A 42228-nucleotide genomic window follows, 5' to 3' on the forward strand; every position below is an offset into this window, starting at 1 on the left:
CGCCCCGGCGTGGTTCACCGTCACAGGTCACCGGCGCGGCGGTTCCAGGCCCAGCACACGGTCCTTCAGGGCCGGGAACTGCTCGCGGGTCGTCGCGACCTTCGCCGGGTCGAACTCCACCGTGAGGACCTCCTCGCCGGAGCCGGCCTCGGCCAGCACCTCGCCCCACGGATCGACCACGATCGAGTGACCGGCCTGCGGAACTCCGGCGTGCGTCCCGGCCGTTCCACACGCGAGGACGAACGCCTGGTTCTCCACCGCCCGCGCCTGAGCCAGCAGCGTCCAGTGGGACCGGCGGCGCTCCGGCCAGCCCGCCGGGACGACGAGGGTCTCGGCACCGGCGGCGACGAGACCGCGGAAGAGTTCGGGGAAACGGAGGTCGTAACAGGTCGCCACGCCGAGGGTCGTCCCCGGCAGGCGTACGGTCACCAGCTCCCGCCCCGCCCCCATCAGCACGGCCTCGCCCTTGTCGAAGCCGAAGCGGTGGATCTTGCGGTAGGCGGCGGCCAGCTCACCGGAGGGGGAGAAGACGAGAGAGGTGTTGTAGAGGGCGCCCTCGCCCGCGGAGCCGTCCTCGGACGGCGCGCGCTCGGGGACCGACCCGGCGTGCAGCCACACGCCCGCGTCGCTCGCCGCCTTGGCCATCGTCTCGAAGGTCGGCCCCTGAAGCGGCTCGGCCTCGGCGGCGAAGGCCTCGTAGGCGAACGCGCCGGTGGTCCACAGCTCCGGCAGCACGACGAGATCGGCGCCCGCCTGGTCCCGGACGAGCCCGGCCGCGCGGCTGCGGCGCGATTCGACCGATTCGTCCTCGTCCACGGCGATCTGGATCAAAGAGGCGCGCACACTACCACCGTCCTGGCATTCGAGCCGTCAACATGGCCTTCCCCACAGGCTGCCACCCGGGCCCTACGATCGTCACACGAAAGCACTGCCAGGGTGCCGCGGGGCAGCGTAACTTAACGTCTCAAGACGCCCGCCGACTGCAGCCACCGCCACCTCCCACTGGCACCGCCGCCACAACCTGCCCGTGTACCGACCGCCGAGGGGTCCCGTTCCGTGAGTCTGCATCCCACCCTCCAGCCCTACGCCGACGCCTGGACTCACTCCATCGAGGCGATATCCGAGCTGGTCCAGCCGCTTGCGGAGGCGGAGTGGAACCGCCGGACACCGTGCCCGGGCTGGTCGGTGCGCGACGTGGTCTCCCACGTCATCGGCCTGGACTGCGAGATGCTCGGCGACCCGCGCCCCATCCACACGCTCCCGCGCGACCTCTTCCACGTCACCAACGACCACCAGCGGTACATGGAGATGCAGGTCGACGTCCGCCGCCACCACACGGCGCCCGAGATGACGTCCGAGCTGGAGTACACGATCATCCGCCGCAACCGCCAGCTGCGGAACGAGTCCCGCGACCCCGGCACCAAGGTGCGCGGCCCGCTCGGCGTCGAACTGACGCTGGAGGAGTCCATGCGCCGGCACGCCTTCGACGTGTGGGCGCACGAACAGGACCTGCGCACCGCCCTCGGCCGCCCGGGCAACCTCGACTCGCCCGGCGCCCACGTCGCCCGCGACGTGCTGCTCGCCGAACTCCCGCGCATCGTCGCCGAAGAGGCGAGCGCGCCCCGCAGCTCGGCCGTCGTCGTCGACGTGCACGGCCCGGTCGAGTTCCTGCGCACGGTCCGCGTCGACATCCAGGGCCGCGGCACCCTCGAAACGGCCCCCGCCCTCGGCCCGGCCGTCACCCTCACCCTCGACTGGGAGACCTACGTCCGTCTGGCCTGCGGCCGGGTGACGCCCGAGGCGGTCACCGACCGTGTGAAGACGGAGGGCGACCAGGACCTGGCGTCGGCGATCCTGAGAAACTTCACGGTCACCAAGTAGACGCGGGCAGCCCCCGGCGAGGCCGGCGTCGGGCCGGGGTGCCTACACCGGAACGTGCACCGTCTCCACCCGGCTCGCCACCAGCCGCTCCCGCTCCCTGCGCGCCGCCCGCTTCCGCAACCGCAGGATCTGCGTCACGCCGAGCGCCTGGAGCACGAAGACGGAGGAGAAGGCGACGGTGTAGTCGTCCCCGGTGGCGTCCAGCAGCAGCCCGACCGCGAACAGGGTGGTCATCGACGCGACGAAGCCACCCATGTTCGTGATCCCGGACGCCGTCCCCTGCCGCTCCGGCGGATTCGCCGGCCGCGCGAAGTCGAAGCCGATCATCGACGCCGGGCCGCAGGCGCCCAGCACCGCGCACAGCACGACCAGCAGCCACATCGGCGCCCGCCCGGCGGGGTGGGCGAGCGTCGCGGCCCACAGGGCGGCCGTCGTCCCCACCGTGCCCAGGGCCAGCGGCAGCCGCGCCCCGTGGTGCCGGGCGACGATCTGGCCGTAGACCAGGCCGATGGCCATGTTGGAGAGCACGACCAGGGTGAGCAGTTCCCCGGCGGCGGCCCGGGACAGCCCCTGCGCCTGAACCAGGAACGGCATCCCCCACAGCAGCAGGAAGACCATCGCCGGGAACTGCGTGGTGAAGTGCACCCACAGCCCCAGCCGGGTCCCCGGCTCCCGCCAGCACGCGGCGATCTGCCGCCGCACGTACGCGGCGCCCTGGTGCGGGACCGGCTCCGGTTCGTGGCCCTCGGGATGGTCCTTGAGGAAGAGCAGCAGCAGGACCAGCACCACCACGCCCGCCAGCGAGCTGCCCGCGAACGCCTGCGTCCAGCCGATCCCGTGCAGCAGCCGGGCCAGGACGAGCGTGGAGACCAGGTTGCCCGCCATGCCCACGAGCCCGGCGAGCTGCGCGACCAGGGGCCCGCGCCGCGCCGGGAACCAGCGGGTGCCCAGCCGCAGCACGCTGATGAACGTCATCGCGTCGCCGCAGCCGAGCAGCGCCCGCGAGGCCAGCGCCATGCCGTACGAGGGGGAGAGCGCGAAGCCGAGCTGCCCCACCGTGAACAGCACCACGCCGATGGTCAGCACCCGCTTGGTGCCGAGCCGGTCGACCAGCAGGCCGACGGGTATCTGCATGCCCGCGTAGACCAGCAGCTGGAGGATGGAGAAGGTGGACAGCGCCGAGGCGTTGACGTGGAACCGGTCGGCGGCGTCGAGGCCGGCCACCCCCAGCGACGTACGGAAGATGACGGCGACGAAGTAGACGGCGACGCCGATGCCCCAGACGGCGATCGCGCGCCGGCCGCCCGGAGGATCGCCGGGCAGGCTCCGGGCGATCGCGCGCCGGCCGCCCGGAGGATCGCCGGGCAGGCTCCCCGAGCCGCTCATCGGACCTCCCCCCGGGCCAGGTTCGAGAACCAGCCGACGTGCCGGTGGACGATGCCCACCGCCCGCTCGGCGTCCCCCGAGCGCAGGGCGTCGAGGATCTCGGCGTGCTCGGCGAGGGTCTTGGCGATCCGGTCGGGGTGGGAGTGCATCACGGCGACGCCCATGCGCAGCTGCCGGTCGCGGAGCTGGTCGTAGAGGCGGGAGAGGATCTCGTTGCCGCCGCTGCGGACGATCTCGGCGTGAAAGCAGCGGTCGGTGACGGCGGCCCCGGCCAGGTCGCCCGCGGCGGCCTGCTGCCGCTGCCGGGCGAGCAGTTCCTCCAGCCGTTCGATGAGCCCCGGCGGTGCCGGTACGGCCTTTCTGGCGGCGTGCTCCTCGACCAGCAGCCGGGTCTCCACCACGTCGGCGATCTCCTGGGCGGAGACCGGCAGCACCAGGGCGCCCTTCTTCGGGTAGAGCCGGATCAGGCCTTCGACCTCCAGCCGCAGCAGCGCCTCGCGCACCGGTGTGCGCGAGACGCCCACGGCCTCGGCCAGCTCGCCCTCGGTGAGCAGCGTCCCGCCCTCGTAGCGGCGCTCCAGCACACCCTGCTTGACATGGGTGTAGACGCGGTCGGCGGCGGGCGGTTGCTTCACGGCCATGGTCATGCGGACAGGATAGATACAACAGGTACACAAGCGGAGCGCGGTCCAGCATGCGGACGCACCCCTCGCCGACGCCGACGCAGGCACCGGCACAACCATCGACCCACTTCGTGAGTCCCACAGGTGCGCCCCCATACGCCCGCATGACCACGACCTGAACTCGGGCGCACAGCAGGGGCCTTCACGACAATCGGGGTATCACACGTGAACCATGTCATTCCGGGCGTCCGGCTGCGCCGAGCCACCGCCGTCGCCATGACCACCGGCGCGGTGCTCGCCACCGGAGTCCTCACCGCGGTGCCCGCACAGGCCGCGCCCACGGCACCCGCGGCACCCAAGCCGCCGGCGATCGCCGCAAAGGGCGGCTACACGATGAACGGCGCGAACGGCAGGACGCTCTACGGCAAGGCCGCCGACACCCGCCGCTCCACCGGCTCCACCACCAAGATCATGACCGCGCTGGTGGTGCTCCGGCAGCCGAAGCTCGACCTGAACAGCAAGGTCACGATCCAGAAGGCCTACAGCGACTACATCGTCGACAACAACTGGGCCTCGAACGCCAAGCTGATCGTCGGCGACAAGGTCACCGTCCGCCAGCTGCTCTACGGCCTGATGCTGCCCTCCGGCTGCGACGCGGCCTACGCGCTCGCCGACAAGTTCGGCACCGGCAAGACCCGGGCGGCCCGGGTGAAGTCGTTCATCGGCACGATGAACTCCACCGCGCGCACCCTGGGGTTGAAGAACACCCACTTCGACTCGTTCGACGGCATCGGCAAGGGCGCCAACTACTCCACCCCGCGCGACCTGACGAAACTGGCCGGCACCGCGCTGAAGAACTCCACGTTCCGCACGGTCGTGCAGACGAAGAAGTACACGGCGAAGACGGTCACCAAGTCCGGCGGCACGCGCACGATGGCGCCGTGGGTCAACACCAACCCGCTGCTCGGCAGCTACAGCGGCACCATCGGCGTCAAGACCGGCTCCGGCCCCGAGGCCAAGTACTGCCTGGTCTTCGCCGCGACCCGGAACGGCAGGACGGTGATCGGCACGGTCCTCGCCTCGACGTCGTCCGGCCAGCGCGCCACGGACGCGAAGAAGATGCTGGACCACGCCTTCAAGACCCTCGGCTGAGCGTCCCGGATCCCGCTCTCGGTGCCCGGAGCGGGAACGGGACGGAGCCGCGGCTCCCTTGCGGGAGGCGCGGCTCCGTTCTGCCGGGTGTGCGTCCGCTACGCCCAGGTGATCAGCCGCTTGGGCTGCTCCAGGATCGCCGCCACGTCGGCCAGCACCTTCGAGCCCAGCTCCCCGTCCACCAGGCGGTGGTCGAAGCTCAGGGCCAGGGTGGTCACCTGACGCGGCTTCACCTTGCCCTTGTGAACCCACGGCTGGGGCTTGATCGCGCCGACCGCGAGGATCGCGGACTCGCCGGGGTTGAGGATCGGCGTGCCCGTGTCCACGCCGAAGACGCCGACGTTGGTGATGGTCACCGTGCCGCCCTGCATCGCCGCCGGGGAGGTCTTGCCCTCCCGGGCCGTGGACACCAGTTCGCCCAGGGACTCGGCCAGTTGCGGCAGGGTCTTGGCGTGGGCGTCCTTGATGTTCGGGACGATGAGACCGCGCGGGGTCGCCGCCGCGATGCCCAGGTTGACGTAGTGCTTGACCACGATCTCCTGGGCCGCCTCGTCCCAGGAGGCGTTGATGTCGGGATTGCGCCTGATCGCCACCAGCAGCGCCTTGGCGATCAGCAGGAGGGGGTTCACCCGCAGGCCGGCGAACTCCTTGTCCTGCTTCAGCTCCTCGACCAGCTTCAGCGTGCGGGTCACGTCGACCGTCACGAACTCCGTGACGTGCGGCGCCGTGAACGCGGAGCCGACCATCGCCGCCGCCGTCGCCTTGCGGACGCCCTTGACCGGGACACGGGTCTCTCGCGCCGCGTCGTACGTCACCGGCGCGGCCGAGGGCGCGGCGGCGGGCTGCGGGGCCGCCTCCGGCTGCGGGGCCCGGGGCGCCTGCGGGGCCTGCTGCGGCTCGGCCGCCGCGTGCACGTCCTCGCGGGTGATGATGCCGCCCGGGCCGGTCGGGGTGACCGTCGCCAGGTCGACGCCCAGGTCCTTGGCGAGCTTGCGGACCGGGGGCTTGGCCAGCGGACGCCCGCCCTCGGCCGCGGGGACCGAGACGGCCGGAGCCACAGGGGCGGCCGGAGCCTCGGGGGCGGTGGGGGCCGCAGGGGCGGTCTGGGCCGCCGGTGCCGGACCGTGGCCGTTCAGCTCGGTCTGGAGCGCGGCCGACGCCTCCTTGGCCGGGATCTCCGGGCCCTTGCGGGGGCGGCGGCGGGTCGAGGAGGTGGCGACTCCGTAGCCGACCAGGACCGGCTGGCGGCCCTCCGGCTTGGGCTCCTCCTCCGCGGACCCCGCGGTCTGCGGCGCCGCCGGCTCGTCCGCCACCGGCTCCTGCGCCGGGGCCCCGGCACCGCCCGCGACGTCCACGGCGATGATCGCCGTGCCCACGTCCACGGTGGTGCCCTCGGGGAAGTGCAGCGCGCGGACCACCCCGTCGTACGGGATGGGCAGCTCGACGGCCGCCTTCGCGGTCTCGACCTCGCACACCACCTGGCCGTCGGTGACCGTGTCGCCCGGCTGGACGTACCACTTGAGGATCTCGGCCTCGGTGAGTCCCTCGCCCACGTCGGGCATCTTGAACTCGCGCACGGACCCTTCAGTCATCGTCGTCACGACCCTCTCCTCAGTACGCCAGCGAGCGGTCGACGGCATCGAGCACCCGGTCCAGGTCGGGCAGGTACTCCTCCTCCAGGCGGGCCGGCGGGTACGGCGCGTGGTAGCCGCCGACCCGGAGCACCGGGGCCTCCAGGTGGTAGAAGCTGCGCTCCGTGATGCGCGCGGCGATCTCGGCACCGGAGCCGAAGAAGACCGGCGCCTCGTGGACCACGACCAGCCGGCGGGTCTTCTCCACGGAGGCCTGGATCGCGTCGAAGTCGATCGGCGAGACCGAGCGGAGGTCCAGCACCTCCAGGGAGCGGCCCTCCTCGGCGGCGGCGGTGGCCACCTCCTGGCAGAGCTTCACCATCGGGCCGTAGGCGGCCAGGGTCAGGTCGGTGCCCTCACGGACCACGCGCGCGGTGTGCAGCGGGTCCGGGATCGCCTCGGTGTTGACCTCGCCCTTGTCCCAATAGCGGCGCTTGGGCTCGAAGAAGATCACCGGGTCGTCGCTCTGGATGGCCTGCTGCATCATCCAGTACGCGTCGGAGGCGTTGGAGGGGCTGACCACCTTCAGGCCCGCCACGTGCGCGAACAGCGCCTCGGGGGACTCCGAGTGGTGTTCCACGGCACCGATGCCGCCGCCGTAGGGGATGCGGACGACGACCGGCAGCTTGACCTTGCCCAGCGAGCGGGCGTGCATCTTCGCGAGCTGCGTGACGATCTGGTCGTACGCCGGGAAGACGAAGCCGTCGAACTGGATCTCCACCACCGGGCGGTAGCCCCGCAGGGCCAGGCCGATCGCCGTGCCGACGATGCCGGACTCGGCGAGCGGGGTGTCGATGACGCGGCTCTCGCCGAAGTCCTTCTGCAAGCCGTCCGTCACCCGGAAGACACCGCCGAGCTTGCCGACGTCCTCGCCCATGACGAGGACCTTCGGGTCGGCCTCCAGGGCGTGGCGCAGCGACTCGTTGACCGCCTTGGCCAGGGCCATCTTCTCCACGGCCATGATCAGACCCCCTTCGCGTCCGTGAAGGACGCCTGGTAGGCGGCGAACTGCGCCCGCTCCTCGTCGACGAGCGCGTGCCCGTCCGCGTACACGTTCTCGAAGATGGCGAACCGGTCCGGGTCGGGCATGGCACGGACCGCTTCGCGCACTCGCTTGCCCAACGCCTCGCTCTCGGCCTCGAGTTCCCCGAAGAATCCCTCGTCCGCGTGGTTTGCGGCCTCCAGGTGGCGGCGAAGGCGCAGCAGCGGGTCCTTGGCCTCCCAGGCGGCGCGCTCGTCGTCGTGGCGGTAGCGGGTCGGGTCGTCCGAGGTGGTGTGGGCGCCCATGCGGTAGGTCCACGCCTCGATCAGCGCCGGGCCCTCGCCGCGCCGCGCCCGCTCCAGGGCCCAGCGGGTGACCGCGAGGGACGCGATCACGTCGTTGCCGTCCACGCGGACGCCCGGGAAGCCGAAGCCCTGGGCGCGCTGGTAGAGCGGCACGCGGGTCTGCTTCTCGTTGGACTCCGAGATGGCCCACTGGTTGTTCTGGCAGAAGAACACCACGGGGGCGTTGTAGACGGCCGCGAAGTTGAACGCCTCGCTGACGTCGCCCTGGCTGGAGGCGCCGTCGCCGAAGTAGGCGATCACGGCGGAGTCCGCGCCGTCCTTGGCGACGCCCATGGCGTAGCCGGTGGCGTGCAGGGCCTGCGAGCCGATGACGATCGTGTACAGGTGGAAGTTGTTGCCGTTCGGGTCCCAGCCGCCGTTGTTCACACCGCGGAACATGCCGAGCAGATTGGCCGGGTTCACCCCGCGGCACCAGGCGACGCCGTGCTCGCGGTAGGTCGGGAAGACGTAGTCGTCCTCGCGGGTGGCGCGTCCGGAGCCGATCTGGGCGGCCTCCTGGCCGAGCAGGGAGGCCCACAGGCCCAGCTCCCCCTGGCGCTGAAGCGAGGTGGCCTCGGCGTCGAACCGCCGGGTGAGCACCATGTCGCGGTACAGGCCGCGCAGCTCGTCAGGGGTGATGTCGGCGACGTACGGGTCGTACTCGGCGTTCTTGACGCGCTTGCCCTCGGGCGTCAGCAGCTGTACGAGCTGCGGCTCCGCGCTCCCGGTGCCCTTGGCGGTGCGGGCGGTGCCGCGGCCGGTGGTGCGCTTGGTACCGGTGCCCTTGGTACCGGTGGTGCCGGTGCGCTTGGTGGTGCCTTTGGTGCCTTCGGTGCTGGTGGTGCTCTTGGTGCCGGTGGTGCCGGCCTTGCCTCCGGCGCTGCGTCGCGGCTGGCGCGCGGCAGTGCTCTCCACGGTCACGTGTGCTCCTCCGTCGGTCCGGCTCCCCGGGTTCGCCGGGTGCCAGTGCGGCTCACCTGTTTTCCTGCCGGACACACGGGGTGGGTGCGGCTCGGTCGGGAACAGGCGTGACAGGTGCCCCGGCGAGCGCCCTGCACGAAGCACGTTACCCAGTGCCGCACATTTCTGTGAAACCCTTCCTGACCTGCGTTTTTGCTTGGATTTCCAAGTAAATCGGCGAAGTCGGGAACAGCTACTGGTCACAGCCTTGCAGGGGGCCGGAACAACGGCACGTTATCCCGGCCACCCCGGGCACGGGAAGAGTTCGTGTGTGAGACTGACCCCGTGCATCAAAATGGGCCAATCCGGGTATTTCTCCTCGATGACCACGAGGTCGTGCGCCGCGGTGTCCACGATCTCCTCGCCGGCGAGGCCGACATGCAGGTCGTCGGCGAGGCCGGCACGGCGGCCGACGCGCTGGCCCGCGTCCCGGCCACCCGTCCGGACGTGGCCGTGCTGGACGTCCGGCTCCCCGACGGCAGCGGTGTCGAGGTCTGCCGCGACATCCGCTCCCGGGACGAGACCGTCCGCTGCCTGATGCTCACGTCCTTCGCGGACGACGAGGCCCTCTTCGACGCGATCATGGCGGGCGCCGCCGGGTACGTCCTCAAGGACATCCGGGGCGGCGAGCTGCTGACGGCCGTCCGGGACGTCGCCGCGGGCAGGTCCCTGCTCGACCCGGTCGCCACCGCGCGCGTGCTGGAGCGGCTGCGCGACGGCGGCGGCACCCGCACCGACGAGCGGCTGGCCCGCCTCACCGAGCAGGAGCGCCGCATCCTGGACCTGATCGGCGAGGGCCTGACCAACCGGGCGATCGGCGAGCGGCTGCACCTCGCCGAAAAGACGATCAAGAATTACGTTTCCAGCCTGCTGTCCAAACTCGGAATGCAGCGGCGTTCCCAGGCGGCGGCGTACGTGGCCCGGATCCAGGCCGGCAAGGACTGACGGCACAGCCGGTCCCGGACCGGCGGGGCACGTATTCGGGACGGGGTACGTATTCGGGACTTACGTCCCCTCGCGCCGGGGCGGGCGGCCCTGTCCGTGGCGGTCCGGGTCGCGCAGAGTGAGGACATGGCCTCCCGCGCGCCCTCCCGTCCGTCCCCCCGCCGGCCCTCCCAGGACCGGCCCTCCCAGGACCGGCTCGCCGTCGGCCTGCTCGCCCGTACCGCCTACGGACGGGCGGCCACCAGCATGCGCGCGCTGCCCTTCCTCGCCTCCGCCCGGCACATCGTGGCCGACGGCCGGGTACTGCTGCGGATGCCGCGCAGTTGCGGCTACCACCGGGCGTGCATCGGCAGCGTGGTCGCGTACGGCGCGGACAACCTCGGCTCCGCGCGGCCGGGCGAGGGCCTGTGGGCCGTACAGGTGGTGGGCCACTGCGAGGCGTACGAGCCGACGGACGCCGAGATCGAACGGTTCGGCCCGGCACCGGTCCGCGTGGACGGGGTGCCGTTCGAGCCGGTGTACCTGCGGATCGTGCCGGAGTTCGGGACGGTGCATTCGGCGGACGGGGCGCCGGGGGGCCCGTTCCCGGACCTGGCCTGAACGCACGCGTGGAGTCTCCCTGGCACGCGCGCCGAAGCCACCTGAACGCACACGCGCGTGGAGCCCGGTTCGGGGCCGCACGCGCGTTTGGGACCGCGGTGTGCCGTCGCTCAGCCGCCCGTGGTGCCGCCGTCGGCCGTGCCGCCGTCAGCGCCGCCGTCGGCCCCGCCCGGACCGCCGGTGCCACCGCCCGTCGGCTCACCGCCCGTGGGCTCGCCACCACCGGTCGGCTCACCGCCCGTGGGCTCCCCCGACGGCGTCGTGTCACCGCCCGTCGGCTCACCACCGGTCGGCTCACCGCCCGTCGGCTCCCCCGACGGTGTCTGGGACGGCGTGTACGACGGCTCGTACGACGGGGTCCAGTCACCGCCCGTGCCGCCGCCGACCGTGCCCCCGTCGGTGTCCGTGTCCGTCGGCTCGTCCGACGGCTCGTCGCTCGGGGACGGGCTCGAGCGCTCGTCCTCGGTGCTCTGCGACACGCTCGGCGACTTGTCGGTGTCCGTGCCACCGCCGCCGCCCTTGTCGGACCCGTTGAGCGCCAGCGCCACGCCGGCCGCCACGGCGATCACGGCGAGCACGGCCAGGACCCACAGCTTGCCCCGGCCGCTGCCGCGGTTGCCGTGGCCCTCGAAGCCGCCGTCGTCGCCGCCGCCGTACCCGGCGGGCAGGATCGGCTGCGGGATCTGCGCCGTACCGGCGCCGTGGTCGGGGTGGGGCAGCACGGCCGTGCCGGCCATCCCGGCCGCGGGGGTGTGCCGGCCGTCGTGCATGTCGACCGGGCCGGTGTTCCAGGTGCCGGTGTGACCGCCCTGGTCGTACAGCATCTGGAGCCCGTACTGCACCAGCCCGCGCATCTCCTCGGCGGTCTGGAAGCGGTCGTCGGGCTCCTTGGCCAGCGAGCGCATCACCAGGCCGTCCAGCTCCGGCGGCGCGGCGTCGGAGACCTCGGACGGGGGCGTCGGGATGTCCTGCACGTGCTGGTAGACCACCGACAGCGGGGTCTCGCCGGTGAACGGCGGGCGCAGCGCGAGCAGTTCGTAGAGGAGGCAGCCGGTCGCGTACAGGTCGGAGCGGTGGTCGACGGCCTTGCCGAGCGCCTGCTCCGGCGAGAGGTACTGGGGGGTGCCCATGACCATGCCGGTCTGCGTCATCGTCGTCGACGCGCCGTGCAGCGCGCGGGCGATGCCGAAGTCCATCACCTTCACGGCGCCGTTGTTGGTGATGATGACGTTGGCCGGCTTGATGTCGCGGTGCACGATGCCGTGCTGATGCGAGTAGGCCAGCGCCTCCAGGACACCCGAGACGATGATCAGGGCCTGCTCGGGACCGGGCGCCTCGGCGTTCATCAGCAGGTCGCGGATGGTGCGGCCCTCGACCAGCTCCATCACGATGTACGGCACGGACTGACCGCCGACGAAGTCCTCGCCGGAGTCGTACACGGCCACGATGGCATGGTGGTTGAGGCCGGCGACGGACTGCGCCTCGCGCGTGAAGCGGGCCTTGGAGACCGGGTCCTCGGCGAGGTCGGCGCGCAGCAGCTTGACCGCCACCGTGCGGCCGAGCCGCACGTCCTCCGCGGCGAACACCTCGGCCATGCCGCCCCGCCCGAGCCTGCGGGTCAGCCGGTACCGGCCGTCGCCGACCAGCCCGCCGTTGCCCCAGGACTCCGGCGCGTCCGACATACCGCCGCCAGTCGCCTCGGGGTCGGACGGGCCCTGAGCGCGCTGCTGCTGTGCCATCAGTCCTCGCCGTCGTTTCTGCCCGCGGTGCGCGCGGTGTTGTTACGGTCTCCGTCGGCCACGCTACAGCCTCCGCGCAAGCCTTCGGACCGAGATGGGTGCCGGGACCGGCACGAGACGGACCGGCCATGAAACCCCGGTTCGGCCTCCCCGTGCAAATTCTGTGTACCGGCCGTACGCCGCCTGTAACGCTTCCGCGACGCTTCTTTCGCGTACGGTCACGGAACGGGCACCGCGCTTGACGTGTCAGTGCCCTGGGGCAGACTTGGCCGGGAATGGCACGTTCGATCAAGACATTCGATCAGGACGTTCGCTCGGGACATCGGGACAACAGTCAGCGACGGCGTCGGCGCCGGAAGGCCGCGGGGGAGCAGGGATCATGAGCCAGGACGGCGCGCAGGGCCGGTACGCGGGGCGGGCGCTGGCCGGCGGTCGCTATCAACTGCGCGACTTGCTCGGCGAGGGCGGCATGGCCTCGGTGCACCTCGCGTACGACTCGGTGCTCGACCGCCAGGTCGCGATCAAGACGCTGCACACCGAGCTGGGCCGGGAGCAGGCCTTCCGCGAGCGGTTCCGCCGCGAGGCGCAGGCCGTGGCGAAGCTCACGCACACCAACATCGTCTCGGTCTTCGACACCGGCGAGGACGACCTCGACGGGATGACCACTCCGTACATCGTCATGGAGTACATCGAGGGCCGCCCGCTCGGCTCGGTACTCGACGAGGACGTGCGGCAGCAGGGCGCGATGCCCGCCGACAAGGCCCTGAAGATCACCGCGGACGTGCTGGCGGCCCTGGAGATCAGCCACGAGATGGGGCTGGTCCACCGCGACATCAAGCCGGGCAACGTGATGATGACCAAGCGCGGCGTGGTCAAGGTCATGGACTTCGGCATCGCGCGCGCCATGCAGTCGGGCGTCACCTCCATGACGCAGACCGGCATGGTCGTCGGCACCCCGCAGTACCTCTCGCCCGAGCAGGCGCTCGGCCGGGGCGTGGACGCCCGCAGCGACCTGTACTCCGTCGGCATCATGCTCTTCCAGCTGGTGACCGGTCGGCTCCCGTTCGACGCGGACTCGCCGCTGGCCATCGCCTACGCGCACGTCCAGGAGGAGCCGGTGGCTCCCTCCTCCGTCAACCGCTCCCTGCCGCCGGCGGTGGACGCGCTGGTCGCCCGCGCCCTGAAGAAGAACCCGAACGAGCGTTTCCCGAGCGCCGAGGCCATGCGGGACGAGTGCCTGCGGGTGGCGCAGTCCTTCCACGCCGCCCCGCCGAGCATCGTGCCCGGCGCGCACACCCCGAGTGGCGCGGGCGTCGGCTCCGCGGTGTTCCCGCCGGTCGACCAGTCGGGCCAGTCGCCCGCGGGCCAGGTCCAGACGCCGTACCAGCCGACCCCGGCCCCGGCCGCGAACCCGTACGGCACGCCCGCACCGCCGTCCGCGCCCTCCCCGGCGTACGGCTATCCGCAGCAGGGCGGCTACCCGACGCCGGCCACGGCCGGGTACCAGCAGGGGACGGCGACGCCGCCGCCGTACAACATCACGCCGCAGTCCTCCCCGGCGTCGTCGGGGTCCTCGGGCGGCCGCAGGAACAACAAGCCGATCATCGTCGGCTCGGCGCTGGTCGCCGTCCTCGCGGTGGGCGGCCTGATCGCGGCACTGCTGATGAACGGCGACGAGAAGGACCCGCAGGCCGGCGGTGGCGGCAGCAGCCCCAGCGCCTCGGCGGCCAAGAAGCCGGGCTACCGCGGGCCGGACACGTCCAAGACCATCGAGAAGGACGAGTGCACGGAGCCGAAGGAGTCGTACAACGACCCCGAGAAGATCCAGGTTCCGGACTTCACCTTCAAGTACATCGGCTCGGTCAAGGAGTGCTTCCAGGCGGCCGGCTGGCAGATGAAGGTCGTGGACGTCGACGAGAACACCTACGGTGAGGGCTCGGTCCGGGACCAGTTCCCGCCGGCCGGCACGGACGTCGACCCCGACGACATGCCCGAGATCACGCTCAAGGTGTCGACGGGCAATCCCCCGTCCGCCTGACGGGGTTCGACCGCCCGGCAGCGCGGGGGCGCGGGGGTGGTGGCGGTCGCGGTGGCCGTGCGGACGGTCAGGACGGACACGGGAAGACACGGGAAGACACGGGGAAGGGCCCGGCGGCGGTGCTGCCGGGCCCTTCTCGGGTGTCGGTGACTGCGGACGCGTGTGCCGGTGGCTCAGGACGCCGCGGCGCGCCCTCGGTGGCTACAGGTACGGCCCGCCCGAACGGCCGCCGGGGTGGCCCTCCTCGCCCTCGTGGGCGACGCCCGGCGGGAGCGCCCGGCGCATCTGCTCCAGCTGGGCCCGCGCGGCCATCTGCTGGGCGAACAGGGTGGTCTGGATGCCGTGGAACAGGCCCTCCAGCCAGCCCACCAACTGGGCCTGTGCGATCCGCAGTTCGGCGTCGCTCGGGGTCGCCTCGTCGGTGAAGGGCAGGGAGAGCCGCTCCAGCTCCTCGACCAGCTCCGGCGCCAGACCGTCCTCCAGCTCCTTCACCGAGCTGGCGTGGATCTCCTTGAGCCGGGCCCGGCTCGCCTCGTCCAGAGGAGCGGCACGCACCTCCTCCAGGAGCTGCTTGATCATGCTGCCGATCCGCATGACCTTGGCAGGCTGCTCCACCTGCTCCGTCACCGGGATCTCCCGGGACTCCTCGTCTCCGTTGCCGCCCCCGCTCAGCGCCATGCCGTCCTGGCCGACGACCAGGATCTGGGGGTTCTCCGACGACCTGTCGTTCCTCGGCATCTCCATGCGGCCATTCTCGCGCACACCGTCTCGTCACCCGTGTGGTGCCCCCGGAGAGCCGTGATCCACCGCGTACGGCGGCGCCCGGAATGCCGGAACGGACGGGAAGTGTGAGGCTTGTGCCGTCGTTTTCCGTCGATCTTGCGACCGGCGTGACGACCCTGACGACTTGGCGGCTCGCTGACCGGGAGGGGGTCACCGACGTGACTCCATGGCTGCGCGCACTGCGCACGACGGGACTGGTGGGGGTCCTGGGGGTGGGCGCGGTGGTGGCTCCGTACGGGGGTGAGGCGGCGGCGTACGGCGGCACCGCGTCTGCCGTCTCCGCCGTCTACGCCGCGTCCACCGTGTCCGCTGCTTCTGCGGCTCCGCCGGGTTCGGCGACTGTGCCGGGTTCGGCCGCACCGGCGGCCGGGTCCGCACCGGCGGCCGGGTCCGCACCGGCGGCCGGGTCCGCACCGGCGGCCGGGTTCGTGGCGCGGCCCGGGTCGGTGCCGCGGCTCGGGCCGGGGGCGGGCTTCGCGACGCTGCCGCTCGCGGCTCCGTCGGCACCGGCGGTGCGCGGGCTGGTTCCAGAGGCGCCGGGGGCGCGGGGACCGGTTCCGGAGGCGCCGAGGGAGCGCGGACCGGTTCCGGAGGCGAGCAGGTCGGCGCCGGAGAAGGCCACGCGGTCCCCCACCCGGGGTTCCGGCGCGGCGACGGGGAGCGCTTCCCCGCCACCGGTTCGCGGCTCCGCCCCGGCTCAGGACCCGGTCGGCGGCGCCCCGCGCGACCCGGCGTCCACGGCCGCGACGTCGGCCGCCACCGGCGCGTCCGCCACCTCGTCCTCGCGGGCGTCCTCCGCCTCGCCCTCCGGCACGGCGTCCGGCACGCATGCGGCGTCTCCCGAGGCGTCCCGGGCCGGCAACCGGGCGGGCGAGGGGCGGCAGCGGCCCGGACGGCAGGAACCGTACGAGCCGGAGGAGCGGCGGGCGGGCCCGGACGCGGGCCACCGGCACGGGGAGGAGAGGGAGGGCGGCGCGGCCGTCGCCCCCGACACCTCTCACGGGCCCGGCGAGGCGGGACTCGTACCCTCCGCGCCCGCGGCCCGGCCCGATCCGCAGGCCGTCTCCGGTCCCCAGGACGCCACCGAGCCCGTCCTGCGGATCCTGCCCCTGGGCAGCGGACTGGTCCTCATCGGTCTCGGCCTGGCCCTGGCCTTCGTCGGCCTCCGCCTGCGCCGCTCGTGACCCCGCCGCCCGGCGGCCACCGCACGACGAGCCCCTACGGCTCCGGTGGCCCGTCGGCCCCGACGGCTCCGGTGGCGCCATGGCCTAGCCGGCCCCGACGGCCCCGCCGGCCCACGGACCCGCTAGCCCGGACAGCCCCCGGAGCGCCCGGGACCACCGGGCGTCGAGCGTCCAGGGCCCTCGGCCGGCGAGCGACCGCGGCCGTCGTCCCCAGGCGGCCGGACCCTCCGGTCACCGGCTGCCCGGGACGCCTGACCCCCACCTCACCGAGGACCACGTGCCACCGCGCCCCGTGACCACCTTCACCGCGCCCTCTGACCCGGCCTCTCCCGGAACCCCCGGCTACCGCGTCACCAGCAGCACCTTCCCCACGTGGCCGCTCTCCTCGACGACGCGGTGGGCGGCCGGGGCCTCGCTCATCGGCAGCTCGCGGTCGATGACCGGGCGGACATGACCGCCGGCGACCAGCGGCCAGACGTGCTCGCGCACGGCCGCCACGATGGCCGCCTTCTCCTCGACCGGACGCGCCCGCAGCGAGGTCGCGCTGATCGCGGCGCGCTTGCGCAGCAGGGCGCCGATGTTCAGCTCGCCCTTGACGCCGCCCTGCATGCCGATGATCGCCAGCCGGCCGTTCACGGCGAGGGCGCGCACGTTGCGGTCCAGGTACTTGGCGCCCATGTTGTCGAGGATCACGTCGGCGCCCGCGCCGTCCGTGGCCCGCTTGATCTCCTCGACGAAGTCCTGCTCGCGGTAGTTGATCAGGATGTCCGCGCCCAGCTCGGCGCAGCGCTCGAGCTTCTCCTTGGTGCCGGCCGTCACGGCCACCTTGGCGCCGACGGCCTTGGCGAGCTGGATCGCCATGGTGCCGATGCCGCTGGAACCGCCGTGCACCAGCAGGGTCTCGCCCGGACGCAGGTGGGCGACCATGAAGACGTTCGACCACACCGTGCAGACCACCTCGGGCAGCCCCGCCGCCTGCGCCAGGGAGACGCCCTGGGGGACCGGCAGCAGCTGCCCGGCCGGTACGGCCACCTTCTCGGCGTAACCGCCGCCCCCGAGCAGCGCGCACACCTCGTCGTCGACGGCCCAGCCGGACACGCCGGGGCCGAGCGCGGCGACCCGGCCGGAACACTCCAGGCCGGGGTAGGGGGAGGTGCCGGGCGGGGGGTCGTAGAAGCCCTGCCGTTGCAGGATGTCGGCCCGGTTGACGGCGCTGGCAGCCACCTCGACCAGGACCTCGCCCTCGCCGGGCACCGGGTCGGGGACCTCGTCCCAGACCAGCGCCTCGGGGCCTCCGGGTTCGGGAATCGTGATCGCATGCATGAGGGGGACGCTACTCCTGCGGCCCGGGGGCGGGTCGTCCCCCGAGCCCGGGTCTCCGGTCGGAGCCGGGTCGGTCCTTCGTTCGATCCGTGCGGAAAACCGTGTGCGGGAGCGATGAGTTTGCGCGACGGTGAAAGTCTCCCCATGCGTAGCCCGAGCACGCGGAAGGACCACCCGGTATGAGTACGCAGACGTCCGGTCTCGCCATCGAGACCGCGGGCCTGGTGAAGACGTTCGGTGAGACCAGGGCCGTGGACGGCGTGGACCTCAAGGTGCCGGCCGGCACGGTCTACGGCGTCCTGGGCCCCAACGGCGCCGGAAAGACCACCACGGTGAAGATGCTCGCCACCCTTCTCAGACCGGACGGCGGCGAGGCCCACGTCTTCGGTCACGATGTCGTACGCGAGGCCGACGAGGTCCGCAGCCGCGTCAGCCTCACCGGCCAGTACGCGTCCGTGGACGAGGACCTGACCGGCACCGAGAACCTGGTCCTGCTGGGCCGGCTGCTCGGCCACGGGAAGGCCGCGGCGCGCACCCGCGCCGCCCAGCTGCTGGAGGCCTTCGGTCTCGCGGAGGCGGCGGGCAAGCAGATCAAGCACTACTCCGGCGGCATGCGGCGCCGCATCGACATCGCCGCGTCCATCCTCAACACGCCCGACCTGCTCTTCCTCGACGAGCCGACCACCGGCCTGGATCCGCGCAGCCGGAACCAGGTCTGGGACATCGTGCGCGCGGTCGTCGCCCAGGGCACCACCGTGCTGCTGACCACGCAGTATCTGGACGAGGCCGACCAGCTGGCGTCGCGGATCGCGGTCATCGACAAGGGACGGGTGATCGCCGAGGGCACCAAGGGCGAGCTGAAGGCCTCGGTCGGGGCGGGCTCCGTCCATCTGCGGCTGCGCGACGGCGACCAGCGGCCGGATGCCGAACGGGTGCTGCGGGACCTCCTGGTCGCGGAGGTGCAGCTGGAGCCCGACCCGGTGGCGCTCACCGCCCGGCTCAGCGTGGCGTCCAGTGACACGGCCGCCGACCAGGCCGCCCGAGCGCTCACCGAACTCACCCGGGCGGGCATCACCGTCGACAACTTCTCCCTCGGCCAGCCCAGCCTCGACGAGGTGTTCCTGGCGCTGACCGGGCACGACACCGGCCAGGACGGCGGCCGCGACACGAAGGACGAGGTGGCGGCATGAGCACGGCCACGAGCACCGAGAACAAGGAACTCGCACCGGTCAGGACCGAGTCCCTGGCCGCCCTGCTGATCGCCAAGGAGCGGCCCCCGCGGCCCAGCTCCCTGTCGACGTCGCTGACCTTCGGGTGGCGCGCGATGCTGAAGATCAAGCACGTGCCGGAGCAGCTCTTCGACGTCACCGCGTTCCCGATCATGAACCTGCTGATGTTCACGTACCTCTTCGGCGGCGCGCTGGCCGGTTCACCGAGCGATTACATCCAGTTCGTGCTGCCCGGCATCCTGGTGATGTCGGTCGTGATGATCACCATGTACACCGGCATCTCGGTCAACGTCGACATCGAGAAGGGCGTCTTCGACCGCTTCCGCTCGCTGCCCATCTGGCGGCCGTCGGCGATGGTCGGCTATCTGCTCGGCGACGCCCTGCGCTACACGATCGCGTCCGCCGTGATGCTCGTGGTGGGTCTCGTCCTCGGCTACCGGCCGGACGGCGGCGTGGTCGGCGTGCTCGCCGGGATCGCGCTGCTGCTGGTGTTCTCGTTCGCCTTCTCGTGGATCTGGACGATGTTCGGGCTGATGCTGCGCACCGAGAAGTCGGTGATGAGCGTCAGCATGATGGTGATCTTCCCGCTCACCTTCCTGTCCAACGTCTTCGTCGACCCGTCGACCATGCCGGGCTGGCTCCAGGCCTTCGTCAACAACAGCCCGATCACCCACCTCGCCTCCGCCGTGCGCGGGCTGATGGCCGGGGACTGGCCGGCCGGCGAGATCGCCTGGACGCTCGGCTGGGCCGCGCTGCTCCTGGTGGTCTTCGGCCCGGTGACGATGCGCCTGTACAACCGCAAGTAGCAGCCCCGCACACACAGCGAACCCCGGTCGCGCCGCGCACGGCTCGACCGGGGCGCCGGGTGTCTCAGTCGCGTGGCAGCGGCCGGGCATCCGGCGCCACCTGCTGGCGGGGCGTCGCCCGTACGATCGTGATCAGCCGGTCCGTCAGCTCCAGGCCGCCCACGGCGGGATCGTCGTAGCCGAGCACCCGGTGCCCGCGCAGAACGCTCACCACCAGGTCGTCCATCTCCCGGGGGCTCTTGCCCACCTCGGACTTTATGACCGGCCGTTCGACGATGTCGAGCCCGCTGCCCTGCTGGATGAGGTCCTCCATGACCATGCCGGCGGCGGGGCTGAGCACGGACAGCCCGAGCAGGCGTCCGGCGGCGCTGGCGCTGGTGATGACGGCGTCGGCACCGGACTGCTTCAGCAGCGGCGCGTTCTCCTCCTCCCGCACCGCCGCCACGATCTTGGCGCCACGGTTGAGCTGCCGGGCCGTCAGCGTCACCAGCACCGCCGTGTCGTCGCGTTGGGTGGCGATGATGATCTGCCGTGCCTTGTGGACCTCGGCCCGCCTGAGCACATCGCTGCGCGTGGCATCGCCGACGACCCCCGCGAAGCCGTCGGCCGTCGCCGCGTCGATCACCTTGCCGCTGGGGTCGACCACGACGATCTGCTCCTTCCTCAGCCCCGTGGCACAGACGGTCTGCAACGCCGACCGTCCCTTGGTGCCGAAGCCGATGACGACGGTGTGGTCGCGCAACGTGGACCTCCAGCGGTTCAGGCGCCATTCCTCACGGGTGCGCTCGGTGAGGGCTTCCAGCGTGGTACCGACCAGAATGATCAGGAACAGCACGCGCAGCGGCGTGATGACGAAGATGTTGGTCAGCCGGGCCGCGTCGCTCACCGGCGTGATGTCGCCGTACCCGGTGGTCGAGAGCGTGACGGTCGCGTAGTAGAACGCGTCGAGCAGGTCGATGGAGCCGTCGGAGTTGTCGCTGTAGCCGTCGCGGTCGAAGTAGACGATGAACGCGGTCGCCACCAGCACGACGAGGGCCAGGGACAGCCTCTTGCCGACCTGGCGGATCGGGTGCTCCACCATTTTCCTCGGGAGCTTCACCCGATGGGTCACGAGATGCTCGTCGGCCTGACGGGCGATCGCGTCCTGACCCGGAAGTTTCACGTGAAACACACTCCGATTCCGCCGGTGGCCCAGGGAAGGTCGAGCAGTTCGGCCTCCTGGCCCGCCCGAGCCCCACCGGGAGGCACGACGGCCAGGGCATCGGCCGCCGCGATGCCGCGCAGCATGGCCGGACCGTTGTAGTGCAGCGGTTGGGCCCCGTCGCCGCGCAGGGCGACAGGGACGAGCCGGGTGTCGTACGGATGCCCCTGCACCGCGTCCCGCAACGGCAGGGTGTACGGCTCCGGGGCGGGCCGGGCCGCGAGGGTGCGCAGCAGTGGTTCGGCCAGCGTGAGCAGACCCGATACGGCGGCCAGCGGATTGCCGGGCAGACCGACGAGGTGCTGGTTCTCCCCGGTGCGGGCCAGCAGCATGGGGTGCCCGGGCCGCACCTGGACGCCGTCCACGAGGAGTTCGGCGCCGATGCGGCGCAGGGTGGGGTGGACATGGTCGACGGGGCCCGCGGCGGTGCCGCCGGTGGTGACGACGACCTCGGCGTCGGACGCGGTGATCGCCCGGTGCAGCGCGTCGGCCTCGTCGCCGATCCGGTGGACGGCCGTGACCTCGGCGCCCAGCGCCCGCAGCCAGGGCGGCAGCATCGGGCCGAGCGCGTCCCGGATGAGGCCGTCGTGCGGCAGCCCCTCGGTGAGCAGCTCGTCACCGAGGATCAGGACCTCGGCCCGGGGGCGGGGCACGGCGGTGAGCGTGTCGTATCCGGCCGCGGCGGCCAGACCGAGAACCGCCGGCGTCACCTGGGTGCCGACCGGCAGCAACTGGTCACCGCTGCGGCACTCCTGACCGCGCGGGCGGATGTCCTGGCCCGGCACGATCTCCCGGGTGGGGTGCAGCCGGCCCTTGTCGTCGGTGCGGCCGTGCTCGCTGCGCAGGACGGCGGTGGTGTCGGCCGGGACGCGGGCACCGGTCGCGATGCGGACGGCCTCGCCGTCGGTGAGGGGCTCGGACTCGGCGTGCCCGGCCAGGACGCCGTCGCCGCGCACCTCCCAGGCGCCGGGGCCGGCCAGTGCCCAGCCGTCCATCGCCGAGGTGTCGAAGGAGGGCAGGTCGGTGAGGGCGGTGAGGGGTTCGGCCAGGGTGAGGCCCAGGGCGGCGTCGAGGGGGACGGAGACCCGGGGGCGGCCGGTGGCGCGGACCACGGCCCGCGCCGCGCGGGCGGCGGTGTCGCGGGCCTCGGGCCAGGCAGTGGCGCGGTGGCGGTCGTGCCCGGGGCCTTGCGCTCCGGCGGTGGGGCGGTGCTGCGGGTCGGCTCCGGCGGTGGGGCCGGGCTGCGGCTCGTCGCCCCAGGCGCGCCGATCGCCGTGCGCGGCGGGCCGGTGGTACCGGGGGCCGGGGTCGTCCTTCACGAGGGCGAGCGCCTCCTCGACATCGAGGTCGTCGGCGTCCTCGGCGGCCACTCCGGTACGGGTGTCGCGGGGAGTCATCCGGCGTCCGGGCGGGTGTCGGGCGTGGCGTCGGGGGCCACGTCGGGCCGGCCGGGGGCGGGCCGCTCGTCGGGGGTGTTCTCCGCCGCCCAGCGCTGGGCGAGTGCCGCGGCCTTGCGCGTGGCCTCGGCGACGGCCTCGGCCCCGCCGCCCGCACGCGCCGCCGCGTAGCCGACGAGGAAGGTGGTCAGCGGGGCCGCGGGGCGGGCCACGCCGTGGGCGGCGTCACGAGCCAGGTCGAGCAGCAGGCCGGTGTCGACGACGAGATCGATGCCCAGCTCGTCCTTGGCTGCGGTAATCCATTCATCCAACACGTGCCCATGCTCCCTGATGCGTGCCCTTGCGGTGGCGATGTCGTCCCAGGTGTCGCAGTCGAAGGACCCTACGGGATCGGGGAGGCGGGCGAGGGTCAGACCGGTGGTGAGCCGGCGCAGGGGCAAGCCGGCGAGGCCCGCCTGCCCGTCCGGCAGACCGGCCAGCTCACGGCGGAGGGCGGCGGCGCGGTAGGCGGCCACGAGCGGCTGGTCGCGGCCGTCGGCGTCGCTGAGCACGACCCCGTCGGCCTCGCCCGCCGCCAGCGCGGCGAGCAGCCGCCCGACGGTGGCCGCCCCGAGGAACGGCAGGTCGGCGGAGAGGACCACGACCCGCTCCGCGGTGGTGTGCCGCAGTCCCGCGGCCAGCGCGGCGAGCGGCCCGGCGCCGGGCGGGTCCTCGCGGGCCCAGGTCACGGGGCGCGCGGTGGGGCGGGGGGCGGCCACGACGACGGTGGTCGCGGCGCCGGCGCAGGCTTCCAGCACACGGTCGAGCAGGGTGCGCCCGCCCACGCGGACGCCCGGCTTGTCGGCACCGCCCAGACGCCGGGCGGCGCCACCGGCGAGCACGACGGCGTCGTAGGCGGCTGGTGGCGTCCGCGGCCCGGGGTCGGCACCGGGGGCGCCGGGTCGCTCGTAGGCGGTCACACCCCCGAGTATGCGTGCCGGGGAGATCACAGGGAACGCGGGGGGCCGCCCCTGTGGTCACAGGGTGCGCAGCAGCACCGCCGGTTGTTCCACGCAGTCCGCCACGTACCGCAGGAAACCGCCCGCCGTGCCGCCGTCGCACACCCGGTGGTCGAAGGTGAGCGACAGCTGGACGACCTGCCGGACCGCCAGTTCCCCTTCGTGCACCCACGGCTTGGGCACGATGCGGCCGACGCCGAGCATGGCCGCCTCGGGGTGGTTGATGATCGGCGTGGAGCCGTCGACGCCGAACACGCCGTAGTTGTTCAACGTGAACGTGCCGCCGGTGAGTTGGGCAGGGGTCAGGGTGCCGGTCCGGGCGGCCTCGGTCAGCCGGGCGAACTCCGCGGTCAGCGACTCGGCGTCGCGCGTGTGGGCGTCCCGGACGACGGGGACGACGAGCCCCCGGTCCGTCTGGGCGGCGAAGCCGAGGTGGACCGCGTCGAGCCGGACGACCTCCCGCGCCTCCGTGTCGACCGTGGAGTTCAGCTCCGGGTAGCGGGCGAGGGCGGCGGTGCAGATCCGGGCCAGCAGGGCGAGCAGGGAGATCTTCGGTCCGCCGGCCGCGTTCATCGCCGTCCGGGCGCGCATCAGTTCCGTGGCGTCGGCGTCCACCCAGCAGGTGGCGTCCGGTATCTCCCGACGGCTGCGGGAGAGCTTGTCGGCCACGGCGCCCCGGACGCCCTTGAGGGGCGTGCGCGTGACGCCCGCGGCCACGGGGGCGTGCGGACGCGTGGCGGAGGCGGAGCCCGCGGTGGGCGTCGTGGAGGCCCCGGGCGCCGCGGGGACGGGACCGGCCGTCGCACCGGCGGGCTCGGGGGTGTGCGGCACGCGCGTGTGCGGTGCGGTGTGCGGTGTGGGCGGGTGCGGTGCGGTGTGCGGATGCGGCTCGGTCCGCCGGTCCTGGCGTTCCCGTGCGGCGGCGGCCCGCAGCGCGTACTCCACGTCGGCCCGCAGGATCAGTCCGTCCGGGCCCGAGCCGGTCAGTTCGCGCAGGTCCAGGCCGTTCTCCCGGGCCAGCCGCCGGACCAGCGGCGAGATGACCGGAACCGGGCCCTCGGCGCGCTCCGGGGACCGGTCCCGTCCGTTCGTCCGCCCGTCGGTCCGCCGCTCCGGCCCCCCGGAGGCGGCGTGGGCGGCGGGAGCGGCGGGTGTCGGTCGCTCCGGCCGCACCCGGCGCCGGCGGGCGGGCGCCTGCCCGGTGCCGTATCCCACCAGGACGTTGCCGGAGCCCTCGGTGCCGGTGCCGCCCTCCGCGGCGTCGGACCGCCCGGCGCTCTGCGCCGACCCGGCGTCGGCCGCACCGGCACCGGCCGCACCGGCCCGGGAGCCGTCGGCCGCCGCGTCCCGGGTCGGCCGGTCCGGCGCGGTCTCGCCCACCGCGACGGTCAGCAGGGGCGCCCCGACGGGCAGTTCCGTGCCCTCCTCCCCGAAGCGCGCGGTGACCACACCGCCGTAGGGGCAGGGCACCTCGACCATCGCCTTGGCCGTCTCGACCTCGACGACCGGCTGGTCGACCGCGACGACGTCGCCGACCTCGACCAGCCAGCGCACGATCTCCGCCTCGGTGAGCCCCTCACCGAGGTCGGGGAGCTTGAACTCCAGCACCTGTGCCATCAGCTCTCGGCCTCCCATTGCAGACGCGCCACGGCGTCCAGGATGCGGTCCACACCGGGCAGATGGTGGCGCTCCAGCATCGGCGGCGGATACGGCACGTCGAATCCGGCCACCCGCAGCACCGGCGCCTCCAGGTGGTGGAAGCAGCGCTCGGTGACCCGGGCCGCGATCTCCCCGCCCGGGCCCCCGAAGGAGCCCGACTCGTGGACCACGACCGCGCGTCCCGTCCGCCGCACCGAGGCGCAGACCGTCTCGTCGTCGAACGGCACCAGTGAGCGCAGATCGACCACTTCGAGGTCCCATCCCTCGGCCCGGGCCGCCTCGGCCGCCTCCATGCAGACGGGCAGGGACGGCCCGTACGTGATGAGCGTGGCGCTCCGCCCCGGGCGCCGCACCACCGCCCGGCCCATCGGCTCCACGGGCGTCGGCTCCTCGGGGTTCCAGGAGTCCTTCGACCAGTACAGGCGCTTGGGTTCGAGGAAGACGACGGGGTCGTCGGAGGCGATGGCCGCGCGCAGCAGGCCGTAGGCGTCGGCGACGGTGGCGGGCGTGACGACATGGAGCCCCGGAGTCGCCATGTAGTACGCCTCGGACGAGTCGCTGTGGTGCTCGACGCCGCCGATGCCGCCGCCGTAGGGGACGCGGACGGTCAGCGGCAGCGGCATGGCGCCGCGGGTGCGGTTGCGCATCTTGGCGACGTGGCTGACGAGCTGCTCGAACGCCGGATAGGCGAAGGCGTCGAACTGCATCTCCACCACCGGCCGCAGCCCGTACATCGCCATGCCGACGGCCGTGCCGAGGATGCCCGCCTCGGCGAGCGGGGTGTCCGTGCAGCGGTCCTCGCCGAACTCCTTCGCGAGCCCGTCGGTGACCCGGAAGACGCCGCCGAGGGTGCCCACGTCCTCGCCCAGGACGTGGACACTGCTGTCCTCGGCCATGGCGTCGCGCAACGCGCGCGTGAGGGCCTGCGCCATGGTGGCCGGCTTGACGGCGACGGTGGTCATCGGTGCGTCCCCTCCGACTCGGCCTCGGCCTCCAACTCCGCGCGCAGCTGTGCGCGTTGCTCGCGCAGCTGCGGGGTCGGCTCGGCGTACACGTGGGCGAACAGGTCCATCGGGTCGAGTACCGGGTCCTGGTTCATGCGGGCGCGCAGGTCGGCGGCCATGGCCTCGGCGTCCTCGCGGGCGGCGCGCCTGGCGTCCTCGTCGAGCAGACCGCGCTCGGTCAGCTCCCGCTCCAGCAGCTCGATCGGGTCGTGCCCCCGCCAGGTCTCGACTTCGGCCTCGCCCCGGTAGCGGGTGGCGTCGTCGGCGTTGGTGTGCGCGTCGACGCGGTAGGTGATCGCCTCGACCAGGGTGGGACCGCCGCCCTCGCGGGCACGCCGCACGGCGTCGGCGAGGACCTCGTGCACGGCCGCCGCGTCGTTTCCGTCGACCAGGCGGCCGGGCATGCCGTAGCCGACGGCCTTGTGGGCCAGCGACGGGGCGGCGGTCTGCTTGGCGAGCGGGACGGAGATCGCGAAGCCGTTGTTCTGCACCAGGAACACCACCGGGGCCTGCCAGACGGCGGCGAAGTTCAGCGCCTCGTGGAAGTCGCCCTCGCTGGTGCCGCCGTCGCCGACCATGGCCAGGGCCACCACGTCGTCGCCCTTGAGGCGGGCGGCGTGGGCGAGGCCGACGGTGTGCGGCAGCTGGGTGGCGAGCGGCGTGGACAGGGGGGCGACCCGGTGCTCGTAGGGGTCGTAGCCGGTGTGCCAGTCGCCGCGCAGCAGGGTGAGGGCCTGGACGGGGTCGACGCCGCGGGCGACGACGGCGAGCGTGTCGCGGTAGCTCGGGAAGAGCCAGTCACGGTCCTGAAGGACCAGGGCCGCGGCGATCTCGCAGGCCTCCTGGCCGGTGCTGGACGGGTAGACGGCGAGCCGGCCCTGCTTGGTCAGGGCGGTGGCCTGCGCGTTGTACCGACGGCCGGAGACCAGCCGGGCGTACAGGGACCGCAGCAGCTCGGGATCGGCCTCGGCCGCCGCCTCGGTGCCCAGGACGCGGTACGGCTCCGCGTCGGGCAGCAGCGGCGCGGGGTCGGTACGGGGCTGCCAGGCGGGCGGCGGTGTCGGCCGGTACGCGCCCCGCTGCTCCATGACCGTCATGACGGCACCTCCTCGTGGGAGCGGCTTGTCGGCACGCCACAGGTGTGTGACGGGCCTCACCTACCGATTGTTCGGTCGCCGGTGCATTTTGGCTACAGGCGGCCCCAGGCTGTGGACAAACGGTTCTCCACAACCTGAGATGGACGCAGTACGTCCATGGTAGGGAGGCGGGGGGAGATGGCATCTGAACAAATGGCCGAGCGGCAGGAGGATTCCGGGCAGGCCGGTGCCCCCCTGCCGCCGCCCCGCCCCCTGGACGCCATCGATCAGGACATCCTGCGGATGCTCCAGGCGGACGGCCGCGCCTCGATACGCTCGGTGGCCGAACGGGTGCACGTCTCCCGCGCGAACGCCTACGCGCGCATCAACCGCCTCGTCGAGGACGGCGTCATCCGCGGCTTCGGCGCCCGCGTCGACCATGAGCGCGCCGGGCAGGGCACCTCGGCGTACATCACCCTGAAGATCGTCCAGAACTCCTGGCGCACGGTGCGCGAGCGGCTCAAGGAACTGCCCGGCGCCTCGCACATCGCCCTGGTCGGCGGCGACTTCGACGTCCTGCTGCTGGTGCACACCCCCGACAACCGCGCCCTGCGCGAGCTGGTGCTGACCCGCATCCAGGCGATCCCCGAGGTCCTCGGCACCCGCACGCTGCTGGTGTTCGAGGAGGAGGACCTGGAGCCGCGGGACTGAGTCCCGCGCCGCCCCTCACGCGTCCTTGCGGAGCCCCCCGAACACCAACCGCACCACCGCTTCGCCGACTTCGGCGGCGCCCGCGCCCCGGCCGTCCGGCCGGTACCACTCCACGATCGAGTTGATCATCCCGAAGACCAGCCGCGTCGCGAGCCGACCCTCGACGTCGTCGCGCACGTCCCCCTCGGCCGCCGCCGCCCGCAGCAGCTCCGCCACCCGGTGGTCGAACTCGCGCCGCCGCTCCAGCGCCCACCGTTCGGTGTCCGTGTTGCCGCGCACCCTCAGCAACAGCGTCACATAGGGCAGTTCGGCTATGAGGACCTCGACCATGCGCCGCACGACGTGCTCCAGCCGCTCGACGGCACGCCCCACGCGCGCGTGCTCCTCGCCGAGGATCCCGAACAGCTCGTCGAGGGCCCGGCTCACGGCCCTGCGCAGCAGCTCCTCCTTGCCCGTGACGTGGTGGTAGATGGACGACTTGGAGATGCCGGCCGCCTTGGAGAGGTGCTCCATGGAGGTGCCGTCGTAGCCGCGCTCGATGAAGACCTGCACGGCGACGGACAGCAGGGTCTCCGGCGTGTAGGTGTCGCGCTTGGCGGTGGTCATGGGGTGCTGCCCTCCCGCTTGTCGGAGGCGTGCGCGTGCCGGTGCAGCGCCAGGGACGGCGCGTACCGGCCGGTGGGCACGCACGCGTGCAGGTTGCCGAGGAGTGCGCGGGCCCAGTCGGCGCCGAGCCTGCGGCTCCACTCGAGCGGTCCCAGCGGGTAGTTGACACCCAGACGCATCGCCGTGTCGACGTCCTCGGGGCCGGCCACGCCCTGGGCGACCGCCTCGTGCGCCAGGTCGACGATCCGGGCGACCGTGCGGGCGACGATCATGCCGGGGACGTCACCGATGACGCTGACCTTCTTGCCGAGTGCCTGGAACAGGCCGGTGGCCTCGGCGAGTGTCCGCCCGGAGGCGGCCTCGGAGGCGGCGAGGGCGACGCGGGTGGCCCCGCGGTAGTCCAGCGCCAGGTCGAAGTGGACGACGTCGCCCGACTCCACGCAGGTACGGCCGTCCGTGAGGGCCAGCCGTCCGCCGCCGGGCAGGACCAGTCCCGTGCGGTCGGGCCCGGTCCCGGCGGCGCGGTCGGCCCGGTCATGCTCCCGGACCTCGATGCCCGCCTCGCGGATCAGCGCGAGCACCTCGGAGGCCGGGCCGAGGCCACCCTCGGCGACGACGTACGCGGGCGGCTCGGCCGCCTCCGCGGTGTGCGGTCCGGGCCGCTCGGCGCCCTCCCGGTAGTCGTACCAGCCCTGCCCGCTCTTGCGACCGAGCCGCCCGGACTCCACCAGGCGGCGCTGGGCGAGCGAGGGCGTGAAGCGCACGTCCTGGAAGAAGGACCGCCACACGGAGTGCGTGACGGACTCGTTGACGTCCTGCCCGATGAGGTCGGTCAGCTCGAAGGCGCCCATCCTGAAGCCACCCGACTCGCGCAGCACCGCGTCGATGGTGGCCGGGTCGGCGCCGCGGTCCTCGTACACCGCGAGGGCCTCGGCGTAGAACGGCCTGGCGATGCGGTTGACGATGAAGCCGGGGGTGTCGGCGCAGGCCACCGGCGTCTTGCCCCAGGCCCGGGCCGTCTCGTACGCGCGCGTGGCCGCGGCGGGGTCGGTGGCGAACCCGGAGACCACCTCCACCAGCGGCAGCAGCGGGGCGGGGTTGAAGAAGTGCAGTCCGACGAAGCGGCCCGGGGCGCGCAGGGCGCCGCCGATGGCGGTGACGGACAACGAGGAGGTGTTCGTGGCGAGCAGGCAGTCCTCGGCGACGACGTCCTCCAGCTCGCGGAACAGCTCCTGCTTGACCTCCAGCCGCTCCAGGACCGCCTCGACGACCAGCGCGCAGCCGGCGAGGCCGGCGAGCGAGTCGACGGGCTCCAGCCGGGCGCGGGCGGCGTCCCGGTCGGCGGCGGTGAGCCGCTCCTTCTCGACGAGCCGGTCGAGCCGGGCACCGATCGCATCGGCCGCCTGCCGGGCCCGTCCCGGCACGGCGTCACAGAGGCGTACGGGATGGCCCGCGACCAGCGCCACCTGGGCGATGCCCTGGCCCATCGTGCCGGTTCCGACGACGGCCACGGGGCTGCTGAGGTCGAGTGCTGTCATGTGCGCGATCCTCCCGCACGAGGTTTTCCACAGATGCGGCGGACCCCCTTGTACCGACCGATCGTTCGGTTACTCTAACTCTGTCCGGCTGTTCCCGCCCAGGTTTCCGCGAAGTCCTGTCCGCCCAGGTCATGAGCTCGACGTGGAGCTCATGAAGACGAGGAGTTGGTCCCGCATGGCCGCCGAACCCACCGCGCACGCACTGATCGCCAAGCACCGGCCCACCCTCGACCAGGCGCTGGAAGCGATCCGTACGCGCGCGTACTGGTCCCCCCACCCCGAGCACCCCAAGGCCTACGGGGAGAACGGCAGCCTGGACACGGCCGCGGGCAAGGCCGCCTTCGACGCGCTGCTCGGCACCCGCCTCGACCTCGGCCAGCCCGGCACGGACGACTGGGTCGGCGGCGAGACCTCGCCGTACGGCATCGAGCTGGGCGTGACGTACCCGCACGCGGACCTCGACGTGCTGCTCCCGGCCATGCGCTCGGGCATGCGCGCATGGCGGGACGCCGGCGCCGAGCTGCGTGCCGTGGTGTGCCTGGAGATCCTCAAGCGCATCAGCGACCGGACGCACGAGTTCGCCCACGCGGTCATGCACACCTCCGGCCAGGCGTTCATGATGGCGTTCCAGGCGGGCGGCCCGCACGCCCAGGACCGCGGCCTGGAAGCGGTGGCGTACGCGTACGCGGAGCAGTCCCGCACCCCGGACGTCGCGGAGTGGACCAAGCCGCAGGGCAAGCGCGACCCGCTGGCCCTGACCAAGCGGTTCACCCCGGTCCCGCGCGGCATCGGCCTGGTGATCGGCTGCAACACCTTCCCCACGTGGAACGGCTACCCGGGCCTGTTCGCCTCCCTGGCCACCGGCAACGCGGTGCTGGTCAAGCCGCACCCGCGCGCGGTGCTGCCGCTCGCGCTCACCGTGCAGGCGGCCCGCGAGGTGCTCACCGAGGCCGGTTTCGACCCCAACCTGGTGGCCCTGGCCGCCGAGCGGCCCGGCGAGGGCATCGCCAAGTCCCTCGCCACGCGCCCGGAGATCCGGATCATCGACTACACCGGCTCCACGGAGTTCGGCGACTGGCTGGAGGCCAACGCCCGCCAGGCCCAGGTCTACACCGAGAAGGCCGGTGTCAACACGGTCGTCGTGGAGTCCACCGACGACTACCAGGGCATGCTGGCCAACCTGGCGTTCTCCCTGTCGCTGTACAGCGGCCAGATGTGCACCACCCCGCAGAACCTGCTCGTCCCCCGCGACGGCATCCGCACCGACCAGGGCCCCAAGACCTTCGACGAGGTGACCGCCGACCTGGCCAAGGCCGTCGACGGCCTGCTCGGCGACGACGCGCGGGCGAACGCCCTGCTCGGCGCCATCGTCAACCCGGACGTCAAGGCCCGTCTGGACGCCGCCGCCGGTCTCGGCGAGGTCGCCCTCGCCTCCCGCGCGGTGCCGAACCCCGAGTTCCCGGACGCCGTCGTGCGCACCCCGGTGATCGTGAAGCTGGACGGCGCCAAGCCGGAGGACGAGGCCGCCTACATGAGCGAGTGCTTCGGCCCCGTCTCCTTCGCGGTGGCGGTCGACTCGGCCGCCGACGCGATGGAGCTGCTGCGCCGCAGCATCCGGGAGAAGGGCGCGATGACGGTCGGCGCCTACACCACCGACGCCGAGGTCGAGCAGGCGGTGCAGGAGGTCTGTCTGGAGGAGGCCGCCCAGCTGTCCCTCAACCTCACCGGCGGGGTGTACGTCAACCAGACGGCCGCCTTCTCCGACTTCCACGGCTCGGGCGGCAACCCGGCGGCCAACGCGGCCCTCACCGACGGCGCCTTCGTCGCCAACCGCTTCCGCGTGGTCGAGGTGCGCCGGGAGGCGTAGCGCCGGCGGGACGGGCCGGGCGGACCGGGTGGGCCAGGCGGATCAGGCCTCGGGGGGCGCGTACGGTGCGCCCCCGGAGGCGCTCCAGTGGTACAGCGTCATGGCCACGCTGGTCGCCAGGTTGTAGCTGGAGACCTGGGGGCGCATCGGCAGCGCCACCAGATGGTCGGCACGCGCGCGCAGCTCGCGGGAGAGTCCGCTGCGCTCCGAACCGAACGCGAGCAGCGCGTCGTCCGGCAGTTCCAGCCGGCGGATGTCCTCGCCCTCCGGGTCCAGGGCGTACACCGGTCCGTGCGGCAGCTCCGCGACGTCCAGCCGTTCCACGGCGGTGGCGAAGTGCAGCCCGGCCCCGCCGCGCACCACCGTCGGATGCCAGGGGTCGAGGGTGCCGGTGGTGACCACGCCGGTCGCCCCGAAACCTGCGGCCAGGCGGATCACGGCGCCCGCGTTGCCGAGGTTGCGCGGGTTGTCGAGGACCACGACGGGCGCGGTGCGCGGGGCGTGCGCGAGCTGCCGCAGGTTCGCCTCGCGGGAGGGGCGTACGGCCAGGGCCGCCACACCGGTGGGATGCGGACGCGGCACCAGCGAGCCGTACACCGGCTCCGGCACCTCGGCCAGCAGGTCCTCCAGCCTCTCCCGGACGTCCGGCGCCAGTGCGTCGGCGAGGGCGAGCGCGGCACCGCGGTCGGTGGTGACGGCCGCCGGCACCTCGGCGCCGAAGCGCAGCGCGTGCTTGAGGGCGTGGAAGCCGTCGAGCAGCACACAGCCGGCGGCGAGGCGGTGCCAGCCGCTGACGGGATCGGTCATGTCGGGAAGCCTACGTGCCTGCCCTCGGCGTCCTGGCCGGCCTTCACCGCCCGTTGCCCGGGGACGACCGCCCGCTCCCGCCGCCCCGGCAGCCGCCCACGCGCGCGGGTTGCCCAGCCGCCGACCCGCCGCAGGAAGGACGTAGGCAGGAACACGGCGTCGGCCACGATCATCGCCAGCGAGAAGAACGGCAGCCCGAGGACGACCGCGATCGCGGCGTGCTCGATCATCATGACGGCCAGCAGCACGTTCTTGACCCGCCGGTTGAACAGCGTGAACGGGAAGGCGACCTGCACGGCGACCGTGCCGTAGGTGATGATCATCACCATGGTGCCGCTGGCGGCCAGCAGGTCGGCCAGGGCGGGCCAGGGGGAGAAGTAGTCCAGGTGCAGCGGGTAGTAGACCGCGGTGCCGTCCTGCCAGCGCGAGCCCTGGATCTTGTACCAGCCGGCGGTCGCGTAGATCAGGCACGCCTCGGCCATGATCACCAGCAGGGCGCCGTTGTGCACGGTGTTGGCGACCACGTCGAGCAGGATCCGCGGCTCGCGCGTCCGCTCGATGCGCTGGACGGCCCACCACAGGGCCTGCGCGCCCCAGACCACCCACAGCAGCACCGGCACCAGCCAGTCGCCGTCGAACCGGCCCGCGAGCGTCACCGTGAGCAGCACGAAGCCGAGCACGCTCCACAGGACCGGCCCGATCCGGTCCGGCACGCTCTCGCCACGCGCGCGTGCCTCCTCGGCGCGCCGGGCCCGGCGCGCGTCCAGGGACCAGACCCGGGAGCAGCGGGTGAAGACGAGGTAGATGCTCATCAGGTGCAGGACGTTGTCGCCGCCGTCGCCCATGAAGACGCTGCGGTTCTGCAACGAGAGCACGCCGACCATGAAGAGGACCGCCATGGTGCGGGTGCGCCAGCCGAGCAGCAGCAGCCCGCTGCTGACGACGGCCAGGGCGTAGACGGTCTCGAACCAGAAGCGGCCGTCCCACCACATCAGTGCCGTGAAGGCGCCGTTGTCCGCGATCAGCTGCTGGGCGAGGGTCCAGCTCCAGGGGCCGTCCGGGCCGTACAGCTCGTGGCGGTGGGGCAGCTCGCGCAGCAGGAACAGCAGCCAGGTGGCGCTGAAGCCGATGCGGATCACGGCGCTCTGGTAGCGGCCGAGCGGGGCCTCGGTGACGCGGGCGATGCCGCGGGAGACCGACAGGGCGAGGCGGTTCACCGGGCGGCTCCTTCCGCATCGCGGGCCGGGACCGGCCACCAGGGGAGCTCCCGGTACTGCGGGCGGTCCGAGACCTTCTCACGGCTCCAGTCCGGCGGCGGCACGTTCACCGTGCGGGAGCGGAACTGGACGCGTTCGAGGGTTCCGTCCGGCCCGGCCGCCTCGTTGCGCTCCAGGCGCAGCTCGGCTATCCGGCGCAGGTACGTCTCGGACAGCGCGCCGCGCAGCCCGACCGGCCGGTTGTCGGAGTCGTGGGTGGCGACGAAGAAGTCCCAGGCGCGGCGCAGCTCGTTCTGCTGGGTGTGGCTCGGCACCGGGTTGCCGTCGATGGCCCGGCCGTCCTCGGCGGACAGGTCGTACCAGCCGGTGGTGCGTATGCCGCCGTCCGCGGTGCGCACCTCGGCGCGGACCTGGACGGCGGTGTTCTGCTGGAGCGGGTTCGGCGCGAAGAGCTTCCAGTTCTGCTCGAACTCCGGGTAGACCCACCCGTCGACGGTCTCGCCGTGCCGCTTGGTCAGCGTGTTGGCCGGCGCGACGTGCAGGAAGATCATGCCGAGGTGGACGCAGACGGTGACGGCCACGACCGCCAGGGCCAGTGCCGCGCCGACCTGGTAGCGCAGGGAGAGGGCGGCGACGCCGGTGCGGGCCTCGGGTCCCGGGGCGTCGGCCGGGGACGGAGGCGACCCGGCCGGCCGCTCTACGGGCGGCGGAGGACCGCCCAGCCGCTCTCGGGACCCGGCCGGCCGCTCCGGGGGCTCGGCCAACCGCTCCGGGGCCTCAACCGGCCACTCCGGGGCCTCGGCCGGCCGTTCTCGGGACTGACGAGGGCCGACGACCTGTTCCCGGGGCTGCGGAGGGCCGTCCGGCTGCTCCGGCGGCTGCCGGTCGGCCGGCCCCCTGTCGTACGCGTCCATTCCGCCCCGTTCCCCGATTCCGCTCAGTCCGGTCCGTCGTGCCGCCCGCCTGCCGCCGGGCGCCGTCGCGCCCGCCCGGCAGCCCCGCGTTCGAACGCGAACGGTACTCAGGACCGTCCGCGCCCACAGCCCCCGGCGGGCCCCTCGCACCGTGGCCGTCGCCACATCCACCGCGGCTGCCACCGGCAGACGCACTGCGAGCGCCGTCGTCCACAGGCAGCCCCGGCAGGTTATCCACAGCGGTTGACACCTTACGGCGCCCGTCTCACCATGGAATCGCACGAACCGAACGATCGGTCGGGAGCGTGCTCCCAGCAGAGCCCAGGTCGAGGGGGACCTCATGGCGACAGCAGCCGCGGACCACACGGCCCGCACCCAGGCGCCCGGTACGGCGGACACCGCCGGCGCCCGCGTCGGCACCACCGCCGGCACAGCCGACGACACCGCCGCGTACCAGCGCGCCTTCGACGCCGCCGTGGCCGCCGACGACCGCATAGAGCCGCGCGACTGGATGCCCGACGCCTACCGGTCGACACTCGTCCGGCAGATCGCCCAGCACGCGCACTCCGAGATCATCGGCATGCAGCCGGAGGCCAACTGGATCACGCGCGCGCCCTCGCTGCGCCGCAAGGCCATCCTGATGGCCAAGGTCCAGGACGAGGCAGGCCACGGCCTGTATCTGTACAGCGCCGCCGAGACCCTCGGCGTGAGCCGGGACGAGCTGCTCGACAAGCTCCACTCGGGCCGCCAGAAGTACTCCTCGATCTTCAACTACCCCACGCTGACCTGGGCTGACGTCGGCGCGATCGGCTGGCTGGTGGACGGCGCCGCGATCACCAACCAGGTCCCCCTGTGCCGCTGCTCCTACGGTCCGTACGCCCGCGCGATGGTCCGCATCTGCAAGGAGGAGTCCTTCCACCAGCGCCAGGGGTACGAGCTGCTGCTCGCGCTCAGCAAGGGCACGCCCGAGCAGCACGCGATGGCGCAGGACGCGGTGGACCGCTGGTGGTGGCCGTCGCTGATGATGTTCGGCCCGCCCGACGACGCGTCCCAGCACTCGGCGCAGTCGATGGCCTGGAAGATCAAGCGGCACTCGAACGACGAGCTGCGCCAGCGCTTCGTCGACATCTGCGTCCCCCAGGCCGAGTCCCTCGGCCTCACCCTCCCCGACCCGGAGCTGCGCTGGAACGAGGAGCGGGGGCACTACGACTTCGGCCCGATCGACTGGACCGAGTTCTGGGAGGTCCTCAAGGGCAACGGCCCGTGCAACGAGCAGCGGATCACCCAGCGCAGGCGGGCGCACGACGAGGGCGCGTGGGTCCGGGAGGCGGCCGCGGCCTACGCGGCGAAGCAGGCGGACAGGACCGGGCACACCGGTGAGCGCGAGGAGGCGCACGCATGAGCACGACCGACTGGCCGCTGTGGGAGGTCTTCGTCCGCTCCCGGCGCGGCCTCGCCCACACCCACGCCGGCAGCCTGCACGCCCCGGACGCCCAGCTGGCCCTGCGCAACGCCCGGGACCTGTACACCCGCCGCGGCGAGGGCGTCTCCCTCTGGGTGGTCCCGTCGTCCGCGATCACCGCCTCCTCTCCCGACGAGAAGGACCCGTTCTTCGAGCCGGCCGCCGACAAGCCCTACCGGCATCCGACGTTCTACGAGATCCCGGAGGGGGTGCAGCACCTGTGACGACGCCCATGGCCCATGACGCCCTGCCCACCACGGCCGCCCTCGCCCTCGGCGACGACGCCCTGGTGCTCTCCCACCGCCTGGGCGAGTGGGCCGGCCACGCCCCCGTGCTGGAGGAGGAGGTCGCCCTCGCCAACATCGCCCTCGACCTGCTCGGCCAGGCCCGGATCCTGCTGTCCGCGGCCGGCGACGAGGACGCGCTGGCGTTCCTCCGCGAGGAGCGCGCCTTCCGCAACCTCCAGCTGGTGGAACAGCCCAACGGCGACTTCGCCCACACCATCGCCCGCCAGCTGTACTTCTCCGTCTACCAGCACCTGCTCCACGCCGAACTGGCCGCGGGCGGCGGCCCGTTCGCGCCGCTGGCCGCCAAGGCGGTCAAGGAGACCGCCTACCACCGCGACCACGCCGAGCAGTGGACGCTGCGCCTCGGCGACGGCACGGAGGAAAGTCACGAGCGGATGCAGCGCGCCTGCGACGCGCTGTGGCGGTTCACCGGCGAGATGTTCCAGCCGGTGGAGGGGCTCGACGTCGACTGGGCGGCGCTGGAGCCGGCCTGGCTGGAGGCCGTCGGGGACGTGCTGCGCCGGGCCACCCTGACCGTGCCCGAGGGTCCGCGGACGGGAGCCTGGGCGGCCGGCGCCGGACGCCAGGGCCTGCACACGGAGCCGTTCGGCCGGATGCTCGCCGAGATGCAGCATCTGCACCGCAGCCACCCGGGGGCGTCATGGTGACGCTCACCCCGCTGGAGGCGGAGCTGCTCGACATCGCCGGATCGGTGCCCGACCCCGAACTGCCCGTGCTGACCCTGCGCGAGCTGGGCGTCCTGCGGGCGGTGCGCGTCCAGGGCCCGGACGCGGTCGAGGTGGACCTGACCCCGACGTACACCGGGTGCCCCGCGATCGAGGCGATGTCCCTGGACATAGAGCGTGCGCTGCACGAACACGGCGTACGGGACGTCACGGTCCGCACGGTGCTCGCGCCCGCCTGGTCGACCGACGACATCACCGACGAGGGCCGGGAGAAACTCAGGCGGTTCGGCATCGCGCCCCCGCGCGTACGCCGCCGGCAGGAACCGGTCCCCGTGCCCCTGGGCCCGACCCGCACCCTCCCGTCCGCACCGACGCCCTCGGGGGGACCGGCGCACTCGGCGGGGCCGGGGGACGCGTCCGCCCCGGCCACCCCCGTCCACTGCCCGCACTGCGGGTCCGCCGGCACCGAGCTGCTCAGCCGCTTCTCCTCCACCGCCTGCAAGGCCCTGCGCCGCTGCCTGACCTGCCGCGAACCCTTCGACCACTTCAAGGAGTTGTGAATGGCCCGCTTCCACCGGCTCCCCGTGGTCGCGGTCGACCGGCTCACCGACGACTCCGTCGCCCTCACCCTCGGCGTCCCGCCGCGGCTGCGCGAGGAGTTCCGGCACGCCCCCGGCCAGCATCTCGCCCTGCGCCGGACGGCGGACGGCCAGGAGATCCGCCGCACCTACTCGATCTGCTCCCCGGCACCGGACGGCGAGGGCCCGGACCAGCTGCGGGTCGGCGTCCGACTGGTGGAGGGCGGGGCCTTCTCGACGTACGCGCTGAAGGAGATCGACGTCGGGGACGAGCTGGAGGTCATGACCCCGGCCGGCCGTTTCACCCTGGCCCCCGCCCCGGGGCTGTACGCCGCCGTCGTCGGCGGCAGCGGCATCACCCCGGTGCTGTCGATCGTCTCGACGCTGCTCGCCCGGGAGCCGGAGGCCCGGTTCTGTCTGGTGCGCAGCGACCGGACGTCCGCCTCGACGATGTTCCTGGAGGAGGTCGCCGACCTGAAGGACCGGTACCCCGACCGGTTCCAGCTGGTGACGGTGCTCTCCCGGGAGGAGCAGCAGGCGGGGCTGCCGTCCGGTCGCCTCGACGAGGACCGGCTGACCGGGCTGCTGCCGGCGCTGCTGCCGGTGGAGCGGGTGGACGGCTGGTTCCTGTGCGGGCCGTTCGGGCTGGTGCAGGGCGCCGAGCGGGCGCTGCGCGGGCTCGGCGTGCCGCGCGCCCGCATCCACGAGGAGATCTTCCACGTGGACGCCGGTACGGCGCCGGCCGTCCCGTCCGGTGCCCCCGCGCACAGCACCGTCACCGCCCGCCTGGACGGCCGCGGCGGCACCTGGCCCGTCCGGGAGGGCGAGTCGCTCCTGGAGACGGTGCTGCGCAACCGTCCCGACGCGCCCTACGCCTGCAAGGGCGGGGTGTGCGGGACATGCCGGGCGTTCCTGGTCTCGGGCGAGGTGCGGATGGACCGCAACTACGCGCTGGAGACGGAGGAGACGGAGGCCGGCTATGTGCTGGCGTGCCAGTCGCATCCGGTGACGGAGAAGGTGGAGCTGGACTTCGACCGCTGACGCGAGCGTGGCGCACGGTGCCTCGCCGGATCGTGATCCCATGGGGGCCCGAGGTGAGCTTGACGGGGGGCCCGGTGGACTGGCGTGCGGGCAGCATGGTCCCGGCCCGGTGATCGCTTCCGCCAGCCACGATCGAACGCACGATCGCCCCGAGGGGGCCGGGAGGCCCGTCCCGCCCGACGCCGAGTCGCCAGAACCCCAGGGATCGACAGAGCCCTAGAGCACGTGCCCCGGCTCGCCCCGGTCGTTCACGACGGGCCGGCCGGCGGCGGCCCAGACCTGCATGCCGCCGTCGACGTTCACGGCGTCGATGCCCTGCTGCACCAGATACATGGTGACCTGGGCGGAGCGCCCGCCGGACCGGCAGATCACATGCACGCGGCCGTCCTGCGGCGCCGCCTCGGTGAACTCGCCGTACCGGGCGACGAACTCGCTGATGGGGATGTGCACCGCCCCCTCGGCATGGCCCGCCTGCCACTCGTCGTCCTCCCGGACGTCCAGCAGGAAGGCGTCGTCCTTGAGGTCGGCGACCTCGACCGTGGGCACACCAGCTCCGAAACTCATGCCCCCGACGCTACCGGACACCCCGGGCGCCGGCGGTAGGCCATCGCCCGGCCCACGAACCGAATCCTCACTCCGCCGCACCGACACACCAGCGCGCGGACCCACCAACGCAGGGACCGACCAACGCACCGAACCCAGGCCCCGCCCACGGAGCGTGCCCCCACGAAGCGCAAGCAGCCGACGGCAGGCCTCCGCCCACCGCCTCGCCCTCAGCGGCCCTGCTCGCCCCGGCAGCCGTTCACCGGCCCCCGAGCAGCCCCGCCAGCTCCGCCTCCCGCTCGGCGACCTGGGACCGCAGCTGCTCGGCGATCTCGTCCAGCAGCCGGTCGGGGTCGTCCGGGGCCAGCCGGAGCATGCCGCCGATGGCGCTGTCCTCCAGCTCCTTGGCGACCTGGGTGAGCAGTTCCTTGCGCTGCGCCAGCCACTCCAGGCGGGCGTACAGCTCCTCGGCGCGGCTCGGCCCCCGCACGGGCTGCGGACCGGCGGCCCACTCCTCGGCCAGCTCCCGCAGCTCGGTCTCGTCGCCACGGGCGTAGGCGGCGTTGACCCGCGTGACGAACTCCTCACGCCGCTTGCGGTCGCCCTCCTCCTGGGCCAGGTCGGGGTGTGCCTTGCGGACCAGCTCGCGGTAGAGCCGCCGAGCCTCCTCGCTGGGCCGCACGCGCTTCGGCGGCCGTACCGGCTGGTCCGTGAGCATGGCCACGGCCTCGGGGAACAGCCCCTCGCCGTCCATCCAGCCGTGCATCAGCTCCTCGACGCCGGGCAGCGGCACCAGCCGGGCCCGCGCCTCCTCGGCACGGCGCCGGTCCTCGGGGTCGCCGGAGCGAGCCGCCCGGGCCTCCAGGATCTGCGCGTCCAGCTCCTCCAGACGCGCGTAGACGGGGCCGAGCCGCTGGTGGTGCAGCCGGGAGAAGTTCTCGACCTCCACGCGGAACGTCTCCACGGCGATCTCGAACTCGATGAGCGCCTGCTCCGCGGCCCGCACGGCCCGCTCCAGCCGCTCCTCGGGCCGTCCCTCCACCCGAGGCCCGTCACCCTCGGGCATCGGCTCACCCTCGGGCATCGGCTCACTCTCGGGCGTCAGCTCGCCCTCGGGCATCGGCCGCTGCTCACCGCCCTGCTCAGCTTCCGGAGTCGTCACCCGACCAGCGTAGGCCACGCCCCCGGCCCCTCCGCCGCGCCGCTCACACCCCGCACCAAGCCCCGACACCGCGGCCCCGTCACCGCCGTCCCCGGCCCCGTCACCGCCGTCTCACACCCCCGTCTCCGCCGCCACCTTCCCCATCCGCACCGCCGCCACCAGCTCCGCGTGGTCCGCCTCCGTACGGTCGGCGTACGCGACGGCGAACGCGGCGATCGCCTCGTCCAGCTCCTCGTTCTTGCCGCAGTACCCGGCGATCAGCCGCGGGTCGGCACTGTGCGCGTGGGCGCGGGCCAGCAGGGCGCCGGTCATCCGCGCGTAGTCGTCGATCTGGTCGGCGGCCAGCGCGGCCGGATCGACGCTGCCCTTGCGGTTGCGGAACTGCCGCACCTGGAACGGCCGCCCCTCGACCGACGTCCAGCCCAGCAGGATGTCGCTGACGACCTGCATCCGCTTCTGGCCCAGCACCACCCGGCGGCCCTCGTGCGCCACCTCGGGCACCTCGAAGCCGGCCGTCACCAGATGCGGTACCAGGACCGAGGCCCGCGCCTCCTTCACCTGGAGGACCAGCGGCTCGCCCCGGTGGTCGAGGAGCAGCACGACGTACGACCGCGTGCCCACGCTCCCGGTGCCGACGATCCGGAACGCCACGTCCTGGACCGCGTACCGGGCCAGCAACGGCAGCCGGTCCTCGGACAGCGTGGTCAGATACGACTCCAGGGACGCCGCCACCGCCGCCGCCACCTCGTCCGAGGCCCGCCGCAGCACCGGCGGGGCGTCCACGAACCGCCGCCCGCCGTCCTCCGTCGCCTCGGTCGACCTGGCCGCGAACCGCCCGCTGGTGTTGGCCCGCGCCTTCTGGGCGACCCGCTCGAGCGTGCCGAGCAGGTCGTGGGCGTCGGTGTGGGAGACCAGTTCCTCGTCGGCGATGGCGTTCCAGGCGTCCAGCGCCGGCAGCCTGGCCAGCAGCCGCATGGTGCGCCGGTAGGCGCCCACCGTGTCGTGGGCGGCCTCACGGCAGGTGTCCTCGTCCGCCCCCGCCTCCCGGCCGGCCAGCACGATCGAGGTGGCGAGCCGCTTCAGGTCCCACTCCCAGGGGCCGTGCACGGTCTCGTCGAAGTCGTTCAGGTCGATGACCAGGCCTCCGCGCGCGTCGCCGTACAGACCGAAGTTCGCCGCGTGGGCGTCGCCGCAGATCTGCGCCCGGATCCGGGTCATCGGCGTGCGGGCCAGGTCGTACGCCATGAGCCCGGCCGATCCGCGCAGGAAGGCGAACGGCGTGGCCGCCATCCGGCCGACGCGGATCGGCGTCAGCTCGGCGATCCGGCCGAGGTTGGACTCCTCGACGGCGCTCACCGCGTCGGGACGCACCGGGTCCAGCTCGAGGCTCGCGTGCGCGGACCGCGGCACCCGGCGCCGCAGTGCCTTGCCCTCCGCCTTGGGCGAGCCGTCGGCGGGCCACGCCGCGAAACCCGGCACCACCGGCACCCGTGACCCCGCCGCACCGGCCGTCGCCCCACCGACGGCCTTCCCGCCGGCGATCCCGTCGGCCCCGCTTACCCCGGCCATCCCAGTCACCCCGGTCACCTCGGTACCCCCGGCCACCCCGCTCACCCCAACGATCCCGCTAACTCCGGTGGTCCCGCCAACCCCAGTAGTCCCGCTCGCCTCGGTCATCCCACTCACCCCTCCCCATGGCCCGTACGTCCCCGCGTCGGCGTACGTCGGCGTCAACGCGCCACGACGGTACATCCGCCCCCACCGCACGTACACGAGCCCACCGCACCCGCCGGTGGGGGGGGGGGGGGGGGGGTGGGGGGGGGGGGGGGGGGGGGGGGGGGGGGGGGGGGGGGGGGGGGGGGGGGAAC

38 protein-coding genes are annotated in these 42228 nt (G+C 73.2%); 15 read left to right on the plus strand and 23 right to left on the minus strand.

Features of this window, described 5'->3' with window-relative positions; genetic code table 11:
- Window positions 1–27 precede the first annotated feature (27 nt).
- Window positions 28–843, minus strand: a complete 816-nt coding sequence (locus tag ACZ45Q_RS09615) for a carbon-nitrogen family hydrolase (protein ID WP_468257375.1) — start codon at window positions 841–843, stop codon at window positions 28–30.
- Window positions 844–1056: 213 nt separating this feature from the next.
- Between ACZ45Q_RS09615 and ACZ45Q_RS09620 the strand changes: the two genes are divergently transcribed.
- Window positions 1057–1881, plus strand: coding sequence for a maleylpyruvate isomerase family mycothiol-dependent enzyme (locus ACZ45Q_RS09620; protein WP_468257378.1), 825 nt, complete (start codon window positions 1057–1059; stop codon window positions 1879–1881).
- A gap of 42 nt (window positions 1882–1923) precedes the next feature.
- On the opposite strand, the gene ACZ45Q_RS09625 is transcribed toward ACZ45Q_RS09620, so the two are convergent.
- Together ACZ45Q_RS09625 and ACZ45Q_RS09630 are read right to left on the minus strand one after the other, a co-directional pair.
- Window positions 1924–3267, minus strand: a complete 1344-nt coding sequence (locus ACZ45Q_RS09625; protein ID WP_468257381.1) for an MFS transporter — start codon at window positions 3265–3267, stop codon at window positions 1924–1926.
- Window positions 3264–3914 carry a GntR family transcriptional regulator gene (locus ACZ45Q_RS09630; protein WP_468257383.1) on the minus strand — a complete coding sequence of 217 codons (651 nt, stop codon included), beginning with the start codon at window positions 3912–3914 and terminating at the stop codon, window positions 3264–3266. Before ACZ45Q_RS09630 ends, ACZ45Q_RS09625 begins: the two co-directional genes overlap by 4 nt.
- A 252-nt stretch (window positions 3915–4166) precedes the next feature.
- Between ACZ45Q_RS09630 and ACZ45Q_RS09635 the strand changes: the two genes are divergently transcribed.
- Window positions 4167–5042, plus strand: a complete 876-nt coding sequence (locus ACZ45Q_RS09635; RefSeq protein WP_468257556.1) for a D-alanyl-D-alanine carboxypeptidase family protein — start codon at window positions 4167–4169, stop codon at window positions 5040–5042.
- A gap of 98 nt (window positions 5043–5140) precedes the next feature.
- Here the strand turns inward: ACZ45Q_RS09635 and ACZ45Q_RS09640 are convergent, their stop codons facing one another.
- Genes ACZ45Q_RS09640 through pdhA (ACZ45Q_RS09650) form a run of 3 tightly spaced genes read right to left on the minus strand, consistent with a single transcriptional unit; the run spans window position 5141 to window position 8920 of the window.
- Complete coding sequence (locus tag ACZ45Q_RS09640) at window positions 5141–6643, minus strand: dihydrolipoamide acetyltransferase family protein (RefSeq protein WP_468257386.1); 1503 nt, start codon at window positions 6641–6643, stop codon at window positions 5141–5143.
- Window positions 6644–6653: 10 nt separating this feature from the next.
- Window positions 6654–7634, minus strand: coding sequence for an alpha-ketoacid dehydrogenase subunit beta (locus ACZ45Q_RS09645; protein ID WP_468257389.1), 981 nt, complete (start codon window positions 7632–7634; stop codon window positions 6654–6656).
- A gap of 2 nt (window positions 7635–7636) precedes the next feature.
- Window positions 7637–8920: a pyruvate dehydrogenase (acetyl-transferring) E1 component subunit alpha gene (gene pdhA / locus ACZ45Q_RS09650; RefSeq protein WP_468257392.1), complete on the minus strand. Its 1284-nt coding sequence runs from the start codon at window positions 8918–8920 to the stop codon at window positions 7637–7639.
- Window positions 8921–9244: 324 nt separating this feature from the next.
- On the opposite strand from pdhA (ACZ45Q_RS09650), the gene ACZ45Q_RS09655 reads away from it, so the two are divergent.
- Both ACZ45Q_RS09655 and ACZ45Q_RS09660 read left to right on the plus strand, forming a co-directional pair.
- Complete coding sequence (locus tag ACZ45Q_RS09655; RefSeq protein ID WP_468257394.1) at window positions 9245–9904, plus strand: response regulator; 660 nt, start codon at window positions 9245–9247, stop codon at window positions 9902–9904.
- 126 nt (window positions 9905–10030) lie between these two features.
- On the plus strand, window positions 10031–10504 hold the full coding sequence (locus tag ACZ45Q_RS09660) for a pyridoxamine 5'-phosphate oxidase family protein (protein ID WP_468257396.1): 474 nt from the start codon (window positions 10031–10033) through the stop codon (window positions 10502–10504).
- A gap of 110 nt (window positions 10505–10614) precedes the next feature.
- On the opposite strand, the gene ACZ45Q_RS09665 is transcribed toward ACZ45Q_RS09660, so the two are convergent.
- A complete protein-coding gene (locus ACZ45Q_RS09665; RefSeq protein WP_468257399.1) occupies window positions 10615–12243 on the minus strand; it encodes a protein kinase domain-containing protein in 1629 nt (542 codons plus the stop codon).
- A 379-nt stretch (window positions 12244–12622) separates the two neighbouring features.
- Between ACZ45Q_RS09665 and ACZ45Q_RS09670 the strand changes: the two genes are divergently transcribed.
- Window positions 12623–14281: a protein kinase domain-containing protein gene (locus ACZ45Q_RS09670; protein ID WP_468257403.1), complete on the plus strand. Its 1659-nt coding sequence runs from the start codon at window positions 12623–12625 to the stop codon at window positions 14279–14281.
- 201 nt (window positions 14282–14482) lie between these two features.
- Here the strand turns inward: ACZ45Q_RS09670 and ACZ45Q_RS09675 are convergent, their stop codons facing one another.
- The gene (locus ACZ45Q_RS09675) at window positions 14483–15025 is read right to left on the minus strand and encodes a bacterial proteasome activator family protein (RefSeq protein ID WP_468257405.1); all 543 of its coding nucleotides are present in this window, start codon (window positions 15023–15025) and stop codon (window positions 14483–14485) included.
- Between the two features lie 197 nt (window positions 15026–15222).
- On the opposite strand from ACZ45Q_RS09675, the gene ACZ45Q_RS09680 reads away from it, so the two are divergent.
- Window positions 15223–16248, plus strand: a complete 1026-nt coding sequence (locus ACZ45Q_RS09680) for a hypothetical protein (protein ID WP_468257407.1) — start codon at window positions 15223–15225, stop codon at window positions 16246–16248.
- Window positions 16249–16590: 342 nt separating this feature from the next.
- Here ACZ45Q_RS09680 and ACZ45Q_RS09685 read toward each other — a convergent pair whose 3' ends face one another.
- Window positions 16591–17571, minus strand: a complete 981-nt coding sequence (locus tag ACZ45Q_RS09685; protein WP_468257410.1) for an NAD(P)H-quinone oxidoreductase — start codon at window positions 17569–17571, stop codon at window positions 16591–16593.
- 179 nt (window positions 17572–17750) lie between these two features.
- Between ACZ45Q_RS09685 and ACZ45Q_RS09690 the strand changes: the two genes are divergently transcribed.
- Together ACZ45Q_RS09690 and ACZ45Q_RS09695 are read left to right on the plus strand one after the other, a co-directional pair.
- Complete coding sequence (locus ACZ45Q_RS09690) at window positions 17751–18761, plus strand: ATP-binding cassette domain-containing protein (RefSeq protein WP_468257413.1); 1011 nt, start codon at window positions 17751–17753, stop codon at window positions 18759–18761.
- Entirely contained in the window at window positions 18758–19606 is an 849-nt protein-coding gene (locus ACZ45Q_RS09695; protein ID WP_468257416.1) for an ABC transporter permease, read from the plus strand. Before ACZ45Q_RS09690 ends, ACZ45Q_RS09695 begins: the two co-directional genes overlap by 4 nt.
- 64 nt (window positions 19607–19670) lie before the next feature.
- On the opposite strand, the gene ACZ45Q_RS09700 is transcribed toward ACZ45Q_RS09695, so the two are convergent.
- The 6 genes from ACZ45Q_RS09700 to pdhA (ACZ45Q_RS09725) are packed head-to-tail and all read right to left on the minus strand — an operon-like array spanning window position 19671 to window position 26962.
- On the minus strand, window positions 19671–20768 hold the full coding sequence (locus tag ACZ45Q_RS09700; protein WP_468257419.1) for a potassium channel family protein: 1098 nt from the start codon (window positions 20766–20768) through the stop codon (window positions 19671–19673).
- Window positions 20765–22204 carry a molybdopterin molybdotransferase MoeA gene (locus ACZ45Q_RS09705; protein ID WP_468257421.1) on the minus strand — a complete coding sequence of 480 codons (1440 nt, stop codon included), beginning with the start codon at window positions 22202–22204 and terminating at the stop codon, window positions 20765–20767. The genes ACZ45Q_RS09700 and ACZ45Q_RS09705 overlap by 4 nt, the downstream gene beginning before the upstream one ends.
- Window positions 22201–23163, minus strand: coding sequence for an NTP transferase domain-containing protein (locus tag ACZ45Q_RS09710; RefSeq protein WP_468257424.1), 963 nt, complete (start codon window positions 23161–23163; stop codon window positions 22201–22203). The genes ACZ45Q_RS09705 and ACZ45Q_RS09710 overlap by 4 nt, the downstream gene beginning before the upstream one ends.
- A gap of 57 nt (window positions 23164–23220) precedes the next feature.
- Window positions 23221–24819 (minus strand): dihydrolipoamide acetyltransferase family protein, encoded by a 1599-nt coding sequence (locus ACZ45Q_RS09715; RefSeq protein WP_468257427.1) that lies wholly within the window; start codon window positions 24817–24819, stop codon window positions 23221–23223.
- The gene (locus tag ACZ45Q_RS09720; RefSeq protein ID WP_468257429.1) at window positions 24819–25823 is read right to left on the minus strand and encodes an alpha-ketoacid dehydrogenase subunit beta; all 1005 of its coding nucleotides are present in this window, start codon (window positions 25821–25823) and stop codon (window positions 24819–24821) included. Before ACZ45Q_RS09720 ends, ACZ45Q_RS09715 begins: the two co-directional genes overlap by 1 nt.
- Complete coding sequence (gene pdhA / locus ACZ45Q_RS09725; protein WP_468257431.1) at window positions 25820–26962, minus strand: pyruvate dehydrogenase (acetyl-transferring) E1 component subunit alpha; 1143 nt, start codon at window positions 26960–26962, stop codon at window positions 25820–25822. Before pdhA (ACZ45Q_RS09725) ends, ACZ45Q_RS09720 begins: the two co-directional genes overlap by 4 nt.
- Before the next feature lie 177 nt (window positions 26963–27139).
- Between pdhA (ACZ45Q_RS09725) and ACZ45Q_RS09730 the strand changes: the two genes are divergently transcribed.
- Complete coding sequence (locus ACZ45Q_RS09730; RefSeq protein ID WP_468257434.1) at window positions 27140–27652, plus strand: Lrp/AsnC family transcriptional regulator; 513 nt, start codon at window positions 27140–27142, stop codon at window positions 27650–27652.
- A gap of 15 nt (window positions 27653–27667) precedes the next feature.
- On the opposite strand, the gene ACZ45Q_RS09735 is transcribed toward ACZ45Q_RS09730, so the two are convergent.
- Together ACZ45Q_RS09735 and ACZ45Q_RS09740 are read right to left on the minus strand one after the other, a co-directional pair.
- Window positions 27668–28258, minus strand: coding sequence for a TetR/AcrR family transcriptional regulator (locus ACZ45Q_RS09735; RefSeq protein WP_468257437.1), 591 nt, complete (start codon window positions 28256–28258; stop codon window positions 27668–27670).
- Window positions 28255–29796, minus strand: a complete 1542-nt coding sequence (locus tag ACZ45Q_RS09740; RefSeq protein WP_468257440.1) for a 3-hydroxyacyl-CoA dehydrogenase — start codon at window positions 29794–29796, stop codon at window positions 28255–28257. The genes ACZ45Q_RS09735 and ACZ45Q_RS09740 overlap by 4 nt, the downstream gene beginning before the upstream one ends.
- 175 nt (window positions 29797–29971) lie before the next feature.
- Between ACZ45Q_RS09740 and paaN the strand changes: the two genes are divergently transcribed.
- On the plus strand, window positions 29972–31663 hold the full coding sequence (gene paaN, locus ACZ45Q_RS09745; protein ID WP_468257443.1) for a phenylacetic acid degradation protein PaaN: 1692 nt from the start codon (window positions 29972–29974) through the stop codon (window positions 31661–31663).
- Between the two features lie 42 nt (window positions 31664–31705).
- Here the strand turns inward: paaN and ACZ45Q_RS09750 are convergent, their stop codons facing one another.
- The 3 genes from ACZ45Q_RS09750 to ACZ45Q_RS09760 are packed head-to-tail and all read right to left on the minus strand — an operon-like array spanning window position 31706 to window position 34601.
- The gene (locus ACZ45Q_RS09750; RefSeq protein ID WP_468257446.1) at window positions 31706–32470 is read right to left on the minus strand and encodes a TrmH family RNA methyltransferase; all 765 of its coding nucleotides are present in this window, start codon (window positions 32468–32470) and stop codon (window positions 31706–31708) included.
- Complete coding sequence (locus ACZ45Q_RS09755; RefSeq protein WP_468257449.1) at window positions 32467–33687, minus strand: HTTM domain-containing protein; 1221 nt, start codon at window positions 33685–33687, stop codon at window positions 32467–32469. Before ACZ45Q_RS09755 ends, ACZ45Q_RS09750 begins: the two co-directional genes overlap by 4 nt.
- Window positions 33684–34601 (minus strand): DUF5819 family protein, encoded by a 918-nt coding sequence (locus ACZ45Q_RS09760; protein ID WP_468257452.1) that lies wholly within the window; start codon window positions 34599–34601, stop codon window positions 33684–33686. The genes ACZ45Q_RS09755 and ACZ45Q_RS09760 overlap by 4 nt, the downstream gene beginning before the upstream one ends.
- A gap of 340 nt (window positions 34602–34941) precedes the next feature.
- Between ACZ45Q_RS09760 and paaA the strand changes: the two genes are divergently transcribed.
- Genes paaA through ACZ45Q_RS09785 form a run of 5 tightly spaced genes read left to right on the plus strand, consistent with a single transcriptional unit; the run spans window position 34942 to window position 38655 of the window.
- Window positions 34942–36003, plus strand: a complete 1062-nt coding sequence (gene paaA, locus ACZ45Q_RS09765; RefSeq protein WP_468257454.1) for a 1,2-phenylacetyl-CoA epoxidase subunit PaaA — start codon at window positions 34942–34944, stop codon at window positions 36001–36003.
- A complete protein-coding gene (gene paaB, locus ACZ45Q_RS09770) occupies window positions 36000–36287 on the plus strand; it encodes a 1,2-phenylacetyl-CoA epoxidase subunit PaaB (protein WP_416526008.1) in 288 nt (95 codons plus the stop codon). The genes paaA and paaB overlap by 4 nt, the downstream gene beginning before the upstream one ends.
- 8 nt (window positions 36288–36295) lie before the next feature.
- Complete coding sequence (gene paaC, locus ACZ45Q_RS09775) at window positions 36296–37018, plus strand: 1,2-phenylacetyl-CoA epoxidase subunit PaaC (RefSeq protein WP_468257558.1); 723 nt, start codon at window positions 36296–36298, stop codon at window positions 37016–37018.
- Window positions 37012–37596, plus strand: a complete 585-nt coding sequence (gene paaD, locus ACZ45Q_RS09780; RefSeq protein ID WP_468257457.1) for a 1,2-phenylacetyl-CoA epoxidase subunit PaaD — start codon at window positions 37012–37014, stop codon at window positions 37594–37596. The genes paaC and paaD overlap by 7 nt, the downstream gene beginning before the upstream one ends.
- Window positions 37597–38655, plus strand: coding sequence for a 2Fe-2S iron-sulfur cluster-binding protein (locus ACZ45Q_RS09785; protein WP_468257460.1), 1059 nt, complete (start codon window positions 37597–37599; stop codon window positions 38653–38655).
- Window positions 38656–38871: 216 nt separating this feature from the next.
- Here the strand turns inward: ACZ45Q_RS09785 and ACZ45Q_RS09790 are convergent, their stop codons facing one another.
- From ACZ45Q_RS09790 to ACZ45Q_RS09800, 3 genes are all read right to left on the minus strand, one after another.
- Window positions 38872–39201: a rhodanese-like domain-containing protein gene (locus ACZ45Q_RS09790; protein WP_468257561.1), complete on the minus strand. Its 330-nt coding sequence runs from the start codon at window positions 39199–39201 to the stop codon at window positions 38872–38874.
- A 256-nt stretch (window positions 39202–39457) separates the two neighbouring features.
- Window positions 39458–40360, minus strand: coding sequence for a hypothetical protein (locus ACZ45Q_RS09795; RefSeq protein WP_468257462.1), 903 nt, complete (start codon window positions 40358–40360; stop codon window positions 39458–39460).
- A gap of 111 nt (window positions 40361–40471) precedes the next feature.
- Window positions 40472–41929, minus strand: coding sequence for a DUF2252 domain-containing protein (locus ACZ45Q_RS09800; RefSeq protein WP_468257465.1), 1458 nt, complete (start codon window positions 41927–41929; stop codon window positions 40472–40474).
- Window positions 41930–42228 lie beyond the last annotated feature (299 nt).

It is taken from the genome of Streptomyces sp. NPDC031049 (assembly GCF_055571015.1).

Coding starts and splice junctions, on each gene's coding strand:
- ACZ45Q_RS09625 (WP_468257381.1), bottom strand. CDS start 3,267: ATGAGCGGCTCGGGGAGCCTGCCCGGCGATCCTCCGGGCGGCCGGCGC.
- ACZ45Q_RS09630 (WP_468257383.1), bottom strand. CDS start 3,914: ATGACCATGGCCGTGAAGCAACCGCCCGCCGCCGACCGCGTCTACACC.
- ACZ45Q_RS09635 (WP_468257556.1), top strand. CDS start 4,167: ATGACCACCGGCGCGGTGCTCGCCACCGGAGTCCTCACCGCGGTGCCC.
- ACZ45Q_RS09645 (WP_468257389.1), bottom strand. CDS start 7,634: ATGGCCGTGGAGAAGATGGCCCTGGCCAAGGCGGTCAACGAGTCGCTG.
- ACZ45Q_RS09660 (WP_468257396.1), top strand. CDS start 10,031: ATGGCCTCCCGCGCGCCCTCCCGTCCGTCCCCCCGCCGGCCCTCCCAG.
- ACZ45Q_RS09665 (WP_468257399.1), bottom strand. CDS start 12,243: ATGGCACAGCAGCAGCGCGCTCAGGGCCCGTCCGACCCCGAGGCGACT.
- ACZ45Q_RS09670 (WP_468257403.1), top strand. CDS start 12,623: ATGAGCCAGGACGGCGCGCAGGGCCGGTACGCGGGGCGGGCGCTGGCC.
- ACZ45Q_RS09675 (WP_468257405.1), bottom strand. CDS start 15,025: ATGGAGATGCCGAGGAACGACAGGTCGTCGGAGAACCCCCAGATCCTG.
- ACZ45Q_RS09685 (WP_468257410.1), bottom strand. CDS start 17,571: ATGCATGCGATCACGATTCCCGAACCCGGAGGCCCCGAGGCGCTGGTC.
- ACZ45Q_RS09690 (WP_468257413.1), top strand. CDS start 17,751: ATGAGTACGCAGACGTCCGGTCTCGCCATCGAGACCGCGGGCCTGGTG.
- ACZ45Q_RS09695 (WP_468257416.1), top strand. CDS start 18,758: ATGAGCACGGCCACGAGCACCGAGAACAAGGAACTCGCACCGGTCAGG.
- ACZ45Q_RS09705 (WP_468257421.1), bottom strand. CDS start 22,204: ATGACTCCCCGCGACACCCGTACCGGAGTGGCCGCCGAGGACGCCGAC.
- ACZ45Q_RS09715 (WP_468257427.1), bottom strand. CDS start 24,819: ATGGCACAGGTGCTGGAGTTCAAGCTCCCCGACCTCGGTGAGGGGCTC.
- ACZ45Q_RS09720 (WP_468257429.1), bottom strand. CDS start 25,823: ATGACCACCGTCGCCGTCAAGCCGGCCACCATGGCGCAGGCCCTCACG.
- pdhA (WP_468257431.1), bottom strand. CDS start 26,962: ATGACGGTCATGGAGCAGCGGGGCGCGTACCGGCCGACACCGCCGCCC.
- ACZ45Q_RS09730 (WP_468257434.1), top strand. CDS start 27,140: ATGGCATCTGAACAAATGGCCGAGCGGCAGGAGGATTCCGGGCAGGCC.
- ACZ45Q_RS09735 (WP_468257437.1), bottom strand. CDS start 28,258: ATGACCACCGCCAAGCGCGACACCTACACGCCGGAGACCCTGCTGTCC.
- ACZ45Q_RS09740 (WP_468257440.1), bottom strand. CDS start 29,796: ATGACAGCACTCGACCTCAGCAGCCCCGTGGCCGTCGTCGGAACCGGC.
- paaN (WP_468257443.1), top strand. CDS start 29,972: ATGGCCGCCGAACCCACCGCGCACGCACTGATCGCCAAGCACCGGCCC.
- ACZ45Q_RS09750 (WP_468257446.1), bottom strand. CDS start 32,470: ATGACCGATCCCGTCAGCGGCTGGCACCGCCTCGCCGCCGGCTGTGTG.
- ACZ45Q_RS09760 (WP_468257452.1), bottom strand. CDS start 34,601: ATGGACGCGTACGACAGGGGGCCGGCCGACCGGCAGCCGCCGGAGCAG.
- paaA (WP_468257454.1), top strand. CDS start 34,942: ATGGCGACAGCAGCCGCGGACCACACGGCCCGCACCCAGGCGCCCGGT.
- paaB (WP_416526008.1), top strand. CDS start 36,000: ATGAGCACGACCGACTGGCCGCTGTGGGAGGTCTTCGTCCGCTCCCGG.
- paaC (WP_468257558.1), top strand. CDS start 36,296: ATGGCCCATGACGCCCTGCCCACCACGGCCGCCCTCGCCCTCGGCGAC.
- paaD (WP_468257457.1), top strand. CDS start 37,012: ATGGTGACGCTCACCCCGCTGGAGGCGGAGCTGCTCGACATCGCCGGA.
- ACZ45Q_RS09785 (WP_468257460.1), top strand. CDS start 37,597: ATGGCCCGCTTCCACCGGCTCCCCGTGGTCGCGGTCGACCGGCTCACC.
- ACZ45Q_RS09800 (WP_468257465.1), bottom strand. CDS start 41,929: ATGGCCGGGGTAAGCGGGGCCGACGGGATCGCCGGCGGGAAGGCCGTC.